At 53.4% G+C, this 57671-nt stretch carries 46 protein-coding genes, 1 pseudogene and 1 riboswitch (1 of these 48 running past the window's edge); of the genes and pseudogenes, 33 read left to right on the forward strand and 14 right to left on the reverse strand.

Annotation, left to right across the window (positions count from 1 at the left end):
- Positions 1-365: 365 nt before the first annotated feature.
- From metA to aceK, 4 genes are all read left to right on the forward strand, one after another.
- On the forward strand, positions 366-1295 hold the full coding sequence (gene metA / locus M2403_RS18145; RefSeq protein ID WP_152327455.1) for a homoserine O-succinyltransferase: 930 nt from the start codon (positions 366-368) through the stop codon (positions 1293-1295).
- 367 nt (positions 1296-1662) lie between these two features.
- The gene (aceB, locus tag M2403_RS18150; RefSeq protein ID WP_259230399.1) at positions 1663-3261 is read left to right on the forward strand and encodes a malate synthase A; all 1599 of its coding nucleotides are present in this window, start codon (positions 1663-1665) and stop codon (positions 3259-3261) included.
- 40 nt (positions 3262-3301) lie between these two features.
- Complete coding sequence (aceA, locus tag M2403_RS18155; RefSeq protein WP_217154200.1) at positions 3302-4624, forward strand: isocitrate lyase; 1323 nt, start codon at positions 3302-3304, stop codon at positions 4622-4624.
- A gap of 46 nt (positions 4625-4670) precedes the next feature.
- Positions 4671-6383, forward strand: a complete 1713-nt coding sequence (gene aceK / locus M2403_RS18160) for a bifunctional isocitrate dehydrogenase kinase/phosphatase (RefSeq protein WP_259230401.1) — start codon at positions 4671-4673, stop codon at positions 6381-6383.
- A 40-nt stretch (positions 6384-6423) separates the two neighbouring features.
- Here aceK and iclR read toward each other — a convergent pair whose 3' ends face one another.
- The gene (iclR, locus tag M2403_RS18165) at positions 6424-7266 is read right to left on the reverse strand and encodes a glyoxylate bypass operon transcriptional repressor IclR (RefSeq protein ID WP_371819832.1); all 843 of its coding nucleotides are present in this window, start codon (positions 7264-7266) and stop codon (positions 6424-6426) included.
- 265 nt (positions 7267-7531) lie between these two features.
- Between iclR and metH the strand changes: the two genes are divergently transcribed.
- Complete coding sequence (gene metH / locus M2403_RS18170) at positions 7532-11215, forward strand: methionine synthase (RefSeq protein ID WP_405047839.1); 3684 nt, start codon at positions 7532-7534, stop codon at positions 11213-11215.
- Between the two features lie 86 nt (positions 11216-11301).
- Here the strand turns inward: metH and M2403_RS18175 are convergent, their stop codons facing one another.
- On the reverse strand, positions 11302-12012 hold the full coding sequence (locus tag M2403_RS18175) for a UTRA domain-containing protein (protein WP_259230408.1): 711 nt from the start codon (positions 12010-12012) through the stop codon (positions 11302-11304).
- Between the two features lie 202 nt (positions 12013-12214).
- Here M2403_RS18175 and M2403_RS18180 point away from each other — a divergent pair, with 202 nt between their 5' ends.
- The 6 genes from M2403_RS18180 to M2403_RS18205 all read left to right on the forward strand — a co-directional run bounded on the left by M2403_RS18180 (position 12215) and on the right by M2403_RS18205 (position 17477).
- Positions 12215-13273 carry an ABC transporter substrate-binding protein gene (locus tag M2403_RS18180; RefSeq protein WP_259230411.1) on the forward strand — a complete coding sequence of 353 codons (1059 nt, stop codon included), beginning with the start codon at positions 12215-12217 and terminating at the stop codon, positions 13271-13273.
- Between the two features lie 81 nt (positions 13274-13354).
- Positions 13355-14152: an alkaline phosphatase family protein gene (locus M2403_RS18185; RefSeq protein WP_259230412.1), complete on the forward strand. Its 798-nt coding sequence runs from the start codon at positions 13355-13357 to the stop codon at positions 14150-14152.
- 26 nt (positions 14153-14178) lie between these two features.
- Entirely contained in the window at positions 14179-15021 is an 843-nt protein-coding gene (locus M2403_RS18190) for an ABC transporter permease subunit (protein WP_208951382.1), read from the forward strand.
- Between the two features lie 22 nt (positions 15022-15043).
- A complete protein-coding gene (locus M2403_RS18195; RefSeq protein WP_259230416.1) occupies positions 15044-15829 on the forward strand; it encodes an ABC transporter permease in 786 nt (261 codons plus the stop codon).
- A gap of 2 nt (positions 15830-15831) precedes the next feature.
- The gene (locus M2403_RS18200; RefSeq protein ID WP_259230419.1) at positions 15832-16824 is read left to right on the forward strand and encodes an ABC transporter ATP-binding protein; all 993 of its coding nucleotides are present in this window, start codon (positions 15832-15834) and stop codon (positions 16822-16824) included.
- Positions 16821-17477, forward strand: a complete 657-nt coding sequence (locus M2403_RS18205; protein WP_259230420.1) for an HAD family phosphatase — start codon at positions 16821-16823, stop codon at positions 17475-17477. Before M2403_RS18200 ends, M2403_RS18205 begins: the two co-directional genes overlap by 4 nt.
- 48 nt (positions 17478-17525) lie before the next feature.
- Here the strand turns inward: M2403_RS18205 and M2403_RS18210 are convergent, their stop codons facing one another.
- On the reverse strand, positions 17526-19691 hold the full coding sequence (locus M2403_RS18210; RefSeq protein ID WP_310503646.1) for an autotransporter outer membrane beta-barrel domain-containing protein: 2166 nt from the start codon (positions 19689-19691) through the stop codon (positions 17526-17528).
- A gap of 171 nt (positions 19692-19862) precedes the next feature.
- Positions 19863-21425: pseudogene (locus M2403_RS18215) on the reverse strand (S6 family peptidase); the annotation flags it as partial.
- 467 nt (positions 21426-21892) lie between these two features.
- Between M2403_RS18215 and M2403_RS18220 the strand changes: the two are divergent.
- Positions 21893-23545 carry a Na/Pi cotransporter family protein gene (locus M2403_RS18220; protein ID WP_152327442.1) on the forward strand — a complete coding sequence of 551 codons (1653 nt, stop codon included), beginning with the start codon at positions 21893-21895 and terminating at the stop codon, positions 23543-23545.
- A 63-nt stretch (positions 23546-23608) separates the two neighbouring features.
- Here M2403_RS18220 and panS read toward each other — a convergent pair whose 3' ends face one another.
- Together panS and lysC are read right to left on the reverse strand one after the other, a co-directional pair.
- Positions 23609-24526, reverse strand: coding sequence for a ketopantoate/pantoate/pantothenate transporter PanS (gene panS, locus M2403_RS18225; protein WP_165061217.1), 918 nt, complete (start codon positions 24524-24526; stop codon positions 23609-23611).
- A 93-nt stretch (positions 24527-24619) separates the two neighbouring features.
- Positions 24620-26008: a lysine-sensitive aspartokinase 3 gene (lysC, locus tag M2403_RS18230; RefSeq protein ID WP_152327440.1), complete on the reverse strand. Its 1389-nt coding sequence runs from the start codon at positions 26006-26008 to the stop codon at positions 24620-24622.
- Between the two features lie 109 nt (positions 26009-26117).
- Positions 26118-26306, reverse strand: a riboswitch (Lysine riboswitch).
- A gap of 228 nt (positions 26307-26534) precedes the next feature.
- On the opposite strand from lysC, the gene pgi reads away from it, so the two are divergent.
- The 4 genes from pgi (at position 26535) to ubiA (ending at position 30375) form a co-directional block, all read left to right on the forward strand.
- A complete protein-coding gene (gene pgi, locus M2403_RS18235; RefSeq protein WP_208950210.1) occupies positions 26535-28181 on the forward strand; it encodes a glucose-6-phosphate isomerase in 1647 nt (548 codons plus the stop codon).
- A 249-nt stretch (positions 28182-28430) separates the two neighbouring features.
- The gene (gene psiE, locus M2403_RS18240; protein ID WP_095924316.1) at positions 28431-28838 is read left to right on the forward strand and encodes a phosphate-starvation-inducible protein PsiE; all 408 of its coding nucleotides are present in this window, start codon (positions 28431-28433) and stop codon (positions 28836-28838) included.
- 89 nt (positions 28839-28927) lie between these two features.
- Positions 28928-29467 carry a chorismate lyase gene (gene ubiC, locus M2403_RS18245; RefSeq protein WP_259230424.1) on the forward strand — a complete coding sequence of 180 codons (540 nt, stop codon included), beginning with the start codon at positions 28928-28930 and terminating at the stop codon, positions 29465-29467.
- Positions 29468-29508: 41 nt separating this feature from the next.
- The gene (ubiA, locus tag M2403_RS18250; protein ID WP_259230581.1) at positions 29509-30375 is read left to right on the forward strand and encodes a 4-hydroxybenzoate octaprenyltransferase; all 867 of its coding nucleotides are present in this window, start codon (positions 29509-29511) and stop codon (positions 30373-30375) included.
- Between the two features lie 85 nt (positions 30376-30460).
- Here ubiA and plsB read toward each other — a convergent pair whose 3' ends face one another.
- Entirely contained in the window at positions 30461-32944 is a 2484-nt protein-coding gene (plsB, locus tag M2403_RS18255; protein ID WP_152327436.1) for a glycerol-3-phosphate 1-O-acyltransferase PlsB, read from the reverse strand.
- A 127-nt stretch (positions 32945-33071) separates the two neighbouring features.
- Between plsB and M2403_RS18260 the strand changes: the two genes are divergently transcribed.
- The 3 genes from M2403_RS18260 (at position 33072) to M2403_RS18270 (ending at position 34767) form a co-directional block, all read left to right on the forward strand.
- Positions 33072-33440, forward strand: a complete 369-nt coding sequence (locus tag M2403_RS18260; RefSeq protein ID WP_152327435.1) for a diacylglycerol kinase — start codon at positions 33072-33074, stop codon at positions 33438-33440.
- A 119-nt stretch (positions 33441-33559) separates the two neighbouring features.
- Complete coding sequence (lexA, locus tag M2403_RS18265; RefSeq protein WP_047605531.1) at positions 33560-34168, forward strand: transcriptional repressor LexA; 609 nt, start codon at positions 33560-33562, stop codon at positions 34166-34168.
- 389 nt (positions 34169-34557) lie between these two features.
- Positions 34558-34767 (forward strand): CsbD family protein, encoded by a 210-nt coding sequence (locus tag M2403_RS18270; RefSeq protein WP_101074856.1) that lies wholly within the window; start codon positions 34558-34560, stop codon positions 34765-34767.
- Between the two features lie 194 nt (positions 34768-34961).
- Here M2403_RS18270 and zur read toward each other — a convergent pair whose 3' ends face one another.
- Positions 34962-35471: a zinc uptake transcriptional repressor Zur gene (gene zur / locus M2403_RS18275; RefSeq protein WP_152327434.1), complete on the reverse strand. Its 510-nt coding sequence runs from the start codon at positions 35469-35471 to the stop codon at positions 34962-34964.
- 99 nt (positions 35472-35570) lie between these two features.
- A complete protein-coding gene (locus tag M2403_RS18280; RefSeq protein ID WP_259230430.1) occupies positions 35571-36767 on the reverse strand; it encodes an ROK family transcriptional regulator in 1197 nt (398 codons plus the stop codon).
- Positions 36768-36876: 109 nt separating this feature from the next.
- Here M2403_RS18280 and M2403_RS18285 point away from each other — a divergent pair, with 109 nt between their 5' ends.
- From M2403_RS18285 to pspG, 5 genes are all read left to right on the forward strand, one after another.
- Positions 36877-40131 carry a DUF5107 domain-containing protein gene (locus tag M2403_RS18285; protein ID WP_259230432.1) on the forward strand — a complete coding sequence of 1085 codons (3255 nt, stop codon included), beginning with the start codon at positions 36877-36879 and terminating at the stop codon, positions 40129-40131.
- Between the two features lie 12 nt (positions 40132-40143).
- Positions 40144-41049 (forward strand): aldose 1-epimerase, encoded by a 906-nt coding sequence (locus M2403_RS18290; RefSeq protein ID WP_152327429.1) that lies wholly within the window; start codon positions 40144-40146, stop codon positions 41047-41049.
- Between the two features lie 13 nt (positions 41050-41062).
- Positions 41063-42502 (forward strand): sugar porter family MFS transporter, encoded by a 1440-nt coding sequence (locus M2403_RS18295; protein WP_152327428.1) that lies wholly within the window; start codon positions 41063-41065, stop codon positions 42500-42502.
- A gap of 107 nt (positions 42503-42609) precedes the next feature.
- Positions 42610-43656 (forward strand): tRNA dihydrouridine(20/20a) synthase DusA, encoded by a 1047-nt coding sequence (gene dusA / locus M2403_RS18300; RefSeq protein ID WP_371819834.1) that lies wholly within the window; start codon positions 42610-42612, stop codon positions 43654-43656.
- A 192-nt stretch (positions 43657-43848) separates the two neighbouring features.
- Positions 43849-44085 (forward strand): envelope stress response protein PspG, encoded by a 237-nt coding sequence (gene pspG / locus M2403_RS18305; RefSeq protein ID WP_152327427.1) that lies wholly within the window; start codon positions 43849-43851, stop codon positions 44083-44085.
- A gap of 379 nt (positions 44086-44464) precedes the next feature.
- Here pspG and M2403_RS18310 read toward each other — a convergent pair whose 3' ends face one another.
- Positions 44465-45454, reverse strand: a complete 990-nt coding sequence (locus tag M2403_RS18310) for a quinone oxidoreductase (protein WP_152327426.1) — start codon at positions 45452-45454, stop codon at positions 44465-44467.
- A gap of 193 nt (positions 45455-45647) precedes the next feature.
- Here M2403_RS18310 and dnaB point away from each other — a divergent pair, with 193 nt between their 5' ends.
- A complete protein-coding gene (gene dnaB, locus M2403_RS18315) occupies positions 45648-47054 on the forward strand; it encodes a replicative DNA helicase (protein ID WP_101074864.1) in 1407 nt (468 codons plus the stop codon).
- A gap of 171 nt (positions 47055-47225) precedes the next feature.
- Positions 47226-48305, forward strand: coding sequence for an alanine racemase (gene alr / locus M2403_RS18320; RefSeq protein ID WP_208950205.1), 1080 nt, complete (start codon positions 47226-47228; stop codon positions 48303-48305).
- A 3-nt stretch (positions 48306-48308) separates the two neighbouring features.
- On the opposite strand, the gene M2403_RS18325 is transcribed toward alr, so the two are convergent.
- Positions 48309-49088, reverse strand: coding sequence for a transporter substrate-binding domain-containing protein (locus tag M2403_RS18325; protein ID WP_259230436.1), 780 nt, complete (start codon positions 49086-49088; stop codon positions 48309-48311).
- A 250-nt stretch (positions 49089-49338) separates the two neighbouring features.
- Between M2403_RS18325 and M2403_RS18330 the strand changes: the two genes are divergently transcribed.
- A complete protein-coding gene (locus M2403_RS18330) occupies positions 49339-49803 on the forward strand; it encodes an Lrp/AsnC family transcriptional regulator (protein WP_259230438.1) in 465 nt (154 codons plus the stop codon).
- 264 nt (positions 49804-50067) lie between these two features.
- Positions 50068-50700 (forward strand): YitT family protein, encoded by a 633-nt coding sequence (locus M2403_RS18335; protein WP_165061245.1) that lies wholly within the window; start codon positions 50068-50070, stop codon positions 50698-50700.
- Positions 50701-50764: 64 nt separating this feature from the next.
- Here the strand turns inward: M2403_RS18335 and M2403_RS18340 are convergent, their stop codons facing one another.
- Positions 50765-51514, reverse strand: coding sequence for a 3-oxoacyl-ACP reductase family protein (locus M2403_RS18340; protein ID WP_165061247.1), 750 nt, complete (start codon positions 51512-51514; stop codon positions 50765-50767).
- Between the two features lie 128 nt (positions 51515-51642).
- Here M2403_RS18340 and M2403_RS18345 point away from each other — a divergent pair, with 128 nt between their 5' ends.
- The 3 genes from M2403_RS18345 (at position 51643) to M2403_RS18355 (ending at position 54520) form a co-directional block, all read left to right on the forward strand.
- The gene (locus M2403_RS18345; protein ID WP_165061249.1) at positions 51643-52587 is read left to right on the forward strand and encodes a LysR family transcriptional regulator; all 945 of its coding nucleotides are present in this window, start codon (positions 51643-51645) and stop codon (positions 52585-52587) included.
- Between the two features lie 116 nt (positions 52588-52703).
- Positions 52704-53897 carry an amino acid aminotransferase gene (locus M2403_RS18350; protein WP_152327418.1) on the forward strand — a complete coding sequence of 398 codons (1194 nt, stop codon included), beginning with the start codon at positions 52704-52706 and terminating at the stop codon, positions 53895-53897.
- A 269-nt stretch (positions 53898-54166) separates the two neighbouring features.
- On the forward strand, positions 54167-54520 hold the full coding sequence (locus M2403_RS18355) for an MmcQ/YjbR family DNA-binding protein (protein ID WP_152327417.1): 354 nt from the start codon (positions 54167-54169) through the stop codon (positions 54518-54520).
- On the opposite strand, the gene M2403_RS18360 is transcribed toward M2403_RS18355, so the two are convergent.
- Together M2403_RS18360 and M2403_RS18365 are read right to left on the reverse strand one after the other, a co-directional pair.
- On the reverse strand, positions 54502-55422 hold the full coding sequence (locus M2403_RS18360; protein WP_259230444.1) for a pyridoxamine 5'-phosphate oxidase family protein: 921 nt from the start codon (positions 55420-55422) through the stop codon (positions 54502-54504). The genes M2403_RS18355 and M2403_RS18360 overlap by 19 nt on opposite strands.
- Before the next feature lie 6 nt (positions 55423-55428).
- Positions 55429-56049 carry a glutathione S-transferase family protein gene (locus M2403_RS18365; protein ID WP_152327415.1) on the reverse strand — a complete coding sequence of 207 codons (621 nt, stop codon included), beginning with the start codon at positions 56047-56049 and terminating at the stop codon, positions 55429-55431.
- 101 nt (positions 56050-56150) lie between these two features.
- Between M2403_RS18365 and M2403_RS18370 the strand changes: the two genes are divergently transcribed.
- Together M2403_RS18370 and M2403_RS18375 are read left to right on the forward strand one after the other, a co-directional pair.
- A complete protein-coding gene (locus M2403_RS18370; protein ID WP_259230446.1) occupies positions 56151-57080 on the forward strand; it encodes a LysR family transcriptional regulator in 930 nt (309 codons plus the stop codon).
- A 90-nt stretch (positions 57081-57170) separates the two neighbouring features.
- Positions 57171-57671: the 5' portion of an alpha/beta hydrolase-fold protein gene (locus M2403_RS18375; RefSeq protein ID WP_152327471.1), read on the forward strand. Its footprint extends 681 nt past the window's final position; the window shows 501 of its 1182 coding nt (coding positions 1-501); it begins with the start codon at positions 57171-57173; the stop codon falls past the right edge of the window.

The raw sequence follows: 57671 nt of genomic DNA on the forward strand, positions 1-57671 counted from the left end.
CCCCATGCCGAACTCAGAAGTGAAACGCCGTAGCGCCGATGGTAGTGTGGGGTCTCCCCATGCGAGAGTAGGGAACTGCCAGGCATCAAATAAGTAGAAAGCCCTGTACTGACGTACAGGGCTTTTTGCTATGGGAAATTTGGATAAATTTTCAGCCATATCCCTCTATTTTTTCCTCATGTAGTTCCCTTTTTATCACTCATTGCTTTTCGTTTTCTCTGGTATATAACCAGATCGTCTAGATTAATAACCGAAGCTGAAACATTTTCACTTAACGTTTGCAGACTCGACATTTTAGATAAAAACCGTTATCTTCGGCTATCTAGAAGTCTAAACGTATAAATGGATGTAGTGAGGAAGTTGCTATGCCGATCCGGGTCCCAGATGAATTACCAGCCGTAAATTTCCTGCGCAATGAGAATGTTTTTGTGATGACCTCATCACGCGCAAAAACTCAGGAAATTCGTCCTTTGAAAGTGCTGGTACTCAATCTGATGCCAAAGAAAATTGAGACCGAAAATCAGTTTTTACGGCTGCTTTCCAACTCCCCTTTACAGATTGATGTACAGCTTCTGCGCATTGATAGTCGTGAATCTAAAAATACTCCGGCTGAACACCTGAATAACTTTTACTGTGATTTCGAAGACATCCAGCATGATAACTATGATGGCCTGATTGTCACCGGCGCTCCTTTGGGCTTAGTGGATTTCTGTGATGTTGCCTACTGGCCAGAGATTGAGCGCGTTATCCACTGGGCGAAAGAACACGTCACGTCGACATTGTTCGTGTGTTGGGCGGTGCAGGCTGCGTTAAATGTGCTTTATGATTTGCCGAAGATGACGCGCGAAACCAAGCTTTCAGGCGTTTATCCTCACCAGACATCACAACCGCTGGCTTTGCTGACCCGTGGATTTGATGAAACATTCCTGGCCCCTCATTCGCGCTATGCTGATTTTCCTGCGGACATCCTGCGTCAGCATACGGATCTTGATATTTTCGCTGAATCTGACGAGGCCGGTGCTTATTTGTTCGCAACGAAAGATAAGCGTATGGCCTTCGTTACGGGTCATCCGGAATATGATGCCGGTACGCTGGCCGGAGAATATTTACGTGATGTCGCAGCCGGTTTATCACCTGAAATGCCTTACAATTACTTCCCGCAAGACAATGCAGAGCTAGCGCCTAAAGCGACCTGGCGTAGTCACGGCCATCTGCTGTTTACCAACTGGCTAAACTACTATGTTTATCAGATCACGCCATTCGATCTGCGCCAGATGAATCCAACCCTGGAATAATTCCCTTCATGATTTACAGACGATCCTACGTGATCGTCTGCTTCTGTTTGCCTCCAACGCCTTCCTCTTAAATGACTATCCGATCCTCAGTCTCTAAAAAATCGAAATAGATTCATATTTTTCGATATTTTTTTACGTGTTTAACTCACTGATTAATAGCTGTTAAATCATGCAATAAAAATAAAATGGAAATCGTTTTTGATTTTATGAAAAACCTGATTACGCTTAAATCTATCGGGCAATAAATGACCATCGATAAATCCCCAGAGGATCTTTCCCTGTGGCGCTGGTTTATTTTCTACCGTATCAGCATCTGCTTAGTGAGGCGGTCTGGCAGATTTAAGTCGAAAAATCAGGAGAGTTAGCGATGTCAGAGCAAATTACGCGCAGTCAGCTTAGTTTTACACGCCGTTTTGGTGAAAATGAAACACATATTCTGACTGAAGAAGCAGTGGATTTTTTGTCTGAGCTGGTCATGCGCTTTACCCCGCTGCGTAACCGCTTGATGACAGAACGTGTCGCGGTGCAGAGAAAAATTGATGGCGGTATTTTACCGAATTTTATTTCGGAAACTGATTCCATAAAAAAATCACAGTGGACGATTCGGGGCATTCCGGAGGATTTAAAAGATCGCCGCGTAGAAATCACCGGACCCGTAGAACGCAAAATGGTGATTAATGCGCTAAATGCCAATGTGAAAGTCTTTATGGCGGATTTTGAAGATTCCCTTGCTCCTGACTGGCAAAAAGTCATCGAAGGGCAGATCAACTTACGTGATGCGGTTAACGGGACGATCAGCTACACCAATGAATCCGGAAAAATTTATCAGCTCAAACCCGACCCGGCCATTCTGATTTGCCGTGTGCGCGGACTGCACTTACCTGAAAAACACGTCACCTGGCAAGGTGAGGCCATTCCCGGTTCTCTGTTCGATTTTGCGTTGTACTTTTTCCACAACTATCGCGCGTTGCTGGCGAAAGGCAGTGGCCCTTATTTTTATCTGCCAAAAATGCAGTCATATCATGAAGCTGACTGGTGGAGTCAGGTCTTCAGCTTTGCCGAGGACTACGCCGGATTATCACGTGGCACCATCAAAGCCACCGTTCTCATTGAAACTCTACCTGCCGTATTCCAGATGGACGAAATTCTTTACCACCTGCGCGACCATATCGTCGGGCTTAACTGCGGGCGTTGGGACTATATTTTCAGCTATATCAAAACGTTGAAGAATCATTCTGACCGCGTTTTGCCCGATCGCCAGTCAGTCACCATGACGCAGCCATTCCTCAACGCGTATTCACGGCTTCTCATCAAAACCTGCCACCGCCGCGGCGCATTTGCGATGGGCGGCATGGCGGCCTTTATCCCCAGCAAAGATGTTAAACGCAATGAATGGGTGCTGAACAAGGTAAGAACGGACAAAGAACTGGAAGCGACCAACGGGCATGACGGTACCTGGATAGCACATCCGGGGCTGGCTGATACTGTGCTGGAAGTCTTCGATAAAGCGCTCGGTTCCCGCTCCAATCAGCTGGACGTATTACGCGAAGACGATGCAGATATTACTGCGGCACAATTGCTGGAGCCTTGTTCCGGCGAACGTACTGAAGAGGGTATGCGTGCCAACATCCGTGTTGCCGTGCAGTACATCGAAGCGTGGATCTCCGGAAATGGCTGCGTACCCATTTACGGGCTGATGGAAGATGCTGCTACCGCCGAGATTTCCCGAACCTCAATCTGGCAATGGATCCACCACGGCAAAACGCTCAGCGACGGTCAGCTGGTCACCAAGCCTTTGTTCCGCCGCATGTTGAATGAAGAAATGCTGGTGATCCAACAGGAGTTAGGTGAACAACGTTTCAGCGCCGGGCGCTTCACGCAGGCCGCCACATTAATGGAAAAAATTACCACGCAGGATGAGTTAATCGACTTCCTGACCCTGCCGGGCTATCAGCTGCTGGCCTGATTCTTCATACCCTACACATAAAAAGACCGGAGCATTTGCCATGAAAACAACACGTACTCAGCAAATTCAGCAGCTTGAAGAAACCTGGAATCAGCCACGCTGGAAGGGGATTGCCCGCCCTTATACGGCCGCCGAAGTCATCAGCCTGCGCGGCTCGGTGAATCCGGAATGTACTCTGGCTCAGCACGGCGCTGCCCGTCTGTGGAATTTACTGCACGGCGCGTCCCGTAAGGGGTATGTGAATTGCCTGGGCGCGCTCACCGGCGGGCAAGCATTGCAGCAGGCAAAAGCCGGGATTGAGGCGATTTATTTGTCTGGCTGGCAGGTCGCGGCCGATGCCAATACGGCGTCCAGCATGTATCCGGATCAGTCGTTATATCCGGTGAATTCCGTGCCTGAAGTGGTAACGAGGATTAACAACACTTTCCGCCGTGCGGATCAAATCCAGTGGGCGAATAATATTGAGCCCGGTCAGCCCGGTTATACCGACTATTTCCTGCCGATTGTCGCTGACGCTGAAGCCGGTTTTGGCGGTGTACTCAATGCTTTTGAACTGATGAAATCCATGATTGAGGCCGGTGCAGCAGCGGTTCATTTTGAAGACCAGCTTGCCGCTGTTAAAAAGTGCGGGCATATGGGCGGAAAAGTTCTGGTGCCAACACAGGAAGCCGTGCAGAAACTGGTCTCCGCGCGTCTTGCCGCCGATGTTCTCGGTGTACCGACGTTGCTGGTGGCGCGTACCGATGCCGATGCCGCTGATTTACTGACGTCCGATTGTGACCCTTATGACAGCGAGTTTATTACCGGCGAAAGAACGCATGAAGGCTTCTACAGAACGCATGCGGGTATCGAGCAGGCCATCAGCCGCGGGCTGGCGTATGCGCCGTACGCTGATGTTGTGTGGTGCGAAACATCAACGCCTGATCTCACTCTGGCCCGGCGTTTTGCCGAGGCCATTCATGCCAAATTCCCGGGCAAACTGCTGGCCTACAACTGTTCGCCATCGTTTAACTGGAAGAAGAATCTGGATGATAAAACGATTGCCACCTTCCAGGAGCAGTTGGCGGCGATGGGCTATCAGTACCAGTTCATCACGCTGGCGGGCATCCACAGTATGTGGTTCAACATGTTCGATCTTGCTCATGCGTATGCGCAGGGCGAAGGGATGAAACATTACGTCGAAAAAGTGCAGGAACCTGAATTTGCGGCGATCGGCCGCGGATACACTTTTGCTTCACATCAGCAGGAAGTGGGCACCGGATATTTCGACAAAGTGACGAACATCATTCAGGGTGGACGCTCATCGGTAACCGCGTTAACCGGTTCGACCGAAGAACAGCAATTCTCCCCGACATCCCACTGATTTGACCCGGCGCAAGCCGGGTTTTTCCCCTGCCGGAGCCGATATTATGCGCATCGAGCTGTTGATTGCTCAGACTATTTTGCAAGGGTTCGATGCACAGTATGGCCGGTTTCTGGAGGTGACCTCGGGCGCGCAACAACGCTTTGAAAATGCCGACTGGCCGGCGGTGCAGGCGGCTATGAAACAGCGAATTCATCTCTACGACCACCATGTCGGATTGGTTGTCTCTCAGCTCAAATGCATTACGGGTCAGCACTTTTACGATGCTGCATTCTTGGTCCGCATAAAAAACTGTTACGCCGGATTGTTGCCTGACTATCCCCGGGCAGAAATCGCCGAAAGTTTCTTTAATTCAGTCTATTGCCGGATTTTTAAACACCGTGAACTCACGGCGGATAAGCTTTTTATTTTTAGCGAACAGCCCATTCACCGGCCACAGTATTGCGCCCGGCCACTCGCCCGGCAATATCCTGTGAAAGGAAATCTGGTCACCACGCTGGGCCGGATTCTTCACGATCTTCCGATGCGTTTAACGTGGGAGAATGCGCCGCGTGATATTGATTACATCAGTACAACGTTGCAGCAAAGATTTCCCGGTGATGCGATATCAGAGGCGGTAATTGAGATCGCCACTGAAGTTTTCTACCGCAATAAAGCGGCGTGGATTATTGGAAAAATCGGGCTGGGTCAGCAGGTTTTCCCGCTGTTATTGCCGGTGCATCAAAGTCATCAGCGCGAATTGTTTGTGGATGCGTGTCTGACAGAGGGAAATGATGCCAGCATCGTTTTCGGCTTCGCGCGTTCCTATTTTATGGTGTACGCCCCGCAACCGGGCGCGCTGGTGGAATGGCTGCGGGAGATATTACCGGCAAAAACGACGGCTGAACTTTACAGCGCGATTGGCTGCCAGAAGCATGCGAAAACCGAATGTTATCGGGAGCATTTACGCTTTATGGCGCAAACCGACGAGTCTTTTATTATTGCGCCGGGCGTCAAAGGTATGGTCATGCTGGTCTTTACCTTGCCCGGAAGTGACCGCGTTTTCAAAGTCATTAAAGACCGTTTCGCCCCGCAAAAGGAGGTGACCGAAGCGCAGGTTATGGCCTGCTACCAGCTGGTCAAAGAGCACGACCGCGTAGGGCGGATGGCCGATACCCAGGAATTTGAACATTTTGTTCTGGCTAAGAAAAATATCAGCCCGGAATTAATGGCAGAGCTACAGCGTGAAGTCCCGGCGAAGATTGAAGATCTGGGCGACAGTATTGCCCTGAAGCATTTGTATATCGAACGGCGTATGACGCCGCTGAATTTATATCTGGAACAGGCGGATGATCAGCAGATGCATGACGTTATTGAAGAATACGGTAACGCGATTAAACAACTTGCGGCAGCGAACATTTTTCCTGGAGATATGTTGTTTAAGAATTTTGGCGTGACCCGTCACGGCCGCGTCGTATTTTATGATTACGACGAAATCTGTTACATGACGGAAGTGAATTTCCGCGATATTCCTGAACCGCGTTACCCCGAAGATGAACTGGCCCGCGAGCCCTGGTACAGCATTGCGCCGGGGGATGTTTTTCCTGAAGAATTTCGCCATTTCCTGTGCAGCGACAAGCGCGTCCGGCAGTTCTTCGAAGTGGCACACAATGACCTGTTTTGTGCCGATTACTGGCGCGGTCTGCAAAAGCGGATCCGCGAAGGGCACGTTGAGGACGTCTTCGCATATCGCCGCAGTCAGCGTTTCAGCCGCCGTTAAGTCTTATGCTCCCGCCATCAGTGCGGGAGCGATTCCTCAATTAATGTTTCCCGCCGCCATAAGCCTGCGTAATTTCTTTTGCTGCGTGGATCACCAGCGCGCCCAGTTCTGTCACGCGATCGTCTGTTATCCGTGAAACCGGGCCGGAAATGGAAATCGCGGCGTAAGCGTCGTTATGCTCATCGTAAATGCAGGTCGCCACACAGCGCAGGCCGAGTGCATGTTCTTCATCATCAAAGGCATAACCGCGTTTGCGCGTATCGGCCAGCTCCTGTTTCAGGTTTGCCGGAGACGTTTTGGTCAGCGGTGTGTAGCTGTGTAAACCAATTTTGTGCAGAAGCTTCGCCAGGCGCTCTTCCGGCAGGGTGGAAAGAAATGCCTTACCCGCACCGGAAGCATGCATCGGCAGTTTTCCGCCAATCGGCGCTGACATTCGCATCAGTGCATTACATTGCACCTGATCGATAATGATCGCCTGATAATCACTGTGATCCAGCACTGCCAGATTCACCGTTTCGCCGGACTCCTCCATCAGACGGCGCAGCATCGGGTGCACCATCGCCAGCAAATTACGGCTTTGCAGAAAACTGCTGCCGACCACGAACGCATGCGAGCCGATGGTCCACAGACCCAAATCGCCGACCTGTCGCACAAACCCCTGCTGCTGCATCGTGGTCAGCAAACGGTGAGTGGTGGAATTCGGTAAACCTGCCTGCTGAGCCAGATCCGTCAGTGCAACGCTGCCCTGAGCTTCAGCGATATATTCCAGCAACTTAAGGCCACGCGTGAGGGACTGAACCTGTCCGGTGGCGGCGCTACCTGCTGTTGCAGCGGCTTTTGTTTTCTTAGCACGCTTGGCCGGAGTCAATGTGGACATTGCCATAAGCCTGTTCCTTGTAAGATGCGCCAAAAACTGGCGAAGAAAAATTATTTTTGGAATTGGTTTTCGTTTTTACAGTATGGATCGCAACCTGCCTTTGCGCTCATCCGATGTGTTGCACAGCATTTGCGGGATGCCTTCCTGAATTGAAAAAGTCTCATGTCACCACGGCCTTTTGGCTTCTGAAGGTATGCTAGGATGTTGACCATAATTTCCGGCGTATGAATGAACAATTTGCCGGGTGTGCGTGGTGGGTGATGAGGTGAAAGTGACTAATCGGGTTGAAGCGCTACATAAGCAACTGGCACAGCGCATTTTGGTGCTGGACGGCGGCATGGGAACCATGATCCAGAGCTACCGTCTTGAAGAAGAAGATTATCGCGGCCAGCGCTTTGCCGACTGGGGAAGCGATCTTAAAGGCAATAACGATCTTCTGGTCCTGAGCAAACCCGAAGTGATCATCGAGATCCACAACGGTTATCTTGCCGCTGGCGCAGATATTCTCGAAACCAACACCTTCAACTCCACCACTATTGCGATGGCCGATTACCATATGGAATCGCTCTCGGCTGAAATCAACTATGAAGCCGCCCGGCTGGCGCGTCAGTGCGCCGATGAGTGGACCGCCCGCACACCGGATAAACCGCGCTATGTGGCCGGTGTTTTAGGCCCGACTAACCGCACAGCTTCGATCTCTCCAGACGTTAACGATCCTGCCTTCCGTAACGTGTCATTCGATCAACTGGTGGAAGCCTATCGCGAATCGACCCGCGCGCTGATCGAGGGCGGTGCCGATCTCATCATGATCGAAACCGTTTTCGATACGCTCAATGCCAAAGCCGCCACATTTGCGGTTGAAAGCGAATTTGAAGCGATGGGCATCGTATTGCCTGTGATGGTTTCCGGCACCATCACGGACGCCTCTGGTCGAACATTATCCGGCCAGACCACGGAAGCTTTTTATAACTCACTGCGCCACGTTAAACCGCTCACTTTCGGCCTGAACTGCGCCCTGGGGCCGGATGAATTACGTCAGTATGTCGCTGAGTTATCGCGTATTGCCGAATGTTATGTCACGGCGCACCCGAACGCCGGTTTGCCTAATGCTTTCGGTGAGTACGATCTGGAAGCCAAAGAAATGGCGGAACACATTGCCGAATGGGCGCGCTCGGGCTTTCTGAATATTGTCGGCGGTTGCTGCGGTACCACGCCTGCACATATTGCGGCGATGGTAAAAGCCGTCGAAGGCGTGCCGCCGCGTGCGCTGCCGTCTATTCCCGTGGCCTGCCGTCTGGCGGGGCTGGAACCTCTGACTATTGATCCGCAGACGCTGTTTGTGAACGTTGGCGAACGTACCAACGTCACCGGTTCTGCGCGATTTAAACGGTTGATTAAAGAAGAGAAGTATTCTGAAGCGCTGGCAGTTGCCCGCCAGCAGGTAGAAAGTGGCGCGCAGATTATCGACATCAACATGGATGAGGGGATGCTCGACGCCGAAGCGGCGATGACGCGTTTTCTCAACCTGATTGCCGGTGAGCCGGATATCGCCCGTGTGCCAATCATGATTGACTCCTCCAAATGGGATGTCATTGAAAAAGGCCTGAAATGCATTCAGGGCAAAGGCATTGTTAACTCCATTTCGATGAAAGAGGGTGAGGAAGCTTTCCTGCATCACGCCCGTATGGTGCGCCGCTACGGGGCAGCCGTAGTCGTCATGGCCTTTGATGAAACCGGACAGGCGGATACCCGCGCCCGTAAAATTGAAATTTGCCGTCGCGCCTACAAATTGCTGACTGAAAAAGTCGGCTTCCCGCCGGAAGATATTATTTTCGACCCGAATATTTTTGCAGTCGCCACCGGGATTGAAGAGCACAACAACTACGCCGTTGATTTCATCGAAGCCTGCGCCGACATCAAAGCCCAGTTACCTCATGCGCTGATTTCCGGCGGTGTGTCCAACGTTTCCTTCTCGTTCCGTGGTAATGAACCGGTGCGCGAAGCCATTCATGCCGTGTTCCTGTATCACGCCATCCGCAACGGCATGGATATGGGGATCGTCAACGCTGGCCAGCTGGCGATTTATGATGACTTACCGGCTGAACTGCGCGACGCCGTTGAAGACGTGATCCTCAACCGCCGTGATGATGGTACCGAGCGTCTGCTCGAGTTGGCCGAAAAATACCGTGGCAGCAAAGACGATGGCGAAGCGAATAAACAGCAGGCGGAATGGCGCAGCTGGGAAGTTAAAAAACGCCTCGAATACTCGCTGGTGAAAGGCATCACCGAATTTATCGAACTGGATACCGAAGAGTGCCGCCAGCTGGCTGCGCGCCCTATCGAAGTGATTGAAGGTCCGCTGATGGACGGCATGAACGTCGTCGGTGACCTGTTTGGTGCCGGTAAGATGTTCCTGCCGCAGGTGGTGAAATCCGCCCGTGTTATGAAACAGGCTGTGGCATATCTCGAGCCGTACATCGAAGCCAGCAAGGAGAAGGGCCAGACCAACGGCAAAATCCTGCTGGCGACGGTAAAAGGCGATGTGCATGACATCGGCAAAAATATTGTCGGCGTAGTGCTGCAGTGTAATAACTACGAGATTATCGATCTCGGCGTGATGGTGCCGACCGACAAAATTCTGAAAACCGCCATTGAAGAGAACGTCGATATTATCGGGCTGTCAGGGCTGATCACGCCATCGCTTGATGAAATGGTTAATGTGGCGAAAGAGATGGAGCGCCGCGGTTTCACCATACCATTACTGATTGGCGGTGCGACGACATCCAAGGCACACACCGCGGTTAAAATCGAACAAAACTACAGCGGTGCGACCTGCTACGTGCAAAACGCCTCGCGTTCAGTCGGCGTGGTGTCTGCTTTGCTGTCAAAAGATCAGCGTGATGCGTTTATCGAACGCACGCGCAAAGAGTACGACACCGTGCGTATCCAGCATGGACGTAAAAAGCCGCGTACACCGCCGGTCAGCCTTGAGGTGGCGCGCGATAACGCCACCACTATCGACTGGGACGATTACACGCCGCCGGTTGCTCATCGCCTCGGCATTCAGAAAGTGGAAGCCAGCATTGAAACGCTGCGCAATTACATCGACTGGACGCCATTCTTCATGACCTGGTCGCTGGCAGGCAAATATCCGCGCATTCTGGAAGACGAAGTGGTCGGTGAAGAAGCGAAGCGCCTGTTCAAAGATGCCAACGATCTGCTCGATAAGCTTTCCGCTGAAAAATTATTGAATCCGCGCGGTGTGGTTGGCCTGTTCCCGGCAAACCGTAAAGGTGATGACATCGAGATTTACGCAGATGAGCGCCGCACGGACGTGCTGGTGGTCAGCCACCATTTGCGTCAGCAAACCGAAAAAACCGATTTCGCGAACTATTGCCTGGCCGATTTTGTCGCACCGAAATCCAGCGGCAAAAAAGATTACATGGGCGCGTTTGCCGTCACAGGCGGGCTGGAAGAAGATGCGCTGGCCGAGGCGTATGACAAGCAGCATGATGATTACAATAAAATTATGATCAAAGCGCTGGCAGACCGTCTGGCCGAAGCGTTCGCGGAATACCTGCATGAGAAAGTGCGTAAGGTCTACTGGGGTTTTGCGCCGACAGAAAACCTGAGCAATGAAGAACTTATCCGCGAAAATTATCAGGGGATCCGCCCGGCTCCGGGTTATCCGGCCTGTCCTGAACACACTGAAAAAGGCCAAATCTGGAAACTGCTGGATGTTGAAACTCACACCGGCATGCAACTGACTGAATCCTTTGCGATGTGGCCGGGCGCTGCGGTATCCGGCTGGTATTTCAGCCATCCTGACAGCAAATACTTCGCTGTGGCGCAGATTCAGCGCGATCAGGTCGAAGATTACGCCGCGCGCAAAAACATGCCAGTCGCCGAAGTTGAACGCTGGCTCGCGCCAAACTTAGGTTACGACGCCGATTAATTTCCCTGTCATGTTTCCAGCTGACTCTGCGCTGGTGGTTCTCATGAAACCCGGTCACTGACTTCATCAGGTGGCCGGGATTCATATCAATTCACTTCCACATCAATGTGCAGCGCGTCATAACGCCAGTATTCCAGATCGCAGTCGATGACCCGGTCATTTTGGTCCCGGTTGGTGCGCGTGATAAATAACGCGGGGCTGCCGGAGGCAACTTTCAGCGCCTTCGACGCTTCTCTTGTCAGCAGCGTCGGCACCATATCAAACCGTACGCGCCCGTAATGGATATCGTAGCGTGATGCATACAGGTCAGTCAGGGAAGAGGTTAAATCTGCATCAAGAATGCCACTGAAATACAACGGATTGAGGTAATGCTCCACATAAAGTACCGGGCGCTTGTCGATATAGCGTAACCGGCGGATGCAGATCACATCACTGCCGGAGGGCAGCAATAACTTCTGGCATACCGTATCGCTGGCAACGCAGTGCCTGGCATCAATAACCTGAGTTTCTGCGCTGCGCCCCTGATCTTTCGCCATTGCGTGAAAATGACTTCTTTGCAACGGGTTGTAGACAATGCGCGGAGGAGAAACAAACCAGCCCCGGCGTACTTCACGATAAATCAGCCCCTGCGCTTCCAGATGGCCTAACGCTTCACGCAGCGTAATACGGGTCGTGGAAAACTGTTCACTCAACGCGCGCTCAGAAGGCAACCTTCCTTCGGCAGAAAATGCTCCGGCCGCAATACTTTCGCTCAAAGCCTTGCAGATAACGGCAAGGGTGGTCTGCGATTCATTCATCGGTCAGCAAGCCTCATTTCAGTGCGTTTTTGCACCAACCTGACCCGGAATTGCGTAAATTATGTGCGCTTGTTAACAGCGATAAGCTTAAAACTGCTGCTTTTTCACGCTGACATATAATTATCACAATTGAGCGTTAGATTGGCTTGGTTCTTGCTGGACTAGACCAGCACTTCACACACTACCATCCGGAGCATCCGTTATGAAACAGTTGTTCGCTTCTGTGTTAACCAGCGCGCTTGTCCTCTCCGCTTCACCGGCATTTGCCGCTGAACCTCCTGCTGAACTCCTGAAAGCGGCACAAGCCGAAGGCACGGTGAACAGCGTCGGTATGCCTGATGACTGGGCGAACTGGAAAGAGACCTGGAATGATTTGAGCACCAAATACGGCCTGAAACACAGTGATACCGATATGAGTTCTGCTCAGGAAATCGCGAAATTCCTTGCCGAAAAAGACAATGCCAGTGCGGATATTGGTGATGTGGGTGCTGCATTCGGTCCGGTAGCGGTTCAGAAGGGCGTCACTCAGCCTTATAAACCGACCACCTGGGATCAGGTGCCAGACTGGGCGAAAGATAAAGATGGTATGTGGGCACTCGCTTACACCGGCACTATTGCATTCATCATTGATAAATCTCAGGTGAAAGATGAGCCGCACAGCTGGGCTGATTTGCTCAACAGCAAATACAAAGTCACTATCGGTGATGTCAGCACCGCAGCGCAGGCCGCGAACGGCGTTCTGGCGGCAACGTACGCGATGGGCGGCAATGAAAAGGATCTGAAACCGGGTCTGGAATATTTCGGCAAACTGGCGAAAGCAGGACGTCTGAGCCTGACTAACCCGGTCATCGCTTCTCTGGAAAAAGGTGAAGTGCAGGTGGGTGTGGTCTGGGACTTCAACGGTCTGAGCTATCGCGACAAAATCGACAAAACCCGCTTCGACGTGGTGATCCCTTCTGATGGTTCTATCACCTCGGGTTACACCACCATTATCAACAAATTCGCCAAACACCCGAACGCCGCCAAACTGGCGCGTGAATACATCTTCTCCGATGCCGGTCAGATCAACCTGGCGCGTGGTTATGCCCGCCCAATCCGTGCTGATCACATCACATTGCCAGACGACGTGAAAGGCAAACTGCTGCCATCCAGCCAATACAAAAATGCTCACCCGATTGCCGATCCGGCTGCCTGGGATAAGAGCGCCAAAACCTTGCCTCGCCTGTGGCAGGAAAACGTCATGATCAACATGCAGCAGTAATCTCCTGAATTAAAAAATAGAAAAAACCGGGCAGCGAAAGCATTGATTAATTACAACACCTGCAAGAAAGGCATAAGTGTAATGAAGAGCATTCTGGTAGTACTCGACGGCCTGAATTATCAGGTCGGCAAAGACGCAATGGGTTATTTACAGGCTCAGTGTGCCGCAGGACGCGGCCGCTTGTATCAACTGGAATGCGAACTGCCTTCGCTGTCACGGCCGCTTTACGAATGCATTCTCACCGGCATCGCGCCGGTGGCGAGTGGCATTGTGCATAACCACGTTGACCGGTTATCCACGCAACGCAGTATTTTCCATTATGCCCGCGAAGCCGGAATGACGACGGCGGCTGCGGCTTATCACTGGGTCAGCGAATTGTATAACCGCACGCCGTTTGACCCGCCGCGTGACCGTCATACCAGCGATGAGTCTCTGGCCATTCAGCATGGTCATTTTTACTACGACGACGGCTACCCTGATTCGCATCTGTTTGACGATGCTGAAAGCCTGCGCCGTCGGCATGACCCCGATTTCCTGCTGATCCACCCGATGAATATTGATGACGCTGGCCACAAATTTGGCCTGTCGACGCCGCAATACCGCAACAAAGCGCGGACGGCGGACGGCATCCTTTCGCGCTATCTGGGTGACTGGCTGGACGCGGGTTATCAGGTCATCGTGACCGCCGACCATGGCATGAACGATGACCGCAGCCATGGCGGTATTTTACCGGAAGAGCGTCAGGTGCCGTTGTTCGTCTTTGGCAGTGCTTTCAGCTTTAAAGATGCCGCACCGCTGCAAACAGAGTTGTGTGGCACCGTTTGTCAGATCCTCAATATTGCCCACGACAAGCCACATTGCGCGGCATTACTGGCCTGAATCCCGTCATTTTTAGAGGATAACCGATGAAAGCTAAGTGGATTGCAGCGCTGTTTATGCTGCCGTTTCTGGTTTTTTTCGTCGCGTTCCAGCTGGCGCCGCTGGCCTGGATTGCAGTGAGCAGCTTTTACAGCGAAACCTATGAAGCCTGGGGACTGGGCAATTACAGCGATATTCTGACTTCTCCGTTTTATCTGCAGGCCATGCGCTTCTCGCTGGATATTTCTATCTGGTCGAGTTTATACGGTTTGCTAATCGCGTTAGTGGGCAGTTACTCACTTCGCCAGCTAGGCCCGACAAAGCTGCATGATTTCGTGATGTCGTTTACCAATATGACCAGCAACTTCGCGGGCGTGCCTCTGGCGTTTGCCTTTGTGATTTTGCTCGGCCTGAACGGTTGCCTGACGCTGCTGCTCAGAAAATATGGCCTGATGGAGCATTTCGACCTGTATTCGAAAGACGGGCTGATTGTGCTTTACACCTATTTCCAGATCCCGCTGGGCGTATTACTGATGTATCCCGCGTTCGATGCCCTGCGCGAAGACTGGCGCGAATCGGCGGCTCTGCTCGGTGCGGGGCGCTGGAGTTACTGGCGTCATATCGGCATACCCGTTTTATTCCCGGCGCTACTGGGGACTTTCGTGATTTTGCTCGCCAACGCTCTGGGCGCGTATGCCACGGTTTACGCGCTGACCACAGGCAATTTCAACGTCGTGCCGGTACGCATCGCGGCGCTGGTGTCGGGGGATATTTCCCTCGATCCGAATATGGGCAGTGCGCTGGCGATGTTACTGGTGGTGCTGATGGCGTTTATCACGCTTGTCCATCAGTGGTTATTGCGTAAAAGTTATCTCAGTCAGCGCAGCTGATTGCCGGAAAAAGGAACGTAAGATGTCGCGCTCTGAAGCGATTTACCACCGTATGGTGATCTGGATTTTACTGATTGTCCTGATGTTGCCGTTGCTGGCGACGCTGGTGTACGCGCTGGTGCTGGAATGGGGCGCGACCATTTTGCCGAGCGGCTTTACGCTGAAATGGCTGGTGGAATTGTGGAGCGATCCGCGTTTTCTGATTGCGCTCTGGCACTCGCTGCTGGTGTGTTTTGGCACACTTTTCCTGTCGCTGGTGCTGATCCTGCCACTGATGTTTGTGATTGCTTACTATTTCCCTAAGCTCGATGCGCTGATGAATATTCTCATTCTGCTGCCGTTTGCCGTGCCGCCGGTCGTCTCATCCGTTGGCCTGATGCAGCTGTATTCTGCTGAGCCGCTGGCGCTGACCGGTACGCCGTGGATCCTGATTGGATGTTACTTCACCATCGCCTTGCCGTTTATCTATCGTGCTATTTCCAACAACATGCAGGCGATCAACCTGCGCGACCTGATGGATGCGGCGCACCTGCTCGGTGCCAGTACCTGGAAAGCCGCGTTGCTGGTGGTGTTACCCAACTTACGTAAAGGCGGAATGATTGCCGTGTTGCTGTCCTTCTCCTTCCTCATCGGGGAATTCGTCTTCGCCAACTTACTGGCGGGCAGCCGTTATGAAACGGTACAGGTTTATCTCTATAACATGCGCAATGGCAGTGGTCATTTCACCAGCGCATTAGTCATCTCGTATTTCATGGTCGTCCTGATTTTCACCTGGGTGGCGAACATGCTGAACAAAGGAAAGAGCTGATTATGTCGTATTTGCAGGTCACTCAACTCAACAAGTCGTACGGTCCGACGCAGATTTTCAATAACATTGATTTCTCGGCAGAAGAGGGTGAATTCGTCACGTTGCTGGGGCCAAGCGGCTGCGGAAAATCCACCCTGCTGCGCTGCCTGGCCGGACTGACGTCGGTCGATAGCGGAAAAATTGTGATTCAGGGGCAGGACATTGTGCCCTTACCACCACAGCAGCGCGGGATCGGGATGGTCTTCCAGAGCTACGCGCTGTTCCCGAATATGACGGTCGAAGCCAACGTTGCGTTTGGTTTGAAAATGCAAAAGATACCGGCTTTGGAACTACATCGTCGCGTGGGCGAAGTGCTGGAACTGGTGGAAATGAACGATTACGCCAAACGTTATCCGCATCAGCTTTCCGGCGGTCAGTGTCAGCGTGTGGCGCTGGCGCGTTCGCTGGTGACGCAGCCGCGCCTGTTGTTGCTCGATGAACCGCTTTCCGCGCTTGATGCCCGTATCCGTAAACATCTGCGCGAACAAATTCGCCGTATTCAGCGTGAAATGAACCTGACGGCCATTTTCGTCACGCACGATCAGGAAGAGGCGCTGACCATGTCAGACCGGATTGTGCTGATGAACAAAGGACAAATCGTCCAAAATGCCGATGCCGAAACCTTATATACTGAACCGGTGGATGCGTTCGCTGCGGGCTTTATCGGCAGCTACAACCTGCTGAGTTCTGAACAGGCGATGGCGCTGACAGGCATGACTTACACGGGCCGCGTTGCCATCCGGCCAGAGTCGGTGACGATATGCGAGCTGACTGAGGGCATTCCGGCCAAAATTCTAAGCCACAGCCTGCTGGGCAACGTGGTGCGTTATCGTGTTTTAGCGCACGGTGTTGAGCTTTCTGTGGATGTTTTAAACCGTTCTGTGGCCTCACTCCGCGCCGATGGCAGCGATGTTGGTTTGCAGTTAGATCTTGTTACGTTACGGGAAGTTGCATGAAACTGGCGCTGTTTGATCTCGATGAAACTCTGATTAGCGGCGACTGTTCCAGCTTGTGGTCTGCCTACATGGTAGCGAATGGCTGGGTGGCGGATGAACAGGCTTTCCTGCAACAGGATGCCGCGCTGATGCAACAATATGCCGTGGGTAAAATGGATATGCAGGAGTACATGCGCTGTACTCTCGCACCGCTTACCGGCCGCAGCGAAAGTGACGTCGCAGGCATGGTCGCAAGCTATATTCAGGACATAATAGCACCGCGTATTTATGCGCAGGCGCGTGAGTGCCTGGCTGCTCACCGCGCACAGGGCGACCGGACGGTCATTATTTCCGCCTCCGGCCAGCATCTGGTGCAGCCGATTGCCCGTTACCTCGGTGTTGAGGAAACGCTGGCGATTGGTGTGGAAATGAAAGACGGGCGCTTTACCGGCGCCACGCAGGGGACGATGACGTACCGCGAAGGCAAAGTATCGCGTTTACTTGAACTCATCAATCAGGACGATTCCCTGCTGCAACAAGCCCGTTTTTATTCGGATTCCCACAATGATCTGCCCTTGCTGACCCACGTGGGTCAGCCGGTTGCCGTGAATCCCGACGCCATCCTGCTCCGGCACGCCCGGCAGGCAGGATGGCCCGTGTTTTCGTGGAAATAGACTGCAGATAAAAAATGTTAAATCAGGGGCGTTTTTATAGGGATTTTTTCAGAAACTTATTCTGACGCCCGTGACGATTTGCCAGTAATCAATCCCTTCCTCTTCCAGCCTTTTCTGGTATTCCCCGCCCACACTCAGTGACACATTCGGGATGAGCGTATTGACCACGCCAATATTCAACTGCGCCGCGCTGCCTGTCACATCGGTTGAAAAACGACTGACATCGTTACTGTGGAGGTCGCCGATATGAACGTCAGAATGGTGGCTGAAATCTTTAATCAATCGCGTGCTGGCGACCACCGCCCATTTCCCGGTATTCAGGCTGTCCCAGTCGTATCGATAACGCAATCCGATACTGCCCAGCGGCCTCGTCATGTTATCGTATTTAACCTTCGCGTCATCGATATCGGTAAAGTTATCAACCTTCAGATATTGCACTCCGGCACCGATAACCGGCGTCAACTGATGCTGACCCAATGTGAACTGATAGCCCACATCCAGCGTGGCGCCAAACGATTTGGCATTGATATCTGCGACATCACCCCCGCGTAAATCGGTGGAAACCTCGCCGTTGTATTTCGCCGCATTCAGCCCGAATTCCGCCAGAAGCCCGTTTTTCTGTTCGTAAACCGACAAGCCAGAAAGCCCCCATGTGGTGTAGTGCGTTTTGCTGTCTCCGTCTGCCGCATCAGGAGTGATATCCAGATCCGCCCGGGAAAGCCCAAGGCTTACATCAAAAGACTGACTGTCAGACTGCAGTTGCAAGACCTTACCGCCAAACAGCCAGCCTTCTTGTTTCTGTTTATAGTCGTAGCCGTAATCTTTAAAGCTGAGCGACGAATGGTAAGTATCTTCTCCATTGAGGTACTGGAAGAAAATATTCATTTTCTTATCGTCGAGAAGCGAAACCTGATTTTGAAAACTGCTGTTCAGGCGGCTGCTGTAGCTGAATAATGCGGAAGGCAGGGAAAGATAAGAGGGCACCTGCGGAGTTACCGCTGCCCGGCTGTATTGAGAATCGCTGTGATGTTCCGGTTCCGGTTCCGGCGTTATATTGCCGCCGTCATCAGGTTCCGGTACGGGAGTCACATCGCCGCCGTCATCAGTTTCCGGTACGGGAGTCACATCGCCGCCGTCATCAGGTTCCGGTACGGGTGTCACATCGTCGCCGTCATCAGGCTCCGGCACGGGTGTCACATCGTCGCCGTCGTCAGGTTCCGGAATAGGATCCGTCGTGGGTGAGGTGTTCTCATTTTCACTGAGCATTCGGTTTTGCAAGCGGTAGTCCCAGTATTGCCCTCCCGAACCGGTCACTGCACGCTCATCAGCGGCGCTGCGACCCGGAGCAAAAGCATACAGCGTATAGGCATACGCACCGCGCGCGACGTATTCTCCCGCCAGTGCAAAAGAACTTTTGCCCGCATTGCCGCCGACCTGGATAAGCGAAATACCTTCCTGGTTATCTGCACTGCCGTTGTTGTTACTGTCGGTAAAAATACCCTCTCCGGATGGCGTCACTGAAACCAGAATGGGTTTGTCATCTGAAATCACATCGCCATTGATCAGCAAGCGGTCATATTGCAATGCGCCCGAAGTCAGTTGCGCCCGTAGCTCGACAACGTCGCTGGAGCCGGTGGTCAGATTACCATTGATGTGTATTGTGGATGCACTAACCGGAGCGGCGGAATAGCCCGAAGGGCCGCTGTCAGCATAATAAGGGGCGATGATAACGTCATCTTTCACAACCAGATCGGCGATATTGGCGTTACCGGCAAATGTGGTTCCGTTTTCCATGGTCAGCGTGGAAGCCAGCGAACCCTCGAGAACAAGCGCGCCGTTTTTAACCGTGGTGCCGCCGGTAAAGGTATTGTCACCGTACATGTAAAGATTTGCCCGGCCGTCTTTGCTCAGACTGCCGGCGCCTTCCAGCGTAGCCGCAATAGTGACATCCGCCGTGCCCGATGTACTTTTATCACTGGCATCGCCGGCTTTCACCGAAAGTATGGCCTCGTCGCCCAGGAGCACATGACCTTCCAGTTTGCTGCGGCTGTGCATTTGCAGAGTCGAACGGTCTCCGAGAGTGATGTCACTATCAAGTGTTCCATGTTCAGTGAGCTGAAGCAGACCGCCTTCATTAAGGTTTAACGTGCTTATCTGGAAAGTTTCATCAATCCAGTCGTTGCTGAAAGTCGCGCCACCCGCATGTGGTGTCATCCTTCCGCCCAGTGAAAGCGTACCGTTGCTGACGGTCAGATTATTAAGCCAGCCGCCGCCGGTCAGGGAATAGTTATCGGTGCTTTTGGCGGACGCTAATATAACGTTGAGCCCCTGCGCGGTATCAGGTGTGCCCAGGCGTCCGATAAAGGTTTCAGATTTCGTGTTTGCCAATGTCAGCGTGGAACTGTCATCGGGATTAGCATTGATGATGGTCGCGCCAGAATCACTGTGATTAATCGTCGTGAAGCGCATGTCATAGCCATTGAGATCCAGTTTCCCCCCGCGGTAACCGAAATAAATATGGGCGGGGTCAATCTGCTCATCTCCCTGCAATTGCACGGTGGGTCTGCCACTGACAAGGGTCACTGAGGAAAAAGCGCGATGGTGGCCCGCCCCGTCGTCCTGCTGAGCCAAAACAGCCGTGCCATCCCCGATATTTAATTCCCCCGGATTATCGCCAAAGGCGTTGACGTAAAGTGTACCGGCACCAATTTTATGCAGGCTGTCTCCCGCCACTCCGTTAACTTCCCAGTCAACTCTCTTACTGGCATCAATCTCAATACCGCCACCCATCCAGGTATTATTTTGACCGTCGGCGGAGATAACCCGATAGTTGTTGGAAAACTGTAATTTACCTGCGCCCTGATTAATTGTCGCATCCAGGACAATTAATCCGCCATCACCGTTGAAACGCAGATCCTTAGAAGCATCAAGCTGAGGGTTCCGCACATCCGTGCCTATATTTCCTGCCATGATATCTTCCGGGGTGAGAATAAACTGGCCGGGAAGACGGGTGTCGATACCATGTCATTGCCAGCCAGAGTTGCCCTGAATAATGTCGCCAGAAGCCCCCGTGCCGGTCCAGTGAATATCCCCTTGTGCTGCGATATCAATGACATCTGGATCGGTATAATTGTTGACAATGCTGCTTATAAAATCGGTGGGTAAACCCAGCCCGTAAGTACCAAGTGTGTGCGGCGCACGGTTTTCAACGCCGGTACCCGATGTTGTTACACCATACATCTTCCACTTTTTATCAACATTGTCGTAGACCAGTATCGGGCTTCCGCTGTCTCCCTGGTTGGCGGCAATATCCAGAGGCGAGGCCGTATTATTATTAATCCAGTAAATTTGATTCTGAGATATCGTTTGCGGATTTAATGTTCCGGCACTCTTCCACATATAAGAATATTTTGTTAACTGATTCAATGTCTGGCCTGTCGCATCAATCTGATATTGATACCCGGCCCCTACTCGCGTGAAGTATACATACCTGCCATTATTTTTATTCTCGTAAACATCAGAGGGTTTGACTATTTCAACAGGAGCGACTTCAGTAATGACTTTATTTAAGCGGTCGACATTAAAATCTGCATTCGGGTCATTATTATAATTAATGACCTCATATTGTGTACTGTATTTAGCGTTAGCCCCGAAAGTGGCATTTTCGAACCAGCCAAGGTGAGTCACGCTGGTGACATAGTTAGCCCCGATAACAGTCGCATAGCCCGCAGTACTCGCGCTGGCAAAGTCCGGCAGAGAGAAAGGAAGGATCCCCGCAGGGGTTCCATCAAGGTTAAATACCTGTACGTTATTGGCGCCAGGCTGATATTTTCCCAGATTTTCCGCGAAGTCGCGATAGTCCTGTACATCAATGTTCTCGTTCATTACTCCGGCACTGGCATTGAATATGCAAAGTGATATCACTCCGCTCAATAATTTAACTTTCATATATTCGTGTCCTTGAAAATAAATCCATCTGATTTAAGTATGTTTATTTTTATTTGATAGGCGTAATTAATGAGTTGTCGTTGTAAATACCCCATTAAATGAATGTAAGGTGAATTTGATGCTAATCAATTAGGTGTTCATGTTAATTATGTGGTTTTCTTATTTTATGAAAATCAGAGGGGTGGTGTTTTCTTGCTGGCAGTCTAGAGGGAATAAAATTTCCAATCAAACAGGATTTTGAGAATTGTTATTCATCTCTCTATAGTTTGATGATTTAAATAATAAAACAGAGAAAACTGTAAACATCTGCTTTGGTATGACGGACTTGTTTACCTCAATAATGTGCGTAGTCTACAGTTAGATGTGGCAGATGATGAGTCAGGTTAAGCGGGAAAGCTCAAATATTCTGATTCATCGGAATCCAACACAAACCGGTGGGTACCGGAAATAACAGGAGTTTCTCGTTCGTGTTAACCCTTTTGCATCTTTTGTCTGCTATTTCTTTGCTCGTATGGGGGACGCACATCGTGCGTACCGGCATCATGCGCGTTTTTGGCGCCAATCTGCGCCGTGTTCTGAGTAACAGCGTGGAGAAAAAGCCGCTGGCGTTTGTCGCTGGTATTGGCGTGACCGCACTGGTGCAAAGCAGTAATGCGACGGCACTGCTGGTAACGTCGTTTGTGTCACAGGGGCTGGTTGCCCTGGCACCGGCGCTGGTGATTATTCTCGGCGCGGATGTCGGGACCGCCGTGATGGCGCGTATTCTGACCTTCGATCTCTCCTGGCTTTCTCCGCTGCTGATATTCGTCGGCGTGGCCTTTTTCCTCAGCCGTAAGCAAACCCGCGCCGGGCAGATGGGGCGCGTCTGTATCGGGCTTGGCCTGATTTTACTGGCGCTGGAACTGATTGTGGGCGCGGCAACGCCAATTATGCAGGCGTCGGGCGTGAAGGTTTTATTCTCTTCTCTGACCGGCGATGTGCTGCTGGATGCGCTGACCGGCGCAGTGTTTGCCATCATCAGTTATTCCAGCCTGGCGGCGGTGTTACTGACGGCAACGCTTGCGGCGACCGGCGTTATCTCGCTGAAAGTGTCGTTGTGTCTGGTGATTGGCGCAAACCTTGGCAGCGGGCTGCTGGCGATGATCAACGCCAGTAAAATGAATGCAGCAGGTCGCCGCGTGGCGCTGGGCAGCACGCTGTTCAAACTCATTGGTTTAGTGATTGTGCTGCCGTTTGTCGGGCCGCTTTCCGTGCAACTGGCGCGTCTGGGCATACCGGATGAAGAACTGGTCATTTATTTTCACATGTTCTACAACCTGATCCGTTGTCTGGCGATGGTGCCGCTGACCGCGCCGATGGCGAAGATTTGTCAGCTGATGATTGCCGATGTGCCGGAAGACGATCCGCGTTTGCGTCCGCGCCATCTGGACGTCAGCGCGATTGATACCCCGACGCTGGCGCTGGCCAATGCCGCCCGCGAAACCCTGCGTATGGGCGATGTAGTGGAACATATGCTGATCCTCAACCGGGAAGTAATGCACGGAAAACTGGCGCAGGATCGCGAGGTACGGCGTCTCGATGACGATGTCGATGTGCTGTATACCGCCATCAAACTGTATCTGGCGCAAATCAACAAAGAAGGGCTGGGCGAAGACGATTCACGCCGCTGGGCGGAAATCATCGAAATGGCACTGAACCTGGAACAGGCCGGTGACATTATCGAGCGCATGACCGGCGATATCACCGCCAAATCTCACGCCACACGCCGCGCATTTTCACCGGAAGGGCTGGTGGAGCTGGAAGCATTGCATGAGAAATTGCTCGACAACCTGCGTCTGAGTCTGGGGGTTTTCCTGTCGAACGACCTGACCAGCGCACGTCGTCTGCGCCGCTCCAAACACCGTTTCCGTATTCTTGACCGGCGCTATGCGCACGCCCACGTCGATCGCCTGCATCAGCATAACGTGCAAAGTATCGAAACCAGTTCGCTGCACCTTGGGTTGCTGGGCGATATGAAACGTCTTAACTCGTTGTTCTGTGCGGTGGCGTATAACGTGCTGGATCAGGATGAGCAGGAAGATGAACAGCGTGAAAATAACGATGATATGAAGCGGGTATGAGTTTCTGGGTCGGGTATAAACAATGAACCGGACGCGAACGATGCGTCCGGTTTTTTTGGCTTATCAGTCTTTTTTAACCGGTTTACCCGACCAGTAACCGGCCAGCAACGAGCCGGAAAGATTGTGCCAGACCGAGAACAGTGCGCCCGGCAGTGCGGCCAGCGGGGTGAAATAGATTTTCCCCAGCGTCGCCGCTAAGCCTGAGTTTTGCATCCCGACTTCCATCGCCAGCGTGCGGCAGGTGGTTTCGTCAAACCCGAACAGCTTCCCGCCCCAGTAACCGCTCAGCAGACCAATGCCGTTGTGCAAAATCACCGCCACAATCACGATCAGGCCGACGGAACCGATAAAGCCCTGACTGCCGGCCACGACGGCGCTGATTATCGCCACGATACACACCATGGAAAACAGCGGCAGCAGCGGCTCGATGCGTTTCACGGTTTTGGTGAACAGATGATGAATAATCAGACCCGATAAAATCGGGATAACCACGATCTGCAAAATGCTCAGCAGCATGCCTTCCACATCCACTTTGATATGCGTATCAACGTACAGACGCGTCAGCAACGGTGTGGCGAAAACACCGACCAGCGTAGAGACGGCAGAAATCGTCACGGACAGCGCAACGTCACCTTTGGCGAGGTAAATCATCACGTTAGAGGCAGTGCCGCTGGCGACGCTGCCGACTAAAATCATCCCGGCGGACAAATCAGGTGGCATATGGAACAGTTTCGCCAGCACCCAGGCGGCCAGCGGCATCACCAGATAGTGCAAAAAAGTGGCGGCGGCGACCGGGCCCGGACGCGACAACACGCGTTTGAAATCACCGAATTCGAGGGTAACGCCCATCGCGAACATAATCAGCATCAGCAGGGTGGAAACATGCGGGCCAATCGGGGTGAACGTGCCGGGCGAATAATAGGCCGCGACGGATAACAGCACAGCCCACAGCGGGAACAGGCGGGTTATTTTGGCTAACATTGAGGATGATCCTTGTCTTTGTTGTTTTGCAAAAGGTACAGACAAAAAAAGACCGGGCACATGGCCCGGTCTTTTCAGATACCGCGCCCGTCGTTATTCGAATAGGTTGCGGTGTAGTGTTTTTACGACCTGATCGGCATCATTGCCCGGCACCAGGAAGCACAGGTTGTAGCTGCTTGCGCCGTAGCAAATCATGCGGATGTTGAACGGATCCAGCACGCCAAACACTTCTTTGCCAACGCCACAGGCCTGCGACAGCTTGTTGCCGATAATAGCGACCAGTGCCAGATTTTCTTCCACTTCCACGCGGCACAGTGAGGATAATTCTGTCAGCAGCGAAGTGGTCAGCAGGCTGGCATCGGAAGAGGTGGAGCCGGTGGTATCCAGTGTCAGCGCCACGCTGACTTCTGACGTGGTGATAAGATCCACGGAAATGCTGTGACGTGCCAGAATGCCAAACACTTCGGCGAGGAAACCGCGTGAATGCAGCATGCTCAGGCTGTGCAGCGTGACCAGCGTTTGCCGGCGGCGCAGGGCAATTGCGCGGAACAGCGGCGGACTGTCTGTGGTATCGCACACTAACGTGCCGCCGCCCGACGGGTCTTTGCTCGAGCCGACAAACACCGGAATACCGCGGCGTACCGCAGGCAGTAATGTGGCCGGGTGCAGAACTTTCGCGCCAAAGGTCGCCATTTCAGCGGCTTCTTCGAAAGCGATACGATCAATGCGTTTTGCTGCCGGAACCAGCCGCGGATCGGTGGTGTAAATCCCCGGTACATCGGTCCAGATATCCACACGAACAGCGCTGAGCGCTTCACCCAGCAACGCCGCCGTGTAATCGCTGCCGCCACGGCCCAGCGTGGTCGTGCGGCCTTTGCCTTCAGAGCCGATAAAGCCCTGCGTGATCACCAGCGCGTCCTGCAGGCGCGGTTGCAGCTGTGAAACGGTTAACTCGCTCAGTGTCTGTGTGTCCGGTTCTGCACGACCAAAACGATCGTTGGTGCGCATGATTTTACGCACGTCGAACCATTCCACCGGCACGTTGCGCTGGCGGATGATTTCAACAAACAGAAGGGTAGACATCAGCTCGCCGTGGCTGACCAGTTCGTCGGTCAGCGCCGTTGATGTCGCGAGGCTGGCGGCTTCGGACAGCATAGCGATGTTTTCCAGCATGCGGCCCAGCTCTTCGCGGATCACCGTCGGATTGTCCAGACGGTCGATAATGGCATTCTGGATACGGCGAATTTCATCAAGCAGGAACGCCCGGCGCTCAGCTTCTTTGCCTTCGGCCAGCTCGACTAATAAATTGGTGACGCCCGCAGAGGCGGAGAGAACAACCAGACGCACTTCAGGGCGCGACAGAACGATATCTGCGCTGCGATTCATGGCGTCGAAATCCGCTACGCTGGTACCGCCGAATTTGGCGACGATAACGTTGCCCAGAGGCTGCGGGTTGGCGTTGCGGGTTGCTGCGTAATTCATGTAAAACCTCGTGTCAGGGTCGTCATACCAGACGGCCATCTATTCCATAAACTCTAAGAATTGGCACAAGGGGAGAGCGGGAAGGGGGCAGACGTAGAAATGCTACGATACACCCAGAAGCGCTCCACCTTGTCGACATCCTCACGGATGCCCGGTGACAACCCAGGGGATTCAGCCCCTGTAGCCGATCTTATGCCTGCCGAAGGCTTCAGACCTCGGCGTCGCTCCCCCTGATGTACCCTCGCAGGATTTCGGTTCCTCCGATACACTTCCTGGGCGACGCGCCTCTTCTGGCTCACGCGACACGCGCGCGAGTTAGGTGCTTAGGAATAACGGGTTCTCGCCTTTCTGTCAACGGCAACAGGCCGCTAACGCCACATTTTGAACGATTGTCATCTAATATTGTTCTCTGTCATTGTGATTTAGCAGATCTGACCTATCGCAAGAAAAGGCATCTCATCTCGGGAACTTCAGGATACAATCGGGACAGTTACCTCATATTTATTCTCAGCCTAAGAGCATTGCTATGAAAAATATCAATCCAACTCAGACCGCTGCCTGGCAAGCCCTGCAGCAGCATTTCGACAAGATGAAAGATGTGCAGATTAGCCATCTGTTTGCTGAAGATGGTGATCGTTTCTCCAAATTCTCTGCCACGTTTGAAGACCAGATGCTGGTCGACTTCTCTAAAAACCGTATCACGACAGAGACGCTGGACAAACTGCAGGCGCTGGCCAAAGAAACTGACCTTCAGGGCGCCATCAAATCGATGTTCTCTGGCGAGAAGATCAACCGTACTGAAGACCGCGCGGTGCTGCACGTTGCCCTGCGTAACCGCAGCAACACGCCAATCGTCGTGGACGGCAAAGATGTGATGCCGGAAGTCAACGCGGTTCTGGCGAAAATCAAAGGTTTCACCGAACGCGTTATCGGCGGCGAGTGGAAGGGTTATACCGGCAAAGCCATCACTGATGTAGTAAACATTGGTATCGGCGGTTCAGACCTTGGCCCGTTCATGGTGACTGAGGCACTGCGTCCGTACAAAAACCACCTGAATATGCATTTCGTCTCCAACGTGGATGGCACGCACATCGCCGAAACGCTGAAAGATTTGTCACCGGAAACCACGCTGTTCCTGGTGGCATCAAAAACCTTCACCACTCAGGAAACTATGACCAACGCCCACAGCGCGCGTGACTGGTTCCTGAAAACCGCGGGCGACGATAAGCATGTAGCGAAACACTTCGCGGCACTATCGACCAACGGTAAAGCGGTGAGTGAATTTGGTATCGACACCGACAACATGTTCGAGTTCTGGGACTGGGTCGGCGGCCGTTATTCACTGTGGTCCGCAATCGGTCTGTCTATCGCCCTGTCCGTTGGTTTTGATAACTTCGAACAACTGCTGAGCGGCGCTCACGCGATGGATAAACACTTCGCCAATACTCCGGCAGAGAAAAACCTGCCGGTTCTGCTGGCGCTGATCGGCATCTGGTACAACGATTTCTTCGGCACCGAAACTGAAGCTATCCTGCCATACGACCAGTACATGCACCGCTTTGCTGCTTACTTCCAGCAAGGCAACATGGAATCAAACGGTAAGTTCGTTGACCGTAACGGCAATCCGGTGGATTACCAGACTGGCCCGATCATCTGGGGCGAGCCGGGTACCAACGGCCAGCACGCGTTCTATCAGCTGATTCACCAGGGCACCAAAATCATCCCTTGTGACTTCATCGCGCCAGCTATCAGCCATAATCCGCTAAGCGATCACCACGCGAAATTGTTGTCTAACTTCTTTGCACAGACGGAAGCGCTGGCATTCGGTAAATCTCTGGACGTCGTCGAGAAAGAATTCGCCGATCAGGGTAAAAAACCGGAAGACGTTAAACACGTTGCGCCGTTCAAAGTGTTCGAAGGTAACCGTCCGACCAACTCCATCCTGCTGCGCGAAATCACGCCTTACAGCCTGGGTGCGTTGATTGCGATGTATGAGCACAAAATCTTTACTCAGGGTGCAATCCTGAACATCTACACCTTCGACCAATGGGGTGTGGAACTGGGTAAACAACTGGCGAACCGTATTCTTCCTGAACTGGAAGGCAGCGAAGATGTGACCGGCCACGACAGCTCGACTAACGGTCTGATTAACCGCTTCAAAAACTGGCGCTAATCCCCCGTCATCCTTCAGGCTGTTTCAGCGTTGGCTGCGTGAACTCACCCCGGTCACTTACTTATGTAAGCTCCCGGGTTTCGTTCCCTTGCCGCCTTGATCCAGCCCGAATGATTTAGAGGGACAGGTCGAAATATTTCTAAATAAAAGGGTTAGCCTCAACGGGCTGGCCCTTTTTAATGCCGCTTTTCCGGCACAGACTCTGTGGTATTCTGCGGGTATTCATAACAAAAGTGGGATGTAGATCACATGGCAGGATCAAAACGCGCAATGATGATATCCGTCATTATGCAGCGAATCTTGAACGTTTTCTTATTGGGACTGGCCGCGATCCTGATGATTTTTATCGGGCGCGAAACCTATCATCTGGCGATGGTGTTGTTCGTTAATAACGACCAGTCTTCGTCGTATCTGCTGATAGAGGGGATTGTGATTTACTTCCTCTATTTCGAGTTTATTGCGCTGATTATCAAATACTTTTCCTCGGGTTATCACTTTCCGCTGCGCTATTTTATTTATATCGGTATCACCGCAATTATCCGCCTGATTATCGTCGACCATAAAAGTCCTTATGACACGCTGGTTTACGCCTGTGCGATCCTCGTGCTGGTCGTAACGCTGTTCCTGGCAAACGGCGAACGTCTGCGTCGCGAATAAAACAGGCCATTACTGACCCGCATTCATGCGCTAGAATGCGGGGCAGATAATTCATTGGAGGTATGAATACCTTCATTACGGAGCCGTTGATGTCTGATTCCCATTCCTCTGAACAATCCCCAATCCACTGGTTTGACGACCCTTCGCAGGTCCCTGCGGATGTTGCCGACTGGCTGATGGAAATGGGATCCATGACCCGCCGGTTTGAAAAGCAGGGTGTTACCGTCACCGTAAAGCCACAAAACGAATGTTTTGTCAGCCGGGGGGAACTGGGTGAAAGTGAAGCGCAGCAGTTACCTGAAAGTGCCCGTTACTGGATCCGCGAAATTGTGTTGTTTGGCGATGCCGAACCCTGGCTGCTGGGCCGCACGGTCATCCCTGAAGAAACGCTGACCGGACCGGATCTGGCGCTGGTTGATTTAGGCACCGTCCCGCTTGGACGCTATCTTTTCAGCGGCAATAACCTGACCCGCGATTACATTCATTTAGGGCAATTGCAGAGTGAAAATGGTGACTTATGGGCACGTCGTTCCCGCCTGCGTTTGTCAGATAAACCCCTGCTTCTGACTGAAATTTTCCTGCCAGACTCGCCGGTAAATCGCCCCGAGGGCAAAGTGAGTAAGGCATGAGCCAGACTAATCAACAAGGAGAGCAGAGAGTGTCAGGAAGTATGACTCAGGGCACATGGCGTGATTACTGCCGCCTGATGCGTATTGATAAACCGATCGGCTCGCTGTTGCTGCTGTGGCCCACATTATGGGCGCTCTGGGTGGCCGGTGGCGGAATGCCTTCGGCAAAAATTTTGCTGGTTTTCGTGCTGGGCGTGTTTTTTATGCGCGCAGCCGGTTGCGTGGTGAATGACTACGCCGACCGTAAATTTGACGGTCATGTCAAACGTACCGCGAACCGTCCGCTGCCAAGCGGTGCGATTTCCGGTAAGCAGGCGAAAATGCTTTTTGCCGGGCTGGTGCTGGTTTCGTTCCTGCTGGTTCTGCTGCTTAACCGCATGACGATTTTGCTGTCTCTTGCCGGGCTGGCGCTGGCATGGATTTATCCGTTTATGAAGCGGGTCAGCCATTTGCCTCAGGTCGTTTTAGGCGCGGCGTTTGGCTGGGCCATTCCGATGGCGTACGCGGCGGTGAGTGAAAGCGTACCGCTCAGCTGCTGGCTGATGTTTGCCGCTAATATCTGCTGGACGGTGGCGTACGACACGCAATACGCCATGGTTGACCGCGATGATGATTTGAAAATCGGTGTGAAATCGACAGCGATTCTGTTCGGTCGTTTTGACACGCTGATTATCGGCCTGCTGCAACTGGCGACGTTAATACTGATGGGCATTGTCGGCCATCTTTCCCAGCTTGGCGCGCCGTTCTACTGGTCGCTGCTGCTGGCCGCTACGCTGTTTGTGCATCAGCAAAAGCTGATTGCTAAACGCGAGCGTGACGCCTGTTTCCTGGCTTTTCGCCAGAACAACTATGTCGGACTGGTGCTGTTCCTTGGCATTCTGATGAGTTTATCTGCTTTCAGCTTCTGAGCCTTTCAGGCAATAAAAACGCCCGGTCTTTTTATAAGCCCGGGCGTTTTGCTTTATGGCGTTACCGCAATGATTTTAACGTCAATCAGTGATCGGTATCGCGCACGTCCATTTTAGGCTCAGCCGGAGGTTCTGTCGGTTGCGGCAGTTCCGAAGGCATACCTGCGCTTTCAATGGTGAGCTTGATATCCGGCGTCATCAAATCGCTGAGCATGATGTAAATCTCTCGCGTTTGCTCCTGAATCGCATCACCGCTGTCACTGATATAGCCCTCAGCGCGTAACGTGCCGACGAGCGTCGAGAACACCGCTTTGTCGAAGAATTCTGGCGCATTGATACCGTGAAGTACGGACAAACGCTGCGCCATAATCCGGCTCTCTTTTTCCAGCGCACCACGGTTGATGCTTGGATTATTGGTGAGCAGGGAGAAGGTGATCGCGTAGCGTTGCAGCGTTTCACGCACACCTGCGGCCAGCAGCTGCAACGTGCGGATACGCGCCGGGTTAAGCGTCAGTTCGTCGTCTTCCAGATGAATGATTTGCTGACGAGCCAGTTCCAGCGTCAGGACATCCAGCACCTGCGGCAGCTCTGACTTATCGAAATACATAAACAGTTCAGCTTTGAGCATCGGGTAAATCAGCTCTACCTGACGCAGCAATTCAGCACGACTCACATGGCGGTGGTGCATCACGATACTTGAAATCAGCGACGGCAGAACCAGCATATGGTGGATGTTGTTGCGGTAATACGTCATCAGCACCGCTTGTTCGCGCGGCAGAACGATGATGTCGCCGATATTGTCTTTCTCGACCTGGAACTTGTTCATGTTCAGCGCGTGATCGAGCAGCTGATCGGCGCTCAGATCAGGCACGGTCGAATCCGCGTTATAGGGTACGTTACGCAGCAATTGCAGATAGCAGTCGATTTGTTCGATCAGCTGTTCGCGGGTCAGTGAGCGCTGACGCGATGCCAGCAGCGCCGTACAACACAGGTTCATGGCATTGGCTGCCGCTGAGTTGTTGATACGCACCATGATCTGCTCTGCCAGATCCTGCACCGTTGGCGTCAGCCAGCTTGGACGTTGCGCTTCGATAGGATCGATTGCTTCACGCCAGGTCGGCACATTCTGGTTCAGGTACGTAGTCAGATGCAGCGGTTCACCGAAATTGACATAACCCTGGCCAAGGTTGCGCAGTTTGCGTAGACCATTGAGCATCTGGGTCAGGCTTTCTTTTTCTTTGGTCGCACCGCGCAATTCTTTCGCGTAGGTCCCCACTTCCATCACGTGCTCATAACCGATGTAAATCGGCACTAACGTAATCGGACGTGAACCGCCGCGCAGCATGGCCTGAATGGTCATCGCCAGCGTACCGGTTTTGGGTTCCAGCAGGCGTCCGGTGCGTGAACGACCACCTTCGACAAAGTATTCGACCGAATAACCACGGCTGAACAACTCGCCCAGATATTCACGGAAAACGGTGGAGTAGAGTTTGTTGCCTTTAAAGGTACGACGAATGAAGAACGCGCCCAGACGGCGGAAAATCGGACCGGCTGGCCAGAAATTCAGGTTGATACCGGCAGCGATATGCGGCGGCACCAGCCCCTGGTGATAGAGCACGTAAGACAACAGCAGGTAGTCCATATGACTGCGGTGGCAGGGCACATACACAATTTCCTGACCATCCAGCGCCAGCTGACGGACACGCTCAGCATTGTTGACGTTGATACCTTTATATAAGCGGTTCCACGTCCAGCTCAGCACACGGTCCGACAGACGCACGGCCTCATAAGAGAAATTCGCCGCGATTTCTTCCATCAGCGCGATAGCATTCTGCTGGGCTTTTTCATGGGAAATTTTCTTGCTGCGGGCTTCGTCTTCAATCGCTTTTTCGATGGCCTTGGAAGCCAGCAGCTTATTGAATAAATCCTGACGAGCTGGAAGGCGCGGGCCGACTGCCGCCAGACGCTGGCGGGAGAAATGCATGCGCGCCACGCGTGCCAGTTTCTGAGCGATAGTTTTGTCCGTACCGTGTTCCGTCGCCATATAGCGCAGGGAAACGGTATTAGAGAAACGAACAAAACTGTCACGTCCGAGCCACAGCACGGCGAAGAATTTCTGGATGCCATTCAGCACGCGCAGATGCGGCGTATCATCCTGACCTTCCCGGCCCGGCGCACGACCAAACATCACGGAAACTGGCAGCATCTGAATGTCTAAATCCGGATTGTTGCGATGCAAATCCAGATAGTCGTGGAACAGCTTTACGGATTCCTGCTTCGGCGTGTAATAAGAGAATACGCGCGGGCCTTCAGCAATGAAAACATGGCTTGGCAGCAGGGTTCCGTCGATTTCCAGCGGAATAAGAGGGTCGGGCAGATTCTCGGCCAGACATTGCGCACGCAACGTCAGCAAGTCTGCTTTGGAGTTATAAGGCAATACGTACAAAATCGGGCGCGTCGGGTCTAAATGCAACTCGGTAACCGGATCTGAAGGTATGACCTTGCTCTTTACCAGCAATGAGAGTGGTAAATTCAATAATGTGTAATAAAGTCTACGCCAACCTGACATAAAAACGTGAAGCCTCTTGTTAGCAATTTCGCCGCAAGGATACCAGAAAGCTCAGATGAGATCTGTGGTGATGCGATACCATATAACAGCTAAAATGCTGCAAACACTCTAAGGATCAGTACCCGAAATGGCGAACCAAGTCACCGGATTTACCCGAATTTATAAAGCAGCCGGATATTCCTGGAAAGGATTGAAAGCCGCATGGCAAAATGAAGCGGCTTTTCGCCAGGAAGCCAGCGTCGCTATCCCGCTAATTTTGTTATCTTTCTGGCTGGATGTCAGCAGTATAGAACGTATCCTGCTGATTGGCTCCGTCGTGCTGGTGTGTGTGACTGAACTGCTTAACAGCGCCATCGAATCCGCGATTGACCGCATCGGGCCTGAGTTTCACGTCCTGTCTGGACGTGCGAAAGATATTGGCTCCGCCGCCGTACTTCTGACCATCATATTGGCGATTTTTGTCTGGGTCAGCATCTTTTGGCCGCGATGGTTCTGATCTGGAACCTGTATTCCAGGAATTATCGTTATGCCCTGTTTTTATTCAATCTTAGGTTTTCATTGCCCGTTTAGCTGTATATACTCACAGCAAGACTGTATAAACAACCAGGGGGCGGAATGAAAGCTTTAACGACCAGACAACAAGAGGTCTACGACCTTATTCGCGATCATATCTCCACCACCGGTATGCCACCGACCCGCGCAGAGATTGCATCCCGTCTGGGGTTCCGTTCCCCGAACGCGGCGGAAGAACACCTGAAAGCGCTGGCGCGTAAAGGCGTTATCGAGATCGTTTCCGGTGCTTCGCGCGGTATTCGTCTGCTGATGGAAGAAGAAGAAGGTTTACCGCTGATTGGCCGCGTTGCCGCCGGTGAACCGCTGCTGGCTCAGCAGCACATCGAAGGACATTACCAGGTCGATCCGGCCATGTTTAAACCGAGTGCGGATTTCCTGCTGCGCGTCAGCGGGATGTCGATGCGTGATATCGGTATTCTGGATGGTGACCTGCTGGCAGTACACAAAACGCAGGACGTCCGTAACGGGCAGGTTGTCGTTGCGCGTATTGATGATGAAGTCACGGTCAAACGCCTGAAGAAACAGGGCAGTGTTGTTCAGCTGTTGCCTGAAAACAGCGAATTCCAGCCGATTGTGGTCGATTTGCGTGAACAGAATTTCAGCATTGAAGGTCTGGCGGTTGGCGTTATCCGCAACGGCGACTGGATCTAATCTGCGCTTAAGTTCTACGTTGCAGGTGCATTGGCCGCCTCTGACGCGCCTGTAAATATCAGTATCTCATCGCCCCGTTTTGGGGCGATATTGTTTGAAGCTGCTAATAAACTTTCCCGATAAAATCCTTTTTCTCACGTGTTATCCGCTGCGTTGCCTGTTTAGAGCAAATGCCGGATTTGCACTCTCTGTGCTCTGAATTACCGACCTTTTTCAGTCAGACAGATTCCAATTCCACGTTATATCCTGCTTTGGATTAATCCTAATAGTGGTTTTTATCCCTGTTTTGGGAAGACGAATCCGCATTCTCTACTAAGCTTTGAAGTGTTAAGGACGGGCTGCCAGCAAACGTGCAGCTCCACAACCCAAGGTAACAGGAGATATTTATCATGAATAAGGACCAAGCCGACGGTAACTGGAAGCAGTTCAAAGGGAAAGTGAAAGAACAGTGGGGTAAGCTGACTGATGACGACCTGACAGTCGTTGAAGGTAAACGTGATCAGCTGGTAGGTAAGATTCAGGAGCGATATGGCTATCAGAAGGATCAGGCCGAGAAAGAGCTCAAGGATTGGGAATCGAAAAACAAATATCACTGGTAACACGCGACTCCCCCTCGCGTATCAGTGACGTATCCTGAGTTATTGCTGCTCCTACCCGGAACACTTTCAGGATACGGGTACAAGGATGTACCCAACCTTCTACATCTTCCTTCTACACCTTAAATTATCCGTTCAGCTGCGTTAAAACCCTTCCGCTTTACGCCTTTTAAATCACATAAAAAATACCTGATTTCTCAGCGTTTTTTTACCACAATGCTGTGGTCGTGTTCGCAATGATCGTGGCTGTCGCAGGTTTCAACAACTTTGCATTCGGCACATAAGCCATGCGCTTCAACGACCGAATGACGCAACTCAAAACCAGATTCAAGCGCCAGTTTCGCCAGACGTTCTTCAATGCCGTCTGTGGTTTTTTCCGTGACCAGCCCGCAGCGGTCACAGATAAACAGCGCGGAAGTGTGGCTCGGCTCTTCGAAATGATGGCAAAGCACATAGCTGTTAGCCGATTCAACCCGATGAATAAACCCTTGTTCCAGCAGAAAATCCAGCGCCCGGTAAACCGTTGGCGGTTTGGCCTGTGGTTCGCTGACGCGCAGCAGATCCAGCAAGTCATAGGCGCTGATCGCACCGGGTTGTTGCGCCATCAGTCGCAAAACTTCCAGCCGCTGCGGTGTAAGACGAACATTGCGCTGCTGGCAAAGTTCTTCAGCTTGTGAAAGTAATTTTTCCGGATTATTCAGGGTCATAGCAACATTCTCTGAGCGCAGATTGGGATAAATAGGCCACATCATGCAGCCATTCTTAATTTTATCATGCTTCAGCCAGATCGACGAATTATGCGCCGCTCAGCCCGCCATACCTTCCAGCGCTTTTTCCACATACAGGTAACCAATACCCATAATTTGCTGCTCGCGGCTTAGCGTGCCGGGCGCAATGTGTGTCGCCTGCGTTTTGACATGATCGGTTCTGTCAAACGGGTTCAGCCCGCTCTGTGCGCGGACGGCGTTCAGCCAGACGTCGCCGAATCCGCAACTGCGACCGTACAGATAAATACGGTTAATGTTCAAAATATTGAGGAAATTATACAGGCTCAGCCCCAGCGCCCGCGCCCCCTCCATCACCTGCGCGCAAAGTGCCGCGTCGCCCTGATGAAACCAGTCAATCAGCTCCTGCGTGCCCGGTGTGCGTGGTGGCTGCAAAGGATTCTCTGTCACGATAAGCTGCCGGGCTTTTTTCTTCAGCGCCGACAGCGAAGCCAGCGTTTCCAGGCAACCGTAGCGACCACAGGCGCAGCGGCTGCCCTGCGGATCGACAATCGTGTGCCCGAGTTGCCCGCTGCCAAAAAGGCTGCCGCGATAAATCTGCTGATTGATCACGAAAGAAGATCCGATGCCGTAATCGACGTTGATCACGCAAAAATCATGCTGGTCGTTCGCGTGCTGCCACTTCTCGGCCAGCGCCAGCATGATGCAGTCGTTATCCATCAGAATTTCGGTTTGCAGCTTCTCTTCGAGCAAATATTTAATCTCGATTTCGCCGGTCCACGGTGCCTGCGGCATGCGCTGAGACACGCCGGTAGTCGGATTCACCTGCCCGTGGATCGCCAGCGCCAGCCGGATTTTGAGGCCGGGGAATTTCTTCCGATACTGATGAAAACAGGCTTCGATCTGCGCCAGCATCGCTTCCGGCGTTTTGACCGCAATATCCGTCAGCTGGTAGCCGCTCAGCGGCAAAATCAGCCGGTTCACCAGAATGCTCTCGATGCGATAAGGCGTGATGTTCATGCACAAGATCGTGCTGTCATCCGTGGCGACCTGATAACTTCCGCCGCCAAGCCCGCGGGAATGCAAATTCACCGGATTATGGGTGATCAGTCCATCGTTTTGCAGATCATCAAGGATCTTGCTGATCGCCGGGATCGACAGATGTGAAAGCCGCGACAGCGTTGATTTACTGGTATTTTTCTCCCGGTAAAGCAACGTCATCAGCACCTGCTTATTAAACTGACGTACCCGCAGATTGTTCAATCCTTCCAGCGGCATTTACTAAACCCCGTTTACTGAATTGCGTGACCGTAGCGGATCCGCGTCTTTTGTACGTTGCGTAGACTCTCGAAATTGATATTTCGGTATGACGTATTGAGGACAAATCATGAGCGGAACAGTAAAAGTCTGGCAGGAAGCGGTGGATTTACCGACCTGGTTAACAGGGAAACAGGACACGCACCCGATGTTTCTGGCGCACCGGGTGTATCAGGGCTCGTCCGGCGCGGTCTATCCGTACGGCGTGACCGATACGCTGACCGGTGAGAAAGTCATGAAAACCTATCAGGCGCTGTATCTGGAAAATGATTATATCAAAATCATGCTGTTACCCGAGCTTGGCGGGCGTGTACATCGCGCCTGGGACAAAGTAAAACAGCGTGATTTTGTCTATTACAACGAAGTCGTGAAACCGGCACTGGTCGGCTTGCTCGGGCCGTGGATTTCCGGCGGCATTGAATTTAACTGGCCGCAACATCACCGCCCGACCACTTTTATGCCTATAGACTTCACGATTGCAGAGCAGGAAAACGGCGCGAAAACGGTCTGGATGGGTGAAGTTGAGCCGATGCGCGGTTTGCAGGTGATGACCGGTTTCACGGTGTATCCGGACAAAGCGTTGCTGGAAATCAGCGCGAAAATTTATAACGGCAACCCGACGCCGCGCCACTTCCTGTGGTGGGCGAACCCCGCGGTCACCGGCGGCGACGGTCATCAGAGCGTATTCCCGCCGGACGTCACCGCGGTTTTCGATCACGGCAAACGCGACGTCTCGTCATTCCCGATAGCCACCGGCACTTACTATAAAGTGGATTACTCGGCAGGCACCGATATCTCGCGCTACAAAAACATCCCGGTGCCGACTTCATACATGGCGGATAAATCTGACTACGACTTTGTCGGCGCGTATGACCACGATCAGCAGGGCGGATTACTGCACATCGCCGACCATCATGTTTCGCCGGGCAAAAAACAGTGGACGTGGGGGAACTGCGATTTTGGCCGTGCGTGGGACAGAAATCTCACTGACAACAACGGGCCGTACATCGAACTGATGACCGGCGTCTTCACCGATAATCAGCCGGACTTCACCTGGCTGGATGCATATGAAGAGAAATGTTTTGTGCAAAACTTCCTGCCTTACAGCGGGTTAGGTACGGTGCAGAATGCTTCTGAGCAGGCAGTAGTTAAGCTTGAACGTCACGGAGATACACTCAAGTGGGGCGTGTACGCCGTCAGTCCGTTGCAGGCCGCACGACTGGAAATCGCCGGTGAGAAGGACAGCGAACTTCTGCTCGAAGACGCGATAAACCTGCAACCGGGCGAAGTGATTCAGGGCGAGCTGCGCGGCGAATTCCCGGCGCGCCTGCGGTTACGTTTGCTGGATAAACAGGGTGCTGAATTGCTGACCTATCAGGAGCATCAGGCCGAAGAAATGCCGCTGCCCTCGCCGGCAACCGCACCGTTGCCTGCGGCGGAGGTTACTTCTGCCGATGAAGCCTGGTTTATCGGCCAGCATCTTGAGCAGTATAACCACGCTAGTCAGGGCGCAGAGAACTACTACCGGCGCGGCGTGGCGCTGGATCCGCTGAATTATCGCTGCAATCTGGCGCTGGCGACGCTGGAATACAACCGGGCGAATTTTTCTCAGGCTGTCACTCTGGCGGATGCCGCACTGAGCCGTGCGCACCGGCTGAATAAGAATCCGCAATGCGGCCTGGCGAGCCTGATCCGCGCCAGTGCGCTGGCACAAACCGACGATTTTGATGCCGCGTTTGACGGTTATTACCGTGCAGTGTGGAGCGGTAACGCCAAACCGGGCGGGTACTTCGGGCTGGCGCAGATTGCGACCCGCCGCCAGCAGTTCACGCAGGCGCTGAATTTCTGTGAGCAGGGGCTGGCGACGCAGGCTAATCATTACGGGCTGATTGGCCTGAAAGCTCTGTTGCTGTGCCTCAGCGGGCAGGATGCGCGTCCGTTTATCGACACACATTTGCAGCAATATCCGCTTCACTACCTTCTGCATTTTTTACGCTATCACCTTGCGCCGGACACCGGCGCTGCGACTGAACTGCACCGTGTTACCGGGCGTCGTGGTGAAAATGCCATGAATATCGCGATGCAACTCAAGGAGTGCGGGCAGGATTTGCTGGCGCGGGAAGCCCTGCGCGTGCTCGACAGTCAGGAAACACTGCCGCTGTATTTGCGTGCGAGCCTTGAGGACGAAGGGCGCGAAGCCTTGTGTCAGGCAGCGCGGCGCGTTTTCCCGGACAGGGTTCGTTTCCCGCAATGGCTGGCGGAAGTTCGCCTGCTGGGTGCATTCCCCGATGACGCCTTTGCCCTGCATCTTCTGGCCTCTTTCCATTACAGCAAAGGCAATACCTCTGCCGCCGTGACCTGCTGGCAGCGCTGTCTGACGCTTGAACCAGACTTCGCCGATGCATGGCGTGGGCTGGGAATTTATGCGTGGAACCACCAGCACGATGCCGCCGAAGCGCGCCGCTGTCTTGAAGAAGCCTGTCGGTTACAGCCGCAGGATGCGCGTTTGTTATTTGAATCTGATTTGCTGAACCGGCTGGCCGGTGTCCCGCCGCAAATCCGTCTCGCGCGGCTGGAGAAGTTACTGCCGGTGGCGACACAACGTGACGATCTGACCGCCGAATTGCTCGGCCTGTATAACCTCAGCGGTCAGTTACAGCCCGCGAAAGCGCTTCTGGCCGACCGGCAGTTCCATCCGTGGGAAGGTGGCGAAGGGCGGATCACCGGACAATATCTGATAAATAAACAGCTGCTGGCCTTTGAAGCGCTGAATGCCGGAAACGCAGTTGCAGCGCAGGCTTTGCTGCTGTCGGCGCTGGAATATCCGCATAACCTCAGCGAAGGGCGGCTGGTCGGGCAGACCGACAATGACATCTGTTTCTGGCTGGGCGTCTGCGCGCAAAAACTACAGCAGCATAAGCAGGCGCAGGCGTGGTTTGAGCGCGCGGCGGCCGGTGATAAAGGCATGGGCGAGCGGCGCTATTACAACGATCAGCCGGTCGATTATCTGTTCTATCAGGGAATGGCGCTGCGCAAACTTAACGATCCGGCGCAGAGTCGTCAGGTCTTCACGCAGATGCTGGAATGGGCCGCCAGTGCGGAAACACAGCCGGTCACCGACGACTTCTTTGCTGTGTCATTGCCGGATTTGGTGGTGCTGACCGGCGACCGTCAGAAAGACCATCGCATCCACTGTTTGCTGGTGAAAGCGCTGGCGCTGCGCGGGCTGAACGACGACGGTTCCGATGATGTGCTGCAACAGATTTTTGCGCTGGATCCGTCCTGTGCGAAAGCGCATCTCTTCTCGCAACTGCCTGACTGTTAACCGGAGAAAATCATGCCGCTCTGTTCTCTGGAAAACCACCATCTTGCGCTGACTGTGTCGTCTTCGGGCGGTACGATTTTACAGCTTAGCGCAAGACGCTCCGGCGGGGATTTTCCGCTGCTGCGCCCGGCCATGCTCAGTGACGAAACACCCGCGGCGCAGTCTGCGTGTTTTCCGCTGGTGCCGTTCGGCAACCGGCTGAAAGGGAATGCGTTCAGCTTTGAAGGGAAAACGTACCGTTTGTCGCCCAATACCGCCGATGCGCATTACCTGCACGGCGATGGCTGGCTGGCGGAGTGGGACTGTATTTTGCAGGGCGCGGAGTCAATGACCCTGGCTTTTGAGCATCACAGCGACAGCTATTGTTATCGCGCCGAACAGCGTTTTTTGCTCGCCGGCGACCGGCTGGAGGTGACGATGACCGTCACCAATCTGGCCGATTATGCACTGCCTTTCGGGCTGGGCTGGCATCCGTTTTTCCCGCTGACGGCGTCCGCCCGTTTGCAGGCTGTCGCTTCGGGTTACTGGCAGGAAGAGGCGCAATGTGTGGCGGGGAAACATCATCAAAATTTGCCCGCTGATCTGGATTTTTGTACATCCCAGCCCTTGCCGCGCCGCTGGGTGAATAATGGATTTTCCGGCTGGAATGGTTCGGCTGATATCGTCTGGCCGGATGCCGGACAGCAATTACGGCTGACCACTCAACCGGCCTGCCCGGTGTATTTCCTGTTTATGTCAGATACCCGTTTCGACCCCGGCTATCAGCACGATTTTTTCTGCATTGAACCCATGACCCATGCGGCAAATGACCATCATTTGCCGGGCGGTGGCTCGCTGACGGTTTTATCTCCGGGCGCTCACCTGACACAGCAAATGTCGCTGCAGTGTATTGCACTGTGCGGCGACGAACATGCCTGAATGAGGAATGATTATGTCTGACTCACAAGCTTTGAATATGCCCTACGTATGGATGATTTGCCTGGTGGCTGCCTGCGGCGGCTTGCTGTTTGGTTATGACTGGGTGGTGATCGGGGGAGCCAAGCCTTTTTACGAGGCGTATTTTGGCATCACCGACGCCGCGATGTCCGGCTGGGCGATGAGCTCCGCCTTGCTGGGCTGCGTGCTGGGCGCCGCGGTTTCCGGTTCGCTTTCTGATCGGTTTGGCCGTCGCCTGCCGCTGATTATCGCTGCGGTCTTATTTACCGCTTCCGGTATCGGCACGGCACTGGCATTCAGTTTCGACTCCTTTGTTTTCTGGCGTATTGCGGGCGGTGTCGGTATCGGTCTGGCCTCCGCGCTGGCACCGGTTTACATCGCCGAAATCAGCCCGGCAGAAAAACGCGGCCGCTTTGTCGCCGTCAATCAGCTGACCATTGTGCTCGGCGTTCTGGCCGCACAACTGATTAACCTGATGATTGCTGAACCCGTGGCGTCTGCCGCCGCGCAGGCCGATATTTTGCAAAGCTGGAACGGACAAACCGGCTGGCGCTACATGTTTGGTGCGGAAGCCATTCCGGCGGCAGTCTTTTTAGTGCTGATGTTTGTGGTGCCTGAATCCCCGCGCTGGCTGGCGAAAGCGAACCGTTATGCGCAGGCCGAAAAGGTTTTGGGCCGCATCGGTTCTGCCGGATATGCGCGTTCAACGCTGGCGGATATCCGCCGTTCTCTCGGTTCTGAAAGCCAGAAAGTGCCGTTCTCGGCGCTGTGGGAACCGCGCGTCCGACCGATTGTGCTGATGGGTATTGTGCTGGCTGTTTTCCAGCAGTGGTGCGGCATCAATGTGATATTCAACTATGCGCAGGAGATTTTTGCGTCTGCCGGATTTGATATCAACGACACGCTGAAATCGATTGTCGCCACCGGCCTCATCAACCTGATTTTCACGCTGCTGGCGTTGCCGCTGGTGGACAAAATCGGGCGTCGCCGTCTGATGCAGCTCGGTTCAGCGGGCCTGACCGTGATTTATATTCTGATCGGGCTGGCCTACACCTTTGGCGTGATGGGATTACCGGTGTTGCTGCTTGTGCTGGTGGCCATCGCGATTTACGCCATGACGCTCGCGCCGGTAACCTGGGTATTGTTGTCTGAAATCTTCCCGAACCGTGTGCGCGGCAACGCTATGGCGGTCGGTACGCTGGCACTCTGGATTGCCTGTTTCTTCCTGACGTATACCTTCCCGCTGATGAACGCGGCGCTGGGCGCGGCGGGCAGCTTCTTTATCTACGCGGTGATTTGTCTGGCGGGCTGGATTTTCATTCAATGCAAAGTGCCGGAAACGCGCGGTGTCACGCTGGAAGTGCTGGAGCAGCGTCTGAGCCGTACCGCTGCAGAGCGAAAAACCGACGATGCGGCCGTGTCGCAAAGCCGCTAAACCGGGCAAGATGCCGAATGTTTGTTCTGTGGTATAATCAGCGATTAACTTCCCTCTGGCCGCCGTGCCGGAGGGAGCGCCATGAACCCTCAGCGAATGTCAGGCCGATGTCAGAAACTCAACACGCAATGCCCCAAAACGCCATGTCCACAACCCAGCCATATTCCGCTCAGCGTTTTTCCGTTGCGCCTATGCTCGACTGGACCGACCGACACTGTCGCCATTTCCACCGACTGATGACTGGCCAGACATTGCTGTACACCGAAATGGTCACTACCGGCGCGATTATTCATGGCAAAGGTGATTATCTGGGCTTTGGTAATGAAGAACATCCGGTGTCTTTGCAGCTGGGCGGCAGCAATCCGGCCGATCTGGCGCACTGCGCGAAGCTGGCAGAAGAACGCGGCTATGACGAGATCAACCTGAACGTCGGTTGTCCGTCGGATCGTGTGCAGAACGGTATGTTCGGTGCCTGCCTGATGGGTCAGGCGTCGCTGGTGGCGGACTGCATTAAAGCGATGCGCGATGTGGTGTCGATTCCGGTCACTGTCAAAACCCGCATCGGGATTGACGATCAGGACAGCTACGAATTCCTCTGCGATTTCATCCGTCAGGTGTCTGAAAACGGCGGCTGCGATACCTTTATCATTCATGCCCGTAAAGCCTGGCTTTCCGGCCTGAGCCCGAAAGAAAACCGTGAAATCCCGCCGCTGGATTACCCGCGTGTTTATCAGCTCAAGCGTGATTTCTCTCATCTGACGATGGCGATTAACGGCGGCATCAAAACGCTGGAAGAAGCCAAAACGCATCTGCAACATATGGACGGCGTGATGGTGGGCCGCGAAGCTTATCAGAATCCCGGCATGTTGCTGAATGTGGATCGCGAGCTTTTTGGTTCCGACGCGCCGCTGAAAACCGGGCCGGATATTATCCGCGCACTGTATCCGTATATCGAAGCGGAGCTCAGCAAAGGCACGTATCTCGGCCACATTACCCGCCATATTCTGGGCCTGTTCCAGGGCGTGCCGGGCGCGCGTCAGTTCCGCCGTCATCTCAGCGAAAACGCGCATAAAGCGGGCGCCGGCATCGACGTGGTTGAACAGGCATTGCAGATGGTTGCTCAGCAGCAGGCAATGGCAGCGGAGCAGGCATAAAAACAGCGTGATAAAATTCACTATCTGTTAGTCAAACTCACTATCTTTTCGCAGGCCGTTTGTGCCTGCGGATTATTTTATCCTTTATATTCAATCAATTATTTATCCCCTCACACTGGCACGTTTCTTGTAATAGCTTAACCGTGTTCTGACATCACGTCTTATTGCACATGGCTTATTAAGGAGCACCCGATGCTGGAAATTCTCTTCGTGCTTGGTTTTTTCTTTATGCTGATGCTGACCGGCATTTCCCTGCTGGGCATGGTGGCAGCGCTGATCGTGGCATTTGGTCTGATGATGTTGGGCGGCTTCTTTGTGATTGTTATTAAAATGTTGCCGTGGCTGATTTTAGCGGTCGCTGCCGTCTGGATTTACCGGACATTTATCCGGCCTGACGAACCAAAATATCGCCGTCGCCGCCTGCCATAAAAAATTCGCAAGATAAGTCGTTTTCATAACTTCATGAAATAGAAAAGGTTGATGGCGGCGTTTTGAGCACAAAAAAATGTAAACGTTACATCTATAACTTTTACTTATGTGCTAGCGATCACAAGCTGGATCAGAATGTGCGGTCGAAATGCATAAATCATATTTTTTAACATGGGTGACTGTTAGGATGGAATTCATACGTGGTCAGCAGGCCGCAAACTGAATTCATCAAGTCCGGTGAGGCACACAATAGTCACACAAGTGACACCGCCCTCCGGATTTACCCGGCAGTACCCTACAGCAGTACCCGTCTGAACTCAGAGGTCGTCTGTATCAGGCAGTAAAAAAGGCTTCCATCCGGAAGCCTTTTTTGCGTCTGTTACTTCCCCGGGATCAGCAGGCTTGAGCCTTGCGTGATGCGGCTTTCCAGCGTTTCGTGGGCGCGTTTAGCTTCGGAGAGCGGGAATTTCTGCGCGTCGCTGACGTCCACTTTTATCGCGCCGCTGGCAATCAGCGAAAACAGCTCGCCGCTGGCCTGGGCCAGTTCTTCGCGATTGGTTACGTAGCCATTAAGCGAAGGGCGCGTGACGAAAAGCGAACCTTTCTGATTCAGGATCGCCAGATCCACGCCTTTCACCGGCCCGGACGCATTCCCAAAGCTCACCAGCAAACCGCGGCGCTTCAGGCTGTTCAGGGATTTTTCGAAGGTGTCTTTGCCGACAGAATCATAAACCACGCCGACTTTCTCGCCGTTGGTCAGTTCGGCCACGCGGGTGGCGATATCTTCTTTCTGATAGTTAATCGTCGCCCAGGCACCGGCTTCTTTGGCGCGAGCGGCTTTTTCATCAGAACCGACAGTCCCGATCAGTTTTACGCCCAGCGCTTTTGCCCACTGGCTGGCAATCAGCCCGACACCGCCTGCGGCAGCGTGGAACAAAATGGTTTCGCCCGCCTGCACTTCATACGTCTGGCGCAGTAAATAGTAAACCGTCAGCCCTTTCAGGAACGACGCCGCCGCCTGTTCAAAGCTGATGGCATCCGGCAGCAGGGCGATTTTCTCCTGCGGAACGTTATGGATTTCGCTGTAAGCGCCGAGCGCTGACTGCGCATACACCACGCGGTCGCCAGGTTTAATGCCGGTCACGTCGCTGCCGATTTTGGTGACAACGCCTGCCGCTTCGGTACCCAAACCGGCGGGGAAACTGGCTGGTGGATACAAACCGCTGCGCACATAGGTATCGATGTAGTTAATACCAATGGCTTTGTTCTCAACCTGAACTTCACCGGCCTTAGGTTCTTGTGGCTGATAATCAACGTATTGCAGAACGTCAGGTGTACCTGTTTCAGAAAACTGGATGCGCTTTGCCATGTTTTTCCCTCGTGATGGAGTCTGATTTCAACCCTAGGCTAAATGGCCGGGACAATCCAGATTTTAGGCACAGCCGGTTAATACCCTTTTGAAATGAGACATGACAACCTATACTAACGCGCACGTTGCGCTTCTGATTTTCGGAAGTCCGACGCTCATAAAACAGGCGCTTACAGCAGGAACAAATCCACAGATGGCAGCAAAAAAACCGACCAATCAACAGAACGAAACCCGCGATCGTCAGATGGAAGGCCTGAAGCTTCCGCCGCATTCGCTGGAGGCTGAGCAATCCGTTCTGGGCGGGCTGATGCTGGACAACGAACGCTGGGATAACGTCGCGGAGCGCGTGGTCAGCAATGACTTCTTCAGCCGTCCGCATCGCCTGATTTTCACCGAAATGCAGCGTTTGCTGGAAATGAGCAAACCGATCGACCTGATTACGCTGTCCGAATCGCTCGAACAAAAAGGCGATTTAGACTCGGTCGGTGGTTTCGCTTATCTGGCAGAACTCTCTAAAAACACACCAAGTGCGGCAAACATCGGCGCTTATGCCGATATCGTGCGCGAACGTGCCGTTGTGCGTGAAATGATTTCAGTCGCCAACGAAATCGCCGACGCCGGTTATGATCCGCAAGGTCGCAGCAGCGAAGACCTGCTCGATTTAGCCGAGTCCCGCGTATTCCAGATTGCCGAAAGCCGCGCCAGTAAAGACGAAGGCCCGAAAAGCATCGACCGCATTCTGGAAAGTACCGTTTCGCGTATCGAAGAACTGTTCCAGCGCCCGCACGATGGCGTGACGGGCGTATCGACCGGTTATGCGGATCTCGATAAGAAAACCGCCGGTCTGCAAAAATCTGACCTGATTATTGTGGCGGCGCGTCCGTCGATGGGTAAAACCACGTTTGCGATGAACCTCGCCGAAAACGCAGCGATGATGCAGGATAAACCGGTCTTAATCTTCAGTCTGGAGATGCCCGGCGACCAGATCATGATGCGTATGCTGGCGTCGCTTTCCCGCGTCGACCAGACCAAAATCCGTACCGGCCAGCTCGACGATGAAGACTGGGCGCGTATTTCCAGCACCATGGGGATTTTGCTCGAAAAACGTAACATGTATATCGATGATTCCTCCGGTCTGACGCCAACTGAAGTCCGTTCCCGCGCACGCCGTATTTTCCGCGAACACGGCGGTCTGAGCCTGATCATGATCGACTACTTACAGCTGATGCGTGTTCCGGCGCTGTCCGATAACCGTACGCTGGAAATCGCCGAAATCTCCCGCTCGCTCAAAGCACTGGCGAAAGAATTGCAGGTGCCGGTGGTGGCGCTGTCGCAGCTGAACCGAAGTCTGGAGCAACGCGCCGACAAACGTCCGGTCAACTCCGACTTGCGTGAATCCGGCTCCATCGAGCAGGACGCCGACTTAATCATGTTCATCTATCGTGACGAGGTTTATCACGATAACAGTGAAGAAAAAGGCATCGCGCAGATCATCCTCGGTAAGCAACGTAACGGCCCGATCGGCACCGTTCGCCTGACGTTTAACGGGCAATGGTCGCGGTTTGATAACTATGGCGGCCCGCAATACGACGAAGACTAATTGTGCGGGGCTATCTTGCTTGCCCTTTTGCCTTCGGGCAGTGCTCACTTGTTGTGGCAAAACCAGCTCATTTACTTGCGTTTACACCCTGGTTTTTCCGCGCTGGCCGAATGCAAACTTCGCCCCTTTAGCCTGCTAAAACCCCAAAAAATTCACATTAAAGGACTCAAAATGAAAGCGGCTACGGCTGTCATTGATCGCCGCGCTCTGCGACACAATCTGCAACGGGTGCGTCATCTGGCGCCACAAAGTCGTCTCGTTGCGGTCGTGAAAGCAAACGCTTATGGGCACGGTTTACTGGAAACGGTGCACAGCTTGCAGGATGCCGATTATTACGGCGTGTCCCGGCTCAGCGAGGCGTTATCGCTGCGCAAATCCGGCATTGTTAAACCCATTCTCCTGCTCGAAGGTTTCTTCTCACCGGATGAATTGCCGCTGCTGGTGGAACATCAGCTCGATACCGCCGTTCACAGCATCGAACAGCTCGACGCTCTGGAAAACGCACAGCTGGCGCGCCCGCTGAATGTCTGGCTGAAACTCGATACCGGAATGCACCGTCTGGGCGTGAGCCCGGCGCAGGCAGAGACGTTTTATCAGCGCCTCAGCGCCTGCAAAAATGTTGTTCAGCCGGTCAATATGATGAGCCATTTCTGCCGTGCCGATGAGCCGGAAAGCGATGCCACGCCGAAGCAACTGGCCTGTTTTAATGCGTTTGCCGCCGGTAAGCCGGGGCAAAAATCGATTGCCGCTTCCGGCGGGATCCTGCTCTGGCCGCAGTCGCATATGAGTCTGGTGCGTCCGGGGATTATCCTTTACGGCGTATCGCCGCTGGAAACCGGAGACGCCAGCGATTTTGGCCTGCAACCGGCGATGACGCTGACCTCCAGCCTGATTGCGGTGCGCGAGCATTTCGCCGGTGAACCGGTCGGTTACGGCAGCACCTGGACCAGCGATCGCGACACCCGTCTGGGCGTGGTGGCGATGGGGTATGGCGACGGTTATCCGCGCAGTGCGCCGAGCGGAACGCCGGTGCAGGTCAATGGCCGCATTGTGCCGCTGGTCGGACGCGTTTCGATGGACATGATCACGGTGGATTTAGGGCCGGACGCGACGGATAAAGTCGGCGATGAAGTCATCTTCTGGGGGCCAGTTCTGCCGGTTGAACGCGTTGCGCAGGCAACCGGCATCAGTGCGTATGAACTGGTCACGCAGCTCAGCGAAAGGGTTTGCCGCCAGTATATTGGCGACTGACATTTACTTCTTCACCGCCAGCCACTGGCTGACAATTTGCTGATATTCGCCGGTGGCTTTACTCAGGTGAAGCCACTGGTCGACATACATCTTCCAGCTAATATCATCACGCGGCAGCATGTAGGCTTTCTCGCCATATTGCAGCGGCTTTTTCGGGTTCACCGCACACAGTTTCGGATAGCGTTTCTGCTGATACAACGCTTCGGACGCATCGGTAATCATCACGTCTGCTTTCTTATCCACCAGCTTCTGAAAAATCGTCACGTTATCGCTCAGCGTCAGCGTGCCTTTTGGCAGATGGCTGTGAATAAACGCTTCATTGGTGCCACCCGCCGGTTCAATCAGGCGAACGGAAGATTTATTCAGCTGCTCAACGGTCTGGTATTTCCGCACATCTTCGCAACGCACCAGCGGAATTTTCCCGTCCTGATCCAGCACATTGGCGAACCATGCTTTTTGCTGGCGTTTCAGCGTGACTGAAATACCGCCCATCGCGATATCACAATGCCCGGCGTTCATTTCATCTGGCAGCGATTTCCAGGTGACCGGCACCCAGGTCGGTTTTACGCCCAGACTGGCCGCCAGTGATTCTGCCATGGCGATATCAATGCCTTCGTACTGGCCGTCTTCTTTCAAAAAGGTGTACGGTTTGTAATCGCCGGTGGTACAGACATTCAGCGAGCCTTTCTGTAATACACGTTCAAGACGGGATGACGTGGCGTCTGCGTGGGCGAGTGCGGGTATTACGGCAAGAAATGCGAGAGGGTAGAGGATTTTTTTCATTATTCTTTCCTTGAGTTTAAATCACGTGCAAGTATAAGAAAAAACAGCCGATAAGTAATTAACCGATATATACCCGTCATACTTCAAGCTGTTTATGCGTTGGCTGCACCTGCTCACCCCAGTCACTTACTTGAGTCAGCTCCTGGGGATTCACGGCCTTGCCGCCTTCAAACAACTTGAATTATTTTGGGTATAGTCTTTGCAAAGTTAAATCACTTTATACAAAAATTAAAACGACAGGAAAGGTGCTATGTACAGCGTTGATGATTACGACCTGAAAATTCTGACCTTATTACAAGCTAACGGAAGACTGACTAATCAGGAATTAAGCGAACTGGTAGGATTGTCCGCATCACAATGCTCACGTCGCCGCATTGGTCTGGAACAGGCGCAGTTAATCCTCGGTTATCATGCACGTCTGGCTCCGGAAGCGCTCGGTCTGGGTATGATAGGTTTGATTGAAGTCAGGCTTATCAACCACTTAGCTGCGCAGGTTGACGCTTTCCACAGCATGCTCGGTGAAGTCGATGCCATAATCGACGCCTATAAAACCACCGGTGATGCGGATTATCTGCTGAAAGTTGCCGTCAAAGATTTGGCCGGTTTGAGCACATTGATCAGCCAAATCCTGTCTGTACACAAAAGTGTGGCGCACGTGAAAACCTCGGTTGTGCTTAACCGTTTAAAAGAAAACGGTCTTTTAACCTTAGCCTGATAAAAATAACGCCAGCGTAATAAATAAAACCCTCTGTTTATTACGCACTATTATGGTGACTTATTTTGGTGCGAATTCCCGTTTCTGGTGCATGAAAATGAATTAAAATGCGCAATCTGTGCATGTAAAGATTAATTAACGCGTCACAAAATCTTATTTTCGTTTTTTAATGCAAATTACGTGCGTAAATATTGCCTTAATTCCCCGTCTCCTTAATTATCACGAAAAGACTTTTGAGTATTTTTTTTCGGGGAAAGGGGAATTATGGCAAGTTTAGACAATCTTAAGCCCGTCGCTGAACAACCGCACAGCGGGCACACGCTGGTTGAAGATGCGCTGGCGATTATCATCGGCACGCTGATGGTCTCGTTTGGCGTGGTGATGCTGCGTCAGGTCGGCGCGCTGACCGGCGGTACGGCGGGGATGGCGTTTCTGGCGCATTATATTTCGCACGTCTCATTCGGTACGGCTTTCTTTATTATCAACTTACCGTTCTATTATTTATCCATCCGCCGCATGGGCTGGCAGTTCACGCTGAAAACATTTGCGGCGGTGGCGCTGGTCTCGGTGTTCTCTGATTTGCACCCGCTGTTCGTTCACTTCGATCATCTCCAGCCTTTCTACGCCACGCTGTTTGCCAACGTCATCATGGGGATTGGCTTTATCGTCCTGTTCCGCCACAAAGCCAGCCTCGGCGGCGTGAATATTCTGGCGCTGTTTCTTCAGGATAAATACGGCATCCGCGCCGGTAAATTCCAGATGGGCGTCGACTGCTGCATCGTGCTGGCCTCGCTGTTTGTGGTCAGCTATGAAATGCTGATCGCCTCCATTCTGGGCGCGGTGATCGTCAATCTGATTATCGCCATGAACCACCGGCCGGGGCGTTACAGCGTCTGACGCAAAAAAACGGCGCAGATTTCTGCACCGTTTTTGCATTGTTTTTATGCCCGTCGTCGCCCTGTTATGCAGCGAAACCGCCGTCAATAGTCAGGCTGGAACCGGTGATATATCCCGCTTCCGGGCCAGCCAGATACGCGACGAAACCGGCGATTTCACTGTCTTTACCGTAACGATCCAGCGCCATAAAGCTCAGCATGCCTTCCGCCATCTCGCCGTCAGCCGGGTTCATATCGGTATCAACCGGGCCGGGTTGCAGGTTATTGACGGTAATGCCGCGCGGGCCTAAATCACGCGCCAGGCCTTTTGTCAGGCCGACGATCGCTGATTTGCTCATGGCATACACCGCGCCGCCCTGGAACGGGACGCGATCTGCGTTGGTACTGCCGATGGTGATGATGCGACCACCGTCCGGCATATGGCGCGCGGCCTGCTGGCTGGCAACGAAAACGCTGCGTACGTTAACCGCAATGGTGCGGTCGAAATCGTCAATGGTTAGCGCGTCCAGCTCCCCAAACGCCAGAATACCGGCGTTGTTGACCAGAATATCGATTTTACCGAAAGCCTGAGCGGCGTTGTCGATAGCTGAACGCACGCTGCTTTCATCGGTGCTGTCGGCTTTAATCGCAAGGGCTTTACCGCCGCTGGCTTCGATGGATTTCACCAGCGCCTGCGCTTTTTCGTCGGAAGAAACGTAGGTGAAGGCGACGCTGGCACCGTCATGGGCCAGACGCTTAACGATAGCGGCGCCGATGCCGCGTGATCCGCCCTGAACAAAAGCGGCTTTGCCTTGCAGTGATGGTTGAGTGGTCATTTTTGTGTGCTCCAAAACAGATGAGTTAATCGGGCTAGTGAACCGAGTATTCACCTGATCCGTGCGGTGAACTAGCCGGTAAACGCTATAATCATTTCAAACTAAAAGTTTGAAATCGGAGTCAACGGATGCTTGTTCACCTTGATTGTTTTGTGATCAGTGCAGATACCGGAAGTTTTTCTGCCGCCGCCCGACAGTTAGGGCTGACCTCCGCCGCCGTCGGGAAAAATGTCACCACGCTTGAAACTCAACTCGGCGTGCGCCTGTTTCAGCGTAGTACACGCAAGCTGAGACTGACGGAGGCCGGAGAGCGTTTTTTGCAGGAAGTTCGCGTCGGGCTGACCACGGTAAAAATGGCGATGAAAGGGCTTTCCACATCGACCGAACGTCCTTCCGGCGTCCTGAAAGTCAGCATGGGAACCTATTTTGGGATGCATTTTATTCTCCCGCTTCTGCCGGAATTTCTTCAGCGTTACCCGGATATTCAGCCGGACTGGGAGTTTGATAACCGCAAGATTGATCTGATTGGCGAACGCTATGACGCGGCGATTGGCGGCGGTTTCGATCTGCCGCAGGGGATTGTGGCCCGTGAACTTGCGCCGGTTCATGCCGTGCTGGCGGCGGCACCGGCCTATCTGAGCCAGCATCCGCCTTTTCTTGAGCCTGATGACCTGGCGCGCGGTGACGGAATCCGCATTCGCTCACCGCAAACCGGTAAGATCCGCAACTTTATGCTGCGTAATGCCGGTGGTCAGCAATCTGCCGTCGGGCTTCCCGTGTGCATGACGTTTAACGAGCCGGAGGCCTGCTGCCGGGCGGCAGAAATGGGCCTGGGAATTGTAATGGCAAATATACCGGATCTGCTTCCGGCGCTGGAAAGCGGATCACTGGTGCGTGTACTTCCAGACTGGTATGCGGATGCGGGCGGGATTTTCCTTTACTTTCCGACACATAAATTGCTGCCTGCAAAGACCCGGGTATTTGTTGATTTTATTATTGAGAAATTTCGTGAGCACCATATTGCACGGCGCATTGATGCCCGCAGCAGCGGGCAAAAAACGCCCGAAAATTGACAACAATGTTGTCATCTTTTTTAACGAACTTTGATAGTCTGTGAAAGAGCAGCGATGCGCCGGTATGACTGGCGTGGATTGCCGCGCCACTCAACCAAACCAAGGAGATGTATACCGTGTTCCAACATGTTGATGCCTATGCCGGTGACCCGATTTTGTCGCTGATGGAAAGCTTTAAGACCGATCCAAGACAAGACAAAGTGAACCTGAGCATCGGTCTCTATTACGACGAGCAGGGTATTATCCCGCAACTGGCTGCGGTGGAAAATGCAGAAAACCAGCTGAACGCCGGCCCGCAATCTGCGTCAGTGTATCTGCCGATGGAAGGTCTGCCGGCATACCGCGCAGGCATTCAGGAACTGCTGTTTGGCGCGGAACATGCGGCGCTGAAACAACAGCGTATCGCCACCATTCAGACCGTCGGCGGCTCCGGCGCGCTGAAAGTCGGTGCGGATTTCCTGAAGTTCTACTTCCCGAATTCGGAAGTTTACGTAAGTGACCCGACCTGGGAAAACCACGTGGCTATCTTTGGTGGCGCAGGCTTCAAAGTGCATACGTATCCGTACTTTGACGCAGAAACACTGGGTGTGAATTTCACCGCGATGGTCGAACGCCTGAAAACCTTACCGGCGCAAAGCATCGTGCTGCTGCACCCGTGCTGCCATAACCCGACGGGTTCTGACCTGACGCCCGCGCAGTGGGATCAGGTGATTGAAGTCACCAAACAGCGCGAGCTGATCCCGTTCCTCGACATCGCTTATCAGGGCTTTGGCGCAGGTATTGATGAAGATGCTTACGCGATCCGCGCGATGGCGTCTGCCGGTGTGAACTGCTTCGTCAGCAACTCCTTCTCGAAGATTTTCTCCCTGTACGGTGAACGCGTAGGCGGATTGTCCGTGGTGTGTGAAGACAGCGAAGCCGCTGGCCGCGTACTGGGTCAGCTGAAAGCGACCGTGCGCCGCAACTACTCCAGCCCGCCGAATTTTGGTGCGAAAGTGGTGGCGAAAGTCCTGAGCGACAGCGCGCTGAACGCGCAGTGGAAAGCCGAAGTAGAGAAAATGCGCACCCGTATTCTCGAAATGCGCCACACGCTGGTCGACAGCCTGAAAGTCGCCTTGCCGGGTCGTGATTTCAATTACCTTCTGCAACAGCGCGGCATGTTCAGCTACACCGGTTTCAGCGAAGAACAGGTTGTCCGTCTGCGTGAAGAATTCGGCGTTTACCTGATCCTCAGCGGTCGCGTGTGCATGGCAGGCCTGAATCACCATAACGTGAAACAGGTGGCTGAAGCCTTCGCCGCCGTGCAGTAAATCCCCGTCATAATTCGGGCTGCTGCGGCGTGGGTTGCGCTCACTCACCCCGGTCACAGGGTACGTCCCTGTTTCCGGGGCTTCCTGAGCTTACCGCCTTGCTTCAGCCCGAATTATTTAGGGGAGTAAGCGTTGTTTAGGGCTGACAGCGATGTCGGCCCTTTTTTGTATTTGCGATCTCATCCCTTTCTTTTTCGCCATGTTGCTGCACACTAAATAGACGATTTCGGTAATGGAATTGTTCACCTCAGAGACGGAGAAAGGCAAAAATGACCAGTCTGGAATTGCTCGACTACTGCATGGGAAAACCCGGAGCAGAGCAAAGTACGCAGAACCCATACGGTGCGAATCAGATAAAAGTGGGCGGTGTGATGTTCGCGATGTTCTGCGATTGTCAGGGATTTGAAGCCGTTTCGCTGAAAACCAGCCTCGAAATGGCCGGAAAATTGCGGGCGGAACACACCTGCATTCTGCCCGGCGAGAACCTCAATAAAGCGCACTGGAATACGGTCGTGCTTGACGGTAGTTTGCCGAACTCTCAGCTTTATTCCCTGATCGACAGTTCCTACAAAATGGTCGTTTCCGCTTTGCCGGAGAACACCCGTCAGGAATTTGGCGTCTGATCGCCGGGCCACTGGCCGGTGCCCAGCGTCGCAGGTGAATAATCAGGCGCTTCTCCGCGCCACGGCAACGCTGCGCGAAAACGCCATACGCGGGTGATATCCAGGCTCCAGTAACGTTCCGCACCTGACGGACCGGGGATTTCTTCCGGCTGCCAGTGAATTCTGGTGTGCCCCTGTAAATGCAGAATATCGCCACTGGCGAAATCGATAAACAGCAGCGCGGCGCGGGGCTCGGCCAGCAGATTTCCCAGCGTATTCATATACTGATTGCCCCGGTAGTCAGGCACCCACAGCCGGTTTCCCACCAGATGCGCAAACCCCGGCTGACCACCGCGATGCGACACATCGGTTCCACCATGCGCGTGGCTGGCGATGAAAAAAGTATCGGCACGCGCAATCAGCGCGCGGGCGTCTTCGTCCGGTTCCGTCATATCTTCCCGCACGGGCAGTGGTTTGTGTACCGGGACGTCCGTCAGTTTGCGGATCTGAATATACTTCGGACAGTTGCCAAAACTCTGATCGATGAGGATCTCGATCCGGTTTTTGTCCATGCGGCCGATCCTGCCGTTTGCCCGGTTTCGTCTGCGGTTGGAGAAATCGATCCCCAGCGCGCCGACCTGTTTCCCAGGTTCCAGCGCGGCCTGCGCCGGATCGTCGGGGCGACGTGGCGCATTCACCCGCAGATGTTTGTCATCCGGCGCGCGGATAAAACCGGCGGGACCGGTCAGGATCGTCGCCACCGGCCAGCCATTTTGATCCAGCGTGGCGACAAACAGATAAGGCAGTGCGGCAAAAAACAACCGGTGCTGTTCCGGCATCGCCTCGCGTATTCCATGCGAGGAAACATCAAATCCCGCCAGATCCTGCGCAAGGATTTCATCGGCATGGAATACGCTGTTCATGGCGGCTTACAACGCTCTTTCGGGCAACGGCGACGCAGGAAGCGGCGTGAAGCCCGGCAGATTTTCAATCCGTTTCAGCCAGCGGCGGATCGCCGGATAATCTTCCAGTGAAACACCGCCTTCCGGTGCCGCGGCGATATAGCTGTAGCAGGCCAGATCGCCAATTGTGACGCGGTCGGTCGCCAGAAACTCATGCGCTTCCACATGCTTTTCCAGCTGCGGCAGGAATTTCGCCGTCAGCGCCAGCGCGTAATCATAAGGTTCCGGTGCAGAAAATTGTGTCACCATCCGCGTTGAAGCCGGGCCAAAACGCACTTCACCGGCGGCGCGGGACAACCATTTCTGCACTTCCGCCGCTTTCAGCGGATTTTCCGGCAGCCAGTGACTGTCAGGCGCATAGCGTTTTACCAGATACACCAGAATGGCGTTGCTGTCGGTGATGATGTGCTCGCCATCGACTAAAACAGGCACCTGTTGCAAAGGATTCAGGTGAGCAAATTCTTCGGTTTTGCGTTCGGCGGCACCGGCTTCTTTAAACTCAAAAGGCAGATTGAGCATCTTAAGCAATAAGGTGACGCGGTGGCAGTGGCCGGAAAGCGGGGTGCCGAAAAGCTGGATGGCGGGCATGGAATGTCTCCTTTGTCTGTGTCGTATAAACATTACTCTTGCGCGAAATGATTGTGATCCACGAAGATTGAAATTGAGTGTTTCACTTTGTGGAAGAATCTATGGACCGTTTGGATGAAATGGCGATTTTTGTCGCCGTACTTCAGTATGGCAGCCTGGCGGAAGCTGCCCGTAAACTTCACCGTTCGCCACCGGCGATCACGCGCGCGATTGCCTCGCTGGAACACCGATTCGGTGCGCGGCTGGTCGAGCGCACCACCCGGAGCCTGGCGCCGACAGAAGCGGGCGCACGTCTGGCCGAAAAAGCACGGTTGTTGCTCAGCCACTATCAGGACGCCGTGGAAGACACTGCTGAAACCCAGCTGAGCGGCCTGTTGCGGCTGACTGCGCCGGTTCAGTTCGGGCGTAAACACGTTGCGCCGCTGGTGATGGAATTTCTCGAACAGAACCCGGACATGCAGATTGAGATGATGCTCAGCGACCGGAATCTGGATCTCATCGATGAAGGGTTGGATCTGGCGGTACGCATCGGGCATCAGGAAGACTCGGGCAAAGTGGCGCGTAAAGTGGCGGAAGTTACCCGCGTGCTGGTCGCCAGCCCGGCGTATCTGGCGCAACACGCTCTGCCGCAGCATCCGTCAGATCTTGCGACGCATCAGACCATCATGGGCACGCTGCGCACGCAAATCCGTGAATGGCGGTTCGGGCCGCACGAAGACGATCTGCGCGTCCGGCTTACGCCGCGTTTGCTGCTCAATGATGTCGAATCTCAGCTGCTGGCGGTGCGCAGCGGACGCGGAATTGCGCGGTTGTTGTCGTATCAGGTGAGCGAAGATTTGCAGGCTGGAAGCATGGTCCGGCTTCTGACGGATTTCGAACCGCTGCCACTGCCGGTTCAGCTGGTCGCGCAACAGGTACAGCAAATGCCACGCAAAGTCCGGACATTCTGGGATTTCGCCTTCCAGCGCCTGAGCGTGCTGCCGCAACTGCATCCTTTAAAGGGTGACGCGGGTCACGATCCTTTGTTGTAAAAATAACCTACTCTGAGAGTTGTGCAAAAACAGTGAGTTACTTCAGGACAGGTCGTCCGTCTGCTCACGCCAACCCAGAAGGAAAGGATGATGACCCGCAACAGGCTGAATCTTGCCACGCTTTTGATACTGGCGCTTAGCGCGCCGTTCCCCCTGACCGTTTTCGCGCAAAGCCTGCCGCAGGACGCCGACGCGTCTGTTCCGGCGAGGAACTACATCACGGCGGTGAACCCGGATCTCACGATTACCTACCGGCTTTATGCGCCTGGTGCGGAGCATGTGGACGTGGTGACCGGTGCAACGCCGGTGACGTACATTCCGCATCAGATGACCAAAGACGAAAAAGGCGTCTGGAGCTGGACGTCGGACGCGCAGAAACCCAATCTCTACGAATATTTCTTTAACGTTGACGGCCTGCGGATTGCCGATCCGGGCAGCGCCATACCGAAACCTCAGCGTCAGGTGAACACCAGCCTGATACTGGTGCCGGGTAGCATTCTGGATGTGAAAAACGTGGCGCATGGCGAAGTGCGCACATTGACCTATCATTCTGCGGCGCTAAATTCTGAGCGTCAGGTCGCGGTCTGGACG

It is taken from the genome of Rahnella sp. BIGb0603, assembly GCF_024808755.1.
Taxonomy (GTDB): domain Bacteria; phylum Pseudomonadota; class Gammaproteobacteria; order Enterobacterales; family Enterobacteriaceae; genus Rahnella; species Rahnella contaminans.

Coding starts and splice junctions, on each gene's coding strand:
- metA (WP_152327455.1), top strand. CDS start 366: ATGCCGATCCGGGTCCCAGATGAATTACCAGCCGTAAATTTCCTGCGC.
- aceB (WP_259230399.1), top strand. CDS start 1,663: ATGTCAGAGCAAATTACGCGCAGTCAGCTTAGTTTTACACGCCGTTTT.
- aceA (WP_217154200.1), top strand. CDS start 3,302: ATGAAAACAACACGTACTCAGCAAATTCAGCAGCTTGAAGAAACCTGG.
- aceK (WP_259230401.1), top strand. CDS start 4,671: ATGCGCATCGAGCTGTTGATTGCTCAGACTATTTTGCAAGGGTTCGAT.
- iclR (WP_371819832.1), bottom strand. CDS start 7,266: ATGGCAATGTCCACATTGACTCCGGCCAAGCGTGCTAAGAAAACAAAA.
- M2403_RS18175 (WP_259230408.1), bottom strand. CDS start 12,012: ATGAATGAATCGCAGACCACCCTTGCCGTTATCTGCAAGGCTTTGAGC.
- M2403_RS18180 (WP_259230411.1), top strand. CDS start 12,215: ATGAAACAGTTGTTCGCTTCTGTGTTAACCAGCGCGCTTGTCCTCTCC.
- M2403_RS18185 (WP_259230412.1), top strand. CDS start 13,355: ATGAAGAGCATTCTGGTAGTACTCGACGGCCTGAATTATCAGGTCGGC.
- M2403_RS18190 (WP_208951382.1), top strand. CDS start 14,179: ATGAAAGCTAAGTGGATTGCAGCGCTGTTTATGCTGCCGTTTCTGGTT.
- M2403_RS18195 (WP_259230416.1), top strand. CDS start 15,044: ATGTCGCGCTCTGAAGCGATTTACCACCGTATGGTGATCTGGATTTTA.
- M2403_RS18200 (WP_259230419.1), top strand. CDS start 15,832: ATGTCGTATTTGCAGGTCACTCAACTCAACAAGTCGTACGGTCCGACG.
- M2403_RS18205 (WP_259230420.1), top strand. CDS start 16,821: ATGAAACTGGCGCTGTTTGATCTCGATGAAACTCTGATTAGCGGCGAC.
- M2403_RS18210 (WP_310503646.1), bottom strand. CDS start 19,691: ATGACACCACATGCGGGTGGCGCGACTTTCAGCAACGACTGGATTGAT.
- panS (WP_165061217.1), bottom strand. CDS start 24,526: ATGTTAGCCAAAATAACCCGCCTGTTCCCGCTGTGGGCTGTGCTGTTA.
- lysC (WP_152327440.1), bottom strand. CDS start 26,008: ATGAATTACGCAGCAACCCGCAACGCCAACCCGCAGCCTCTGGGCAAC.
- pgi (WP_208950210.1), top strand. CDS start 26,535: ATGAAAAATATCAATCCAACTCAGACCGCTGCCTGGCAAGCCCTGCAG.
- psiE (WP_095924316.1), top strand. CDS start 28,431: ATGGCAGGATCAAAACGCGCAATGATGATATCCGTCATTATGCAGCGA.
- ubiC (WP_259230424.1), top strand. CDS start 28,928: ATGTCTGATTCCCATTCCTCTGAACAATCCCCAATCCACTGGTTTGAC.
- ubiA (WP_259230581.1), top strand. CDS start 29,509: ATGACTCAGGGCACATGGCGTGATTACTGCCGCCTGATGCGTATTGAT.
- plsB (WP_152327436.1), bottom strand. CDS start 32,944: ATGTCAGGTTGGCGTAGACTTTATTACACATTATTGAATTTACCACTC.
- M2403_RS18260 (WP_152327435.1), top strand. CDS start 33,072: ATGGCGAACCAAGTCACCGGATTTACCCGAATTTATAAAGCAGCCGGA.
- lexA (WP_047605531.1), top strand. CDS start 33,560: ATGAAAGCTTTAACGACCAGACAACAAGAGGTCTACGACCTTATTCGC.
- M2403_RS18270 (WP_101074856.1), top strand. CDS start 34,558: ATGAATAAGGACCAAGCCGACGGTAACTGGAAGCAGTTCAAAGGGAAA.
- zur (WP_152327434.1), bottom strand. CDS start 35,471: ATGACCCTGAATAATCCGGAAAAATTACTTTCACAAGCTGAAGAACTT.
- M2403_RS18280 (WP_259230430.1), bottom strand. CDS start 36,767: ATGCCGCTGGAAGGATTGAACAATCTGCGGGTACGTCAGTTTAATAAG.
- M2403_RS18285 (WP_259230432.1), top strand. CDS start 36,877: ATGAGCGGAACAGTAAAAGTCTGGCAGGAAGCGGTGGATTTACCGACC.
- M2403_RS18290 (WP_152327429.1), top strand. CDS start 40,144: ATGCCGCTCTGTTCTCTGGAAAACCACCATCTTGCGCTGACTGTGTCG.
- M2403_RS18295 (WP_152327428.1), top strand. CDS start 41,063: ATGTCTGACTCACAAGCTTTGAATATGCCCTACGTATGGATGATTTGC.
- dusA (WP_371819834.1), top strand. CDS start 42,610: ATGTCAGAAACTCAACACGCAATGCCCCAAAACGCCATGTCCACAACC.
- pspG (WP_152327427.1), top strand. CDS start 43,849: ATGCTGGAAATTCTCTTCGTGCTTGGTTTTTTCTTTATGCTGATGCTG.
- M2403_RS18310 (WP_152327426.1), bottom strand. CDS start 45,454: ATGGCAAAGCGCATCCAGTTTTCTGAAACAGGTACACCTGACGTTCTG.
- dnaB (WP_101074864.1), top strand. CDS start 45,648: ATGGCAGCAAAAAAACCGACCAATCAACAGAACGAAACCCGCGATCGT.
- alr (WP_208950205.1), top strand. CDS start 47,226: ATGAAAGCGGCTACGGCTGTCATTGATCGCCGCGCTCTGCGACACAAT.
- M2403_RS18325 (WP_259230436.1), bottom strand. CDS start 49,088: ATGAAAAAAATCCTCTACCCTCTCGCATTTCTTGCCGTAATACCCGCA.
- M2403_RS18330 (WP_259230438.1), top strand. CDS start 49,339: ATGTACAGCGTTGATGATTACGACCTGAAAATTCTGACCTTATTACAA.
- M2403_RS18335 (WP_165061245.1), top strand. CDS start 50,068: ATGGCAAGTTTAGACAATCTTAAGCCCGTCGCTGAACAACCGCACAGC.
- M2403_RS18340 (WP_165061247.1), bottom strand. CDS start 51,514: ATGACCACTCAACCATCACTGCAAGGCAAAGCCGCTTTTGTTCAGGGC.
- M2403_RS18345 (WP_165061249.1), top strand. CDS start 51,643: ATGCTTGTTCACCTTGATTGTTTTGTGATCAGTGCAGATACCGGAAGT.
- M2403_RS18355 (WP_152327417.1), top strand. CDS start 54,167: ATGACCAGTCTGGAATTGCTCGACTACTGCATGGGAAAACCCGGAGCA.
- M2403_RS18360 (WP_259230444.1), bottom strand. CDS start 55,422: ATGAACAGCGTATTCCATGCCGATGAAATCCTTGCGCAGGATCTGGCG.
- M2403_RS18365 (WP_152327415.1), bottom strand. CDS start 56,049: ATGCCCGCCATCCAGCTTTTCGGCACCCCGCTTTCCGGCCACTGCCAC.
- M2403_RS18370 (WP_259230446.1), top strand. CDS start 56,151: ATGGACCGTTTGGATGAAATGGCGATTTTTGTCGCCGTACTTCAGTAT.